This window comes from Pedobacter ginsenosidimutans, assembly GCF_001442625.1.
GTDB lineage: Bacteria > Bacteroidota > Bacteroidia > Sphingobacteriales > Sphingobacteriaceae > Pedobacter > Pedobacter ginsenosidimutans.
The window spans coordinates 1-57,671 of the sequence record NZ_LMZQ01000008.1; the positions used below are offsets into that span (position 1 = coordinate 1).

The window sequence follows — 57,671 nt, forward strand, 5'->3', positions numbered from 1 at the left end:
CATCCAAAAGTGATAGAAGCGGCTAAAAAAGCGATCGACGATCATGGTTATGGAATGTCTTCGGTGCGTTTTATCTGCGGCACACAAGATGTACACAAAGAATTGGAGGCTAAAATTTCTAAATTTTTAGGTACAGAAGATACCATTTTGTATGCTGCTGCATTTGATGCCAATGGTGGTGTTTTTGAACCATTATTTAATGCAGAAGATGCCATTATTTCTGATGAATTAAATCACGCATCAATTATCGATGGTGTTAGACTGTGTAAAGCACAACGTTTCCGTTATAAAAATGCAGATATGGAGGATCTGGAAAAACAATTAATCGCAGCCAAAGATTGCAGACATAGAATCATTGTTACCGATGGTGCTTTCTCTATGGACGGATCAGTTGCTCCATTAGATAAAATTGCAGATCTGGCTGATAAATATGAGGCATTGATTATGATCGATGAATCGCATTGTACAGGTTTTATTGGTAAAAACGGTCGCGGAACACACGAACATTTCAATGTAATGAACCGTATAGATATCATTACCGGTACTTTAGGTAAAGCTTTAGGTGGTGCATCTGGTGGTTTTACTTCAGGTAAAAAAGAAATTGTTGATATGCTCCGTCAACGTTCACGCCCGTATTTGTTCTCTAATACCCTGGCGCCAGCAATTGCAGGTGCATCTATCGCAGTATTAGATATGTTAAGCGAAACCACGTCGTTAAGAGATAAATTAGAAAATAACACGAAGTATTTCCGTGAGAAAATGACTGAGGCCGGTTTCGATATTAAACCAGGTTTCCATCCAATTGTTCCGGTAATGTTGTACGATGCAAAAATTGCACAACAATTTGCCGCTAAAATGTTAGAAGAAGGTATTTATGTAATCGGGTTCTTTTATCCGGTTGTGCCTCAGGGCAAAGCGAGGATCCGTGTACAGTTATCAGCCGGACATGAGCAACATCACTTAGATAAAGCGATTGCCGCATTTACTAAGGTCGGGAAAGAATTGGGGGTAATTTAAAACCTGCCTATCTACGATAACTATAAAAGCCGCTTAAAGCGGCTTTTATAGTTTATGGGTTCATTTTCTTTTATAATGGTATTGTAAACAGATTATTTGAACTCGCCAACCCTGAAATTATTGGATAATTTGCCGTATATTTGAAGCCATGTTACAGGACAAAATAACACAATATACCGATAAAATTAATGCTTTCGTAACTGAAAAAGCAGACGAGTTAGAGCAATTCCGCATCAAATATTTAGGAAGCAAAGGCATAATCAAAGAGATTTTCGACGAATTCAAATCTGTTTCTGTTGAAGAAAAAAGATCATTGGGTAAAGTTTTAAATGAGTTTAAGCAACTTGCCGAATCAAAATACCTCACCTTAAAAGAATCTACAGAAAGTGCCGAGGTGAAAACTGAAAACGCACAACAAGATTTAACTTTGCCGGGTGAAGGTTTCGAGATTGGTTCGCGCCACCCTTTAGCTTTAGTGCGCCGCGAAATTGTAGAGATTTTTGCTAAACTTGGTTTTACAGTAGCAGAAGGTCCTGAAATTGAAGATGATTGGCATAATTTCTCTGCGCTAAATTTCCCTGAAGAGCATCCTGCAAGAGACATGCAAGATACTTTCTTCATTAAAAAAGGTGGAGAGAAAGGCGATATCGCATTGCGTACGCATACTTCTTCTGTACAGGTTCGTATGATGGAGCAGGGCCAACCGCCATTCAGGGCAATTATGCCAGGCCGTGTTTACCGTAACGAGGCCATTTCTGCACGTGCACACTGCTTTTTCCATCAGGTAGAAGGTTTGTATGTTGATGAAAATGTTTCATTTGCCGATTTAAAGCAAACCTTATTTTATTTCGTTCAGGAGTTATACGGAGAAGGTACAAAAGTGCGTTTCCGTCCATCATATTTTCCGTTTACAGAGCCATCTGCAGAGATGGATATTTCATGTACTATTTGTAAAGGTGCAGGCTGCCAATTTTGTAAATACAGTGGTTGGGTAGAGATTTTGGGCTGTGGTATGGTAGATCCCAATGTTTTGGAAAACTGCGGTATCGATTCGAAAAAATATAGCGGTTTTGCATTTGGAATGGGAATAGAACGTATTACCAACCTGAAATACGAAATTAAAGATCTGCGTTTGTTCTCTGAGAACGATGCACGTTTCTTAAAGCAATTTAAATCTGCTTTAATTTAATGATGAAGTATTTATATAGCATATTGTTTGTTCTGGTACTTGCTACAGGCTGTGGCAAAGATGAAGGTTACATTCCTAATGTGCCTGTGAATTATAATGTAACACTTCAAGAGTTTTCCATTAAACAGAAAGATAATGTTATGCTAGTAGCTGATCGGGGTGTTGGCGGTTTAATTATTGTGAGAATATCATCCAACAATTATGTAGCATTTGATCGTTGCAGTACCGTAAATCCAGAGAAAATTTGTAAAGTAGTGCCCGATGATAGTGGATTTACCGCAACCGATCCATGTTCGGGCGCAAAATTTTCACTGCTTGATGGTAGTCCACAAAAGGCACCCGCAGAAAGAAGCTTAAAAGCATACAATGTTTCTTTGCAAGGCAACACACTAATACACGTAAGCAATTAAAATGGAAGCTGAAAAAATAAAAGAAACAGTAAAAAAGGCTGCCAAAGAACTATTTAGAAAATATGGTTATCATAAAACCAGTGTAAACGAAATTGCTAAAAAGGCACGTATTGCCAAAGCAACGATTTACAAATATTTCGAAAGTAAAGAACAAGTGCTGGATAGTATCCTGATGGATTACCTTGATCAGAATCTTCACGAAATCCTGCATAATAAATTAAGCTACGCATCAGAAGAGGAGCATTTAAAAGCATTGGTGATGAAAACCAGCCGTTTATCTTTTACGGCCTGTAATGAGTTTATCGGGTGGGATTTTGTTCGTGAAAATGCAAACTCACAGGAGTTTTTAAAACATTTATCAGATCAGCTAGAGGCATTGTTATTGGCCGCTTACCTGCAATTGGATAACTTTAAGAATAACCCTGCAAGAAGAGAAGGATTGGCCTTTCTGCTGAAAGCCAGTAAGAGCATAGTATTTTCATTTGCATTTACTTCAGTTAGCGATTCTGACGTTCGTAAGAACTTTGTAAGTTTCCAGAAAGAAATATTGCCATTTTTGGTAAAAGCAGCACTTTAAATAGAAAAGTCTTTAATAACAGGTTCGTCCTCGACCGGAGCCTGGTGGAGTGGAGAGATCTAAATCAAAAGTGCTCTCCATATAGATTTAGCTTCGCTGAGTACTTTGTGGTTCTCGGCTGCATTGCACCCGATAGCTATCGGGTTCGCTCGAAATGACGATATCTCGCATCCAATCACCAATTCAGTCTCTGCTACTGATTATAATAATCTTTCATCTTAAATTTTTGAACAGTTCTTTTTATTTTTCCATCAACAAATTTTTGCGTAATCACCGTAACGTTATCTGCAATGCTCGAATCTTCAATTACCGATGAATCTTCGTAAAGCACATTTTTGGTATCATATTTATAGTTGATGGTTTTGTCAAAACAGCATCCATCTTTTTGATGAATAGAAACCTGTTTTGTTTTTTTATCAATATCGAACATGCCCAGGTTTTCGCTTGCCAGTTTGGTAAGTTCTTTATTCAGTAGAAATTTGTTTTCTTTTGATGATAAATAAATGTTGTAAGATGGACTGGCATAAGCACCATTGTTACCATTTCTTATGGCGATGTCTTCTGAACCGTCAAAATTAAAATCACCAAAAATTAAAGGTGTTTGGTATTTGCCTAAATCGAGCCATCCGAGTTTGGCATTTTGGTTTTCAGTTAAGCCAAAATCCAGATCTTCAGAATGGAAGGTATCTACTTCTCTATCTGTGGCCTTTTCGTAAATAATAATTGTAGCTTTTCCGCTGCAAGCATTACCTTCACATTTATCAACAAAAATTTTGGCCTTGTATTGTTCAGAGCTGTTATTGGCCAAGAATTTAAACTGTGCTTTCGAAGTATTGGCAATCAGTAAAATACCGCAAAAGATAATCAAACTTTTCATTAAATATTTTTTGGTAAAATTACATCAATATCAGCCCGTAAAAAGTTAAAAAAGGTTAACGTTTTCTTTTGCGGGTTTCGATATAGCTTTGAACTGCAGATTTTGTAGTAAGCCAATCTCTACCTTCTTTGTAAGCATCTATTTTACCTTGCCTCGCTAACAAACTCACGTACTCTTGCCCATACGGAACATCAGGTTCCGAAACGATATGCGATATGGGTTCGTAATCTCCGTACGTGTTTCCCGGCAATGCATTTATGTAGATGTTTAACGAGCGCTCCAGGGCCTGCAGCATTAACAAACAAAGCTTATGGTAATTGCCCTTGTTGGCTTGGTTAAGTGCCTCGTAGTATTTCTTTCTGTCGTTTTTGAGGATAATAGCAGGAGGGAAGCCATTTCGCATGAGTAGTAAATTCATGGCAAGCCTTACCGTGCGGCCATTTCCATCAAAAAAAGGATGAATCCAAACCAATTTATGATGAAAAATAGTAGACAATAGGATATCATTTAATCCTAATGGGTTATCATTAATGAAGCCAATTAATTCATCTAATAGATCAGAAACCTTGTTAGCATTTGGCGGTGTAAAATTTGCACCAACAATACGAACACCACCATTTCTTAAGCGGCCTGCATAATCATCTTCAATACTTCTGAGCACTAAGCCATGAAGCGATAAAATATCGATACTTCTAAGCGCATAGTTTTTGTTGACTAAGGTATAGAGGTAATCGATGGCTTTTTCGTGGTTATAGGCTTCGAAATGCTCCCTCAATGATTTGCCTTTAACGGTCATACCTTCTTGTAAAACCATTTGGGTTTCTTTCAGGCTTAAGGTGTTTCCTTCTATGCTATTGGAGTTGTAAGTCCATTCTAAGGTGAGGTCTTCTTTGATGCGGTGTAACGCGCTATTGGGCAGTGGCCTTGAGGTTTCTAACCTGGCTTTTTTTTCGTACAACCTATCTATTTGAGGTAGTAGTTCTTCTAAATCGCTTAAATCGAATTCCCACATACCCAAATATATTAATTATCGGTTGGATTTAAAAATTTACTTATCCGATATTAAAGACTTTTATCCAAAAAAATGATAGCTTGATTTGCTACCATTTAATAACCCTCTTTATTTAGTTATTCCCATTTAAATACCTTTACCGCAACGGCATAAATACCAATGCCCCAAAGTAATAGGATCATAATCTGGAATTTAACATCCCATAAACCCAAGCCTTCAAAAGCTACTTTACGCATGGCATCGTTTAAATAGGTAAGGGGTAAAGCTCTGCTAATGGGCTGTAACCAACTTGGAAAAGCTTCTATAGAAAAAAATGTTCCCGAAAGTAAAAACTGTGGTAAAGTAACGATGTTCGAGATGGGTGGTACCATACTTTCGTTTTTGGCAATGCCTGAAATGATAAAGCCAAAACCCATGAAAACAATCACACCAAGCGTAGCCAGTATAAGCATATTGACGACGGTGAGCGCACCATGTACGAGTGTAAAGCCAAAAAAGAAATGACCTATCAAAATGATAAACAATGCGCCAATTAAGGCAAAACCAATGCGGGCAATACCTTCGCCGATTACAATACTCGATCGTTTAACAGGTGTAGCAAAAAAGCGTTTAATTACCAGGGTTTGGCGCAGACTTAAAAAAACGAATGCAGTTCCGAAAACACCTGTGCTTAATAGCGAGAAACCCAACTGCCCAGGAAGTATAAAATCGATGGTTTTATATTCGCGGCCAGTAATAGTGCTTTCTTTTATCTCTGCTACTGTCGGTTTTAAGGTTTTATCGTAAAAAATATTATTTAAAACCGATTTTAAAATCCCGCCTTTATCTCTCGATGCAGAGGTGTATACTACGTTGACTGAATAAGCAGCAGAATTTACTTTTCTATGCACATCAATCATAGCGTCAACATTGCCTTTTTCTAACAGTTTGTCGAACTCAGCTTTCGATTTATCTTTAACCAGGCGGATCATTCCTGTTTTTTCCAGCATGCCCATTACCGGGTTGTTTACATCAGAGCCTGGTGTTATCCCCACATCGATGCGTGTTCCGCCACCACCTAAAAATCCGAAGACTAAAATAAATATTAAGGGAAAAGCAAGGGTAAATACCACTGCCGATGGGCTTCTCATAATCGATCGGAAACTCGCTTTGGCAAGGGCAAGGGTTGCTGTGGTGTTACTGTAACCTCCAGCCCCTGAAGGGGAGTTTGAATTTCTTTCGTGTATATCTTTTTGCATATTAGTTCTGCTGGATTTTATTTTTTAAAAATGTATTAAGCACTAGGTTTCAAGTTCCCACTTCTGGAGACTAGGGGCTTATTCTCTCCATTCCTGGCCGGTAAGGTTGATGAAAACATCTTCCAGATTGGCCTTTTTAACCTCTTTTTTGCGTTCAAAACCGCTGCTCACTAATTTATCTATTAAATTATCAGGAGTGTCCAGCGCGATAATCTGTCCGCGTTCTACGAAAGCAACGCGATCGCAAAGCTGCTCCGCCTCATCCATGTAGTGCGTGGTAATTACAACGGTAGTACCTGCATTACGGATTTCGGTAATCAGATCCCAGAGATTTCTTCTGGCCTGTGGGTCTAAACCCGTTGTAGGCTCATCCAAAAAAATAATCTTGGGTTGGTTGATTAATGTAGTGGCTATAGAGAAACGCTGTTTCTGTCCGCCAGAAAGTGCTTTGTATTTGGCTTTGGCTTTATCCTGAAGGTTTACTTTCTCCAGCATTTCCATCGGTTTGATGTTGGCACCATATAAACCAGCAAAAAGTTCGATCAGTTCGATGAGATTCAGATTTGGGTAATAACCAGCTGCCTGTAGCTGTACACCGATAATCTGTTTAATATCCTGCGGCTGTTTGTCGACAGAAAAACCATCGACGATAATTTCGCCGGAGGTTTTATCCCTTAGGGTTTCAATAATTTCGAGGGTAGTGGTTTTTCCGGCGCCATTAGGGCCAAGCAAACCAAAAATCTCATGCTCGTAAACTTCAAAGCTAAGCCCTTGAACGGCCACGAAATCATCATATTTTTTTACCAGGTTTTTAACACTAATAATGGCTTTTTTTGTTTCCATATTGCGAATGTAAGCAGCTTTAAATGAATAGAGAATGAATTTGTAGATGGATAACCGAAAATGTCGGTAAAATGATGTTTGTAGTAGGTAAAAACATTAATTGGTGCTCTTTTTGGTTAAAATGATCACATCGCGATCAATTGAGTCTATTTTATAAGTGCTTTTTGTCTTGTTAAAAGCTTCGTCGAAAACAATTTGATCTTTTAGAAAACTAAACTTTCCTTTTGTATTTATACTGTCGTCAGGAATAACATACGATTCTCTATAAGTGCGATCGTATTCCATTCTGTGTTTCCAGGGGTTTTGGTATTGGCGTACCTTTTTTCCCATAAAGGTTCCATTGGTTTTAAGCGATACCCAGTAGGTAGTTTTTAGATCATATGATTCAGCACTCCACGCGGTGTCTGGTTTCTTTGTCGCGCTAAATTTATAGATTAACCCATATTGTATTTTCTCTACAAATTCCCTGTTATTGGTTACTGAATTTTGAAGCCTGAAATTGGCATTTGTGCCATAGAGGGTGTCTAAGTTTTTATTTGCGGCAAATTTCCAGTTCGCATAAATGTAATCTTTAGCGTTAAGTACTTCATTTATTCTTTTTATATAGATTGTGTCGATGCTAGTAGCTGCCCCCTTTCCCTGTCCGCCGCCAAAAGGGTTATGTCCTTCTATGTTGTAACTCAAAAATCCTTCTTTTTTTATAATTTCAGAAAAGTGAAGGGGAGGAGCTTCCATTATGAAGATTTCGGGTATGAAAAATTTACTATAGCGGAGTTCTTTTAAATAAAACTTGCCATTTGCATCGGTGATAGCTTCGCCTACTGAACAGCCAACAACAGGTTTGTTCTGATAATCCAATATAGTGCCTGTGATTGCCGGTCTCGACAATCTGGAAATACAGGAGCTGAACAAACACAATGAAACAGCAATACACGCAATAAAAAGGTTTTTCAACATGTTCTAATTTAAATAAAAAAACACTGCCATAAATATGAGCAGTGTTTTAATGCTTTAATAGAAAGACTTGTGTTTTACCAGGTTAATTCGCCCTTCATTACATCAACAAAATCATCGAATAAGTAACGCGAATCGTGTGGGCCTGGAGAGGACTCAGGGTGATATTGAACCGAAAATGCTTTTTTACCTTTAACACGGATACCTTCGATAGATTTATCATTTAAGTTAACGTGGGTAATCTCTACTTTATCAGAATTTCTAACCTCATCAGGAATTACACCAAAACCATGGTTTTGTGAAGTAACCTCGCAGTGGTTTTTGATAATGTTTTTTACCGGATGGTTTAATCCGCGGTGACCGTTAAACATTTTCATGGTACCAATACCGTTCGCTTCGGCCAATAACTGGTGACCTAAGCAGATCCCGAACAATGGTTTGTCAACTGCTAAAATCTCCGTGATCGTTTCTACTGCATAAGGCATCACCGATGGATCGCCAGGGCCATTAGAAATGAAATAACCATCAGGGCTGAATTTTTCCATTTCGGCAAAAGTAGTTTTAGCCGGGAAAACCTGAACGTAGATATCGCGGTTTTCGAAATTGCGCAAAATGTTTTTCTTGATACCTAAATCTAAAGCAGCAACTTTTAAGCTTGCTTCAGGGTTGCCGTAAAAATATGGTTCAGTTGTGCTTACTTTAGAAGAAAGCTCTAAACCTTCCATTGAGGGTACTTCGGCCAGTTTCTGTTTTAATTCTTCAAGATCGGTAATCTCAGAAGAAATAATCGCATTCATTGCGCCTTTATCTCTAATGTGACGAACCAATGCACGAGTGTCGATGTCAGAAATGGCAACCAGGTTATCATTCTGAAAATAATCCTGAATAGATTCTGTTGCTTCTTTACGGCTATAAACGATGTTGTAATTTTTGCAGACTAAACCAGCAATTTTGATCGAACCCGATTCGATTTCATCTTTGTGAATACCGTAATTGCCAATATGCGCATTGGTGGTAACCATTATCTGTCCGAAATAACTTGGATCAGTAAAAATTTCCTGGTAACCTGTCATCCCGGTATTAAAACAAATTTCGCCAGTAGTGGTGCCAATTTTTCCGGCCGCTTTGCCGTAAAAAACTGTGCCATCGGCCAGTAATAAAATCGCAGGTAACTTGGTGTAGTTAGTCATGGTAATTACAATATGGATTTTGATTTAAAAAAGAGTTGAAAAAAGAATGGCTTTCGGCATTAAAGCCGTTTTTGCTGGGTGCAAAAAAAGATGAATATATCCCTTCCATTTCGGGGTACAAAGATAGAGTTTTAGATTGGAAATGTAAAGAGAAAAGTGAAATAAGGTTGGAGGTGTAGGGTATAAGGTATAAGGCTGATTCCCCCTAAACCTTAAACCTTTTACCTTATGCCTTTTTAAAGAAAAAACAATACTTTTGGCAATACAAAACAAATCCCATGTCGGTACATAAAGAAATCAAACGCATCACCACGCACACTTTACAGGAAATGAAGCAACGCGGTGAAAAAATATCTATGTTAACAGCCTACGATTACTCGATGGCTACCATTTTAGATGATGCAGGATTAGACGTTCTACTTGTAGGCGATTCGGCTTCTAATGTAATGGCCGGTCATGAAACAACTTTGCCTATTACACTAGATCAGATGATTTACCATGCTGCCTCGGTAATCAGGGCAGTTAAACGTGCTTTTGTTGTTGTCGATTTACCTTTTGGCTCTTATCAGGGAAATTCAAAGGAAGCTTTGAACTCAGCGATAAGAATTATGAAAGAATCGGGCGCACACGGTGTTAAATTGGAAGGCGGTGAAGAAATTATCGAATCGGTTCAACGTATTATCACGGCAGGAATACCTGTAATGGGGCATTTGGGTTTAACACCTCAATCCATTTATAAATTCGGAACATATACGGTCCGCGCTAAGGAAGAAGAAGAAGCAAATAAGTTAAAAACTGATGTTTTGGCATTACAGGCTGCGGGCTGTTTTGCTATCGTATTAGAAAAAATTCCTGCTGCTTTAGGTAAAGAAGTTACAGAAAGCTTGAATATCCCTACTATTGGTATTGGTGCAGGGCAAGACTGTGACGGTCAGGTTTTAGTTGTAAATGATATGATTGGCTTAACAAAAGGGTTTAAACCGCGTTTTTTACGTCAGTATATTAATTTATACGATGAAATTTTGGGCGCAGCACAGTCGTACATCCGTGATGTAAAAGCAAACGATTTCCCGAACGAAAAAGAACAGTATTAACCCCAAACCCCTAAAGGGGCTTTATTACATGAGGTTAATATTTAAAAAAATAAATCAATATATAATTTAAATTTAAGTTCCCCTTTAGGGGCGGAGGGGTTAAATGCCAATTACCGATAACGACATCCTTTTTGAAGACAATCATTTAATCGCCATTAATAAAAGAGCGGGTGATATTGTGCAGGTTGATGAAACCGGCGATGAGCCTTTGGATGAACAGGTGAAAAAGTATATCGCTAAAAAGTACAATAAGCCAAATGGTGCTTTTTTGGGGGTGGTACATCGTTTAGATCGGCCAGTAAGTGGTGTAATCTTATTTGCTAAAACGAGTAAGGCTTTGGAACGGATGAATGCTGTTTTTAAAAATAGAGAAGTAAAGAAAACCTATTGGGCAGTGGTGAAGAACAAGCCAGAGAAAGAGTCGGCTACTTTGATCCATTGGCTGGTTAAAAACCCGCAGAAAAATGTGGTTTCTTATTACAATACAGAGGTTACTGGTAGCCAGCGTGCTGAGCTTTCTTACAAAGTAAAGGCGAAGGTTGGCGATTATTACCTCTTAGAGGTAGATCCCTTAACCGGACGTTCGCACCAGATCAGGGTTCAGCTCTCATCAATGGGGTGCCCGATTATGGGTGATAATAAATATGGCTATCCCCGCGGAAGCAGAAAAGGAAGTATCTGTTTACATGCCCGCCGTTTACAGTTTATACACCCGGTTAAAAAAGAACCCGTAAATATATTTGCCAGGCTGCCTGTTGATGGTTTTTGGGAACGCTTTGAAGATTTATAGCACAACATATTTAATATAATTAAGATATCCGATCACAATATTTAAGTATTTGATCGGATTTTTTATGATTTGGCATCATATTTCGTCTGTTCAGGACTAAAAACCAAATTAATCATGAAAAACACCATCTTATCTATCGCTGCAGCAGGCTTACTGGCTTCTACATTGGTTTCGTGCGATAGCACTAAAAAAACGGAAACAACCAAAGACTCAAGCGAAATTTCAGCTAATGGAGACACCATTACTAAAACAACTACAAAAACAACTGAAACAGTTAAAACCGATGCTCCAACTTTCTCAAGTGAAGAGGTAAACAAAGGGCTTGCTGAATATGCTAAACTTAAAGACGAATATGTTGCGGCTGTGAAAAGTAAAAATGCTACAGAAATTAAAGCGTTAAGCGACAAGTATACCGCCTGGGCAAATCAGGCAACAGGCTGGGCAAGTAAGCTAAAGCCAGATGAAATACAAAAATACTCTGATTATATGCTTAAGTTAAGCGAAGAATGGAGTACTGCGGCTAAGGATGCTTTAAAGTAATTTTAAAATAATAAGAAAACTGGTCATAATGCAGACTAGAAACTGTCACGTTGAGCCTGTCGAAACGCCTTAAATATATTTTAAAGTGTCCTTCGACAGGCTCAGGATGACAATTCTTTCTTAAGTATGCACCCTCTTTTATTTACAATCAATTTTGTTAAAAGTCATCGATTCATCAAACTTTAGTTTGTTTAGGTCTTTGAACTTGGTTTCTCCTTTTACTTCCTGTACATCGCCAAACCCCTCTGCTAGCTGATCACCCTTTTTCAAAAAAGCCACTTCCCTAATTGATGTTTTGCCTTCAGACTGAAAAGTATAGTTTGCAATTATGGTATCGCCTTTAACAATTCCGGCTATAGTGCCTGCATTTTTATCTTTTTCGTATAAATTATAACCTAGTGTACCAGCTACCTTATTATCCGCTGTTTTTAACGATAGGGTGGCCGTATCTCGGTTTTTAATGTACTGGTAGCACCGAATAGAATCGGGGCTTGCCGTTGCATTGGTTACTATGGTAGAATCTATTTTGGTCTGTGTTTTTTTTGCCGTGCCGCCCTGGCACGATGCCATCATTAAAGTGGCTACTCCTAGCATTGGGATGATGTTTTTCATTAGGATATATCTTTTCTTATCGGATTGATTTTTTATTATTAAGCAAAGCCCTTGCCAAAAAGATTCGTCGACCTCTGTGCCCATCTTTACATCGGACTTAAACTATCCTAAATATATGAGCTATGTGATAAGCTTATCACGGAAGTTTCATTTAAAAAAATAACGAAATACTGGTTCCTTTGTGTTCTTCAGATTTAATATCGACCTCTATTTTATGGAACCGGGCAATACTTTGCACAATGGCCAGCCCCAAGCCAAAGCCATTTTCTTCGGTATTTCCCCTTTTAAACCGATCGAAAGCATTTTCTACCAGTGCCGGGCTCATACCCGATCCGGTATCGCTAATGGTGAGAATATAATTTTCGGCTTCTGTTTTATCTGTTACAGCAATCGTACCCCCCTCAACATTGTACTTTATCGCATTATTAATGATATTGATTAAAAGGGTATGTATCAGTGCTTTATTGCCAGTAAAGTGAAAGTCTTTTGAAAGGTGGACATTATAACTGATGTTTTTATCTGCTATTCGATCTTCCAGATCTTCATATATATCATCGATTTCCTGTTTGAGACTAATTTCTTCGGTTTTGAGGTACTGATTGTTTTCTACCTTTGAAATGAGCAGCAAACTGTTGATAATTACCTTTAAACGGTTTAAGGTTTTTAAAGAGGCGTAGATTTTGTTTTCGTGCTCTACCGGAATATCTGGCGTGTTAAGCATATTTTCGAAGCGCGTGCTTAGAATTGAAATGGGGGTAAGCAGCTCATGCGAAACATTAGCAATAAACTGCTTTTCTAAAGCGAAAAGTGTATTTATTTTACGCATTAAAGAGTTTATACTATTATCAAGGATTTTAAAATCACTGGTACTGGTGGGGATATTCTGGTAATTGTAATGGGAAGGATCATCAACCAAGTTGATTTTTTTGTCGATAATGCGATAAAATGGCTTGAGTAAAAAATTAGAGAAGGTAAAATCAGCAACCAGCGTAATGAGCAACGCTGCAACGAGTACAATGAGCATATAAAAGCGGATCGAATTTTTAATCGATTGGAGCGCCGTCATCGTTTCCCCAATTTCCAGGTTGTACCAGTTTGTATGGTAAGAGAATTTATAGTTTAAAATGCGGTATACCTCAATATCGCCCTCTATCTCTCTTTTTTCGGTAAATACCTTCGCGGTAGAATCTTTTTGATTATCGGGTATATCCGTTAACACAATAAATTCTTCCTTTAAAATATTGTAGTCGGTAAATGATTGTTCTTTGTTTAAAAGGCTGTCGATCTCATTATCATTTAAATTTTTGATGATTTTGTTCTTCTTTTTGATTAAACGGTTATCAAGCTGGTTGTAGGCAAGTCTGTCTAACGAGAATAAAATGATAGCCCCCAACACCAAGATGATGGCGATTTTGGTTACTGCATTGTATAAAGAAAACTTAACCTGTAACTTCATTTTGTTTAATGGTTCATTGGTTCAATTGTCATTCGTTCATTGATAGATCGACGCTTAACTTCTGACTTCAGACCTCCGGCTTCCCGACGCTCTAGCAATTGATCCTATAGCCAATACTCCTTACGGTTTCAAACCAATCTGTTGCACTAACTGCTGCAAGTTTTTTTCGCAGGTTTTTAACATGAACATCAACAAAGTTGGAATCAGAATTAACTTCTAAAATATCACCCCAAACATGTTCGGTTAAACTCATTCTCGATACCACACGGTTTTTGTTCAATACCAAATAGTTGAATATTTCGAATTCCTTTTTGGTTAGATTTAATCTCTCATCACCAAATGAAACGGTCCTGTTCTGAATGTTGAGCAAAAAATTATGAATGTTTACCTCATTTTTCTCTAACTTGTGTTTTCTTCGGGTAATGGCATGCATACGCGCTAAAAGTTCATTTAAAGAAAATGGTTTGGGTAGATAATCATCTGCACCTTCATCAAGACCTTTAATCCGGTCATCAACAGCACTACGGGCGGTTAAGATAATTACAGCATCATCACGATCTTTCATGGTTTTTAACTGTTTTAAAATTTCAAAACCATCACCATCTGGCAAACCTAAATCGAGTAAAATGAAATCATAATTGTTTACAAATATTTTTTCCTCCGCAGAAGATTTTTTCCAGGCATGCTCTACAATAAATCCTTCTTTACTTAAGAATTCATCCATTTCAAGCGCCAGGCTTTTTTCATCTTCAACTATGAGTACATTCATTTCAGTTAACCATTAGTAGTTTTAATCTCTCAGCTTTTTACGCTATGCGCTTTGCTTTTACCCTGCAACTAAGTTAATATTTTTTAAGATGATCGCACAAGCTTCTTCAATTTCTTCTTTGGTTATAATTAAAGGAGGGGCAATGCGCATAGAGTTGCTGCAATGTAAAAACCAGTCTGATAAAACACCATCTAAAATGCAGGCATCAATGATTTTTTTATTGATCCCGAAATTTTCAAATTCAACCGCCAACATTAAACCTTTTCCCCTAATTTCTTTAATGGCAGGATGTTGAAGGAGTTGTTTAAACAATTGCCCTTTTTCTTCTACTTCATCAACAATGTGATTATCAACCAAGGTGCGCAAAGTAGCCAATCCAGCAGCGCAACAGACTGGATGCCCCCCAAAAGTAGTCATGTGGCCTAGGATTGGGCTGTGCGATAACACCGACATGATTTCCAACGAACTGATAAAGGCCCCAATTGGCATTCCACCACCAATTCCTTTCGCCAGGAGCAGCACATCGGGCACAATATTATAATGCTGAAAGGCGAACATTTTACCGCTGCGGCCGAAGCCAGATTGTATTTCGTCGAAGATTAATAAAGTTCCGGTTTCTGTGCATTTGGTCCGCAAAGCCTGCATGTAGCTTAAATCGGCTACCCGAATTCCGGCTTCACCTTGTATAGGTTCGATAAAAACAGCAGCAATTTCTGTGGTAATTTTTTCGAGATCAGCAACGTTATTATGTTGAATAAAACTTACATGTGGCAAGAACGGGCCATAGCCGGAGGAATAGAAATCGCTTTCCATTAAACTTTCGGCACCCTGCGTACTCCCGTGGTAAGCATTTTTGCAGGCAATAAACCCTTTACGGCCAGTATAACGTTTGGCTAGTTTCATGGCGCCTTCTACAGCCTCGGTTCCTGAGTTTAAAAAATAGGTGCAGCTTAAGCCTTGAGGTAAAATATCGGCAAGGGCTTTGGCAAAATTTACCTGGGGCGTTTGTACATATTCACCATAAACCATCAGGTGCATATAGGTTTCTGCCTGCTCTTGAATGGCTTTCACTACCGCGGGGTGGCAATGGCCAACATTACTAACACCGATACCCGCAATTAGATCGATGTGTTTTCTGTTTTGGGCATCGTAAATGTAAATTCCTTTAGCCCTTACAAATTCGAGCATAAGCGGCTCCGGGGAGGTTTGTGCATTGTGTTGTAAAAACAACTGACGTTGGGTAAGCATGGCACAAAAGTACGGAAATGAAAGAGTGCTTTAAAACAAAAAAGACCTACATTGCTGTAAGTCTTTTTCTTTATTGCCTTTGGCCGCCTTTAAATCTATTGAGTAACTCGCGTTTAAAACCTTCCTGCGCCCGGTAAAACTTTCCAACAATTTTTATCGGCAATACCGATTTAAGTTTGTTGTAATATTTTTTATCAAGATTAAGGTCTTTTTGCTTGAAGTCGAATTCGCTTGTAATTAAACTTTGTACCTGTGCATCGGTTAGGTTATCTATTTCAGTAGTTTTTCTGAAAGAGATCATTTTCTGCATGCGTTCTTTGCGCAAGGCGTTTTGTTCTGCCTGCATATCGTTATAAATCGGCCAGAAAATCTTAGCCTCTTCTGGTGATAAATCCAGTTTTTGAGTGAAAAAAGCTATTTTAAGTGATTCTATTTCCTCTCCCTTTGGTTTTTGTGCCAATAGGGTTGTGGGTAATAAAAACATTAAAGCAACAAAAAGTAAATTCTTCATTTCTGTATTAATTATTTAGTTCCTGAGATAAATCACTTGACGAGAAATTACTCAAGATGTAGTTTTCCATTTCTGTATCTGACGCAGAAGCAGTTTTTATATTAGATGATGTAGTATTTTGCGCTTCCAAATGATCGATGATCGTACTTTCGTCAATATCATACAATAGTTGTTCGTTTATTGCTTCTGCAGATTGTGTTTGCTGAACTGCCATGGTAGAACCGTTCTGGTAAAAATAAACGCCAAACGAAGCCATTAATAAGAAACAGGCCGCACTTGCATATTTAACAATGCTACGTCTCCATAAAGGAATAATTTTGGTCTCCTTTTTAGGTTCCGATGCCGCAATCCTATCGGCAATTCTACGCTGCAGGGTGTCGAAATAATTTTCGGGTACTGCAAAGGCCTGATCTGCCTTAGGTATTTCAGACAAGGCAATTCTAGTTTGTATTCGTTCCGTTAAATCTTCAAAATAATTCTGCGGAACTTCAAAATTATTGTTACTTGTTTTCTGTTTCAATCCATCTAAAAAGACAGCAGAAAAAATAGCCTCATCACAATTTTCGAAATATCCATCAGGAACGGAGAAAGGATTACGTTTCCCAATTGCTGCAAGTGCAGGGGCTTCGTTCATCCAATCGTTATTTTCTATATTTTCGTTCATCACAGATATATGATACAATTAAAGTGAAAAGGTTTAATAGTCTATTTCATCATTTGTAATAAAAGCTTCAATTTTTTTTGCAGCGATGTGAAATGATGCTTTTAAAGCCCCTACAGAGGTACCTAATACTTCCGAAATCTCTTCATATTTCATATCGTCGAAATATTTCATGTTAAAGATAATCCGTTGTTTTTCAGGGAGGGTAAGGATTGCTTTTTGCAGTTTAAGCTCAAGTTTATCGCCATTAAAATAAGATGAGGCAACTAAGTTGTCGGCAAGCTCGGATGATACTTCATCTAAAGGTGTATTGTTCCGTTGTTTTTGCTTATTTAAGAAAGTGATGGATTCGTTGGTGGCAATACGGTAAATCCAGGTATAAAGCTGAGAGTCGCTCCTAAATTTATCGAGGTTTTTCCAAACTTTAACAAATACTTCTTGTAAAAGATCGTCGCAATCGTCGTGGTTTAATACCAGCCTGCGGATGTGCCAGTATATTTTTTGCTGGTATTTTTTTAGCAACAGGTTAAAGGCTTCATTACGCGTGCGCTCAACAGCGAACATTGCAAGAATTTCTGAATCTTCAACTTGTTTCATTATTTTTTAGATGTGAGATACGAGATATGAGACGTGAGATTCGCTTAGACACAACGTCTCAAATCTCACATCTAATTTCTCATATCTAATGTCTTAAATCTATTTTTTTCTGCCGATTACTTTTTGAACAGCTTCAACAATGTTTACAGCATCTAAGCCATATTTAGACATTAATTGATCTGGTGTTCCGCTTTCGCCAAAAGTATCGTTAGTGGCTACAAACTCTTGTGGCGTTGGCAATTCGGTAGTTAACAAACGTGCTACACTTTCGCCTAAGCCACCAAATTTATTATGCTCTTCGCAGGTAACCACACAACCAGTTTTTTTAACTGATTTTAAGATGGCTTCGTCATCTAATGGTTTAATAGTATGGATATTAATGATTTCAGCATCGATGCCCAATTCCGCTAATTTTTCACCAGCTTCGATTGCTTTCCAAACCATATGGCCTGTAGCAATAATGGTAACATCTGTTCCTTCGTTAACCATCCATGCTTTACCGATCTCAAATTTTTGATCTGGATCTGTAAATACAGGAATTACAGGACGACCAAAACGTAAATAAACCGGGCCTTCGTATTCTGCAATGGCTATAGTTGCTGCTTTAGTCTGGTTGTAATCGCAAGGATTGATCACTACCATTCCTGGCAACATTTTCATTAAACCTATATCTTCTAAAATTTGGTGGGTTGCACCATCTTCGCCTAAGGTTAAACCTGCGTGAGATGCACAGATTTTAACGTTTTTATTAGAATAAGCTACTGACTGACGGATCTGGTCGTAAACACGGCCTGTAGAAAAGTTGGCAAAAGTACCTGTAAATGGAATTTTACCACCAATGGTCATGCCTGCTGCAATACCGATCATGTTTGCTTCTGCAATACCAACCTGTGTAAAACGCTCCGGAAAATCTTTAATAAAAGCATCCATTTTAAGTGATCCAACTAAATCGGCACATAAGGCAACCACATTTTCGTTTTTCTTTCCAGCCTCATGTAAACCAGCTCCAAAACCCGAACGCGTATCTTTTTTTTCTGTATATGTATATTTTTTCATTTTGTTTTAAGATATGAGATGTGAGATTTTAGACGTGAGATCAGGCGACAATTCGTCTCAAATCTCATATCTGTTGTCTCAAATCTAGTTTAATAGTCCCCTAAAGTTTCTGGTAATTGCGCTAACGCTGCTGCCAACTGCTCATCATTAGGTGCTGTACCATGCCATTTATGTGTGCCCATCATGTAATCTACACCAGCACCCATTTGAGTACTCATTAAATTTAAGATTGGTTTACCTTTTCCGGTTAGTGTTTTAGCATAATGTAAGCCTTCAACGATTGCTTGCATATCGTTGCCATCGGTATTGATTACATGCCAGCCAAAAGCTTCGAATTTAGCTTGTAAATCATCTAAAGCGAGAACTTTACTTGTAGGGCCATCAATTTGCTGTCCGTTATAATCAACAGATGCAATTAAATGATCTACTTTATTAAAAGGGGCAAACATTGCTGCTTCCCAGTTTTGTCCTTCCTGTAATTCTCCATCACCCAATAAGGCGAAGATGAGAGATTTATCGCCATTTAATTTTTTGGCTAATGCTGCTCCAATAGCAACTGATAAGCCCTGGCCTAATGAGCCCGAAGCAATACGTATACCTGGTAAATGCTCATGGGTAGTGGGGTGACCTTGTAATCTAGAATCTAGTTTACGGAAAGTCGCCAGTTCACTTTTATCGAAATAACCAGCGTGAGCTAATGTACTGTACCATACCGGAGAAATGTGTCCGTTCGAAAGGAAGAAAAGATCTTCGCCAGCACCTTCCATTGTGAAGTCTGTTTTGTGGTTCAATACTTCAAAATATAAAGCTGTAAAAAAATCTGTGCAACCAAGCGAAGCGCCTGGGTGACCTGATTGACATCCGTGAACCATTCTTACGATATCTCTTCTGATTTGAGAGGCAATATCTTCTAGCTCTTTAATTGTATGTTTCATTAAAATAAGAGGTTGTTGTTACATAGCAAAGGTAATATTTTACCCGCTATATCATAATTAGTTATTAATTAAATCGAGTACTTGTTGTGTTGAGTTTTTTGTGTCAACTTTTTTGATGATATGGGTAATTTTTCCATCGCCATCTATAATGAAAGTGGTGCGTACTGTACCCATGTATTTTTTGCCATACATATTTTTTTCTGCCCAAACACCATAGTCGTTTACAATTTTCTGGCCGGTATCGGCAAGCAGGGTGAATGGCAAGTTATGCTTGGTAACAAACTTCTGATGCGATTTTTCATCATCAACGCTAACACCTAAAACCACAATGCCTTTTGCTTGTAAGCCCCGATAGTTATCCCTGAAATCGCAAGCTTCGGCGGTACAGCCTGGTGTATCATCTTTAGGGTAAAAATACAGAACAACCGTTTTACCCTGATAATCACTTAAAGAAACTTCAATGCCGTTTTGATCTTTTGATGTAATTGCCGGTGCCTGATCACCTTCTTTTAACGCTGCCATATGTATAATGATTGAATTTTGAATGTTATTATGATTGAATGCTTAATAGTGCATGCAATTTAAACAGTTTAACTTATTATACTGTTCAATTTGTGTTAAAAGAAAACATTTCTTGGTCTAAATTGTGAAAAATTGATATTAATATGGTCATGAAATCCAATAATGCTATACATCTTGTCTCTATCTAAAAAATGTTACTGTGTATTTTCGGGTATTCTCTTTCATGTCTGCCACAACTAATTCCAATGTATGCTTTCCTGAAGCTGTTCTTTCATCAAAGCTGTGCCAAAGTGTAGCTGTTTTCGTGTCAAACTCCATTAATGCCCATTTGCCATCGATATAACCATTAAAACTTTTTATCCCTGATAAATTATCACTGATCCTGAAAAATATTTTAGATAAACCGGCCATGTTTTTCCCTTCAGCAATATTTACAGGTACTATCCTTGGCGCAAGGGTATCGGTAGCGATATAAAAACTGCCGAAGTTTTTTGGAGTAGCCTTAACATAGCCATTCTCGAAAAACCCGCCCTGAGATGTACCGTTGCTATTTACAATTAGGGCTTTGCTTCTTAAGTTTTCTGGAAGGTTATCAGCCTTGATCGAGATATCGAAGCCAATATGCAAAGGCGTGTACTTATTATGAATCTGATGTACAGCCGACCAGGCATTTCCCGTTGGTTTAGGCAATTTTTTATAAGTGAAATTTAAATCGCTATACAATGTCCTGAGTGGGAAAACCACTTTAATGTCGTCGGTATTAAATTCATTCACCTTATTATACGGATAAATTATTCCGGCTGGAATAACTGGTGCTGCAAAAGGTGCACTACCTGCATTTACGGTAAAAGGCAGAACAGACAAGTTCCCTTTCGAATCAGTTATAATGTAGCGTAACTGATGCGAAGCACCGTCGTTGAAATTAATCCTGCCACTGTTTACCAAACCACTATAAATTTTTAAAGGGTTACCGGGATCGACAAAACTTTTCTGAATACTTCTTTTGGTATTTAAATAAGTTGGGTAATCGATATGCGAGTTGATGGCCTTACTGTCTTCAAACGCAAAGCGTTCAAGGGCAGAAGTATATATTTTCTTTCCATCAACCTCCAGTTGGATCGAATACACCCCGTTGGTGCCCGATAAACCATTATGCCGATCGGTTACCATGATGCCAAAGCCAACCTCGCCTGTTAAACTGATGGGGGCTGTGGTTTTATAATTGCCGTTTGCTCCGCTAATGCCGATGACTTGTTTAGGTGTATTTTCGTTAAAGGTTTTGCCATTTAAACGATATACATACAAACCATGAATAACAGGCGGAATGTTATCGGGTATGATGATTCCGAAAAACTGCGGGTTTATGGTTTCTTCCGTTTTGGTATCTCTGATTTCGAAATGTAGATGCGGACCGCCTGAACTACCACGGTTACCAGACCAGGCAATAATCTCGCCTTTATGTACCGGAATTAATGTGGCATCGGGAAACTCATCAATTTCAAATGATTTTTTTTCGTATTCAAGGTTTTTAACAATGCTTGCAATCTTGGGAGCAAACCGTTGAAGGTGGCCGTATACGGTAGTGAAACCATTAGGATGATTGATGTACAGTGCCTGTCCGAAACCACTGTTCTGAACCCTTAACCTCGAAATATATCCATCTGCAACGGCATAAACAGGGTAACCCTCGCGCTGATTGGTCCTGAAATCAATTCCGGAGTGGAAGTGATTGCCACGGATTTCGCCAAATGAACCCGCGAGGGCAGGAGGACTAATGTCCAAAGGTTGTCTGAAATCTGTAATCGGGTATTTATTCGTACTGTAAATCTGTTGCGCCTGAACAAAAGTTGAAGCAAATAAAAGGCAAATTGAAATGGAAAATTTAAACTTGTATTGGATCGGGTTTTTAATCATTCGTTACTTTACATCAAAATTTAAAAGTTGCTTTCCTTCCAACCAGGCTTCCAGTTTATCACCTTTATTTATTTTTCCGACACCCTGCGGTGTTCCGGTAAAAATTAAATCGCCTTTTTTTAAAGTAATATATTGAGAAACAAAGCTGATTATCTTCTCGAACGAGAATAATAAATCTTTAGTATGGCCTACCTGGCGGCTTTCTCCATTTACCTTCAACTCAAAATTTAAGTTGTAAAGATCCTCAAAATCACTTTTAGGATGAAAGATACTGATGGGTGCCGAGTTATCAAAAGCTTTGGCAAGTTCCCAGGGCAATCCTTTTTCTTTATGTTTGGCCTGGATATCACGGGCGGTAAAATCGATACCTAATCCCACTTCATCATAATAATTAGTGGCGAATTTTTCTGCGATGTGTTTTCCTTCTTTACAGATTTTTAATACCACTTCTAATTCGTAATGTACATCATCAGAAAAATCGGGCAGGTAAAAAGGTTTATTGTCTTTTAAAACGGCTGTATCAGGTTTCAGAAAAATTACAGGTGTGGTTGGAACCGGATTGTTCAGTTCTTTTGCATGTTCGGCATAATTTCGGCCAATGGCGATGATTTTCATTCTTAAGAATATGAAATGATAAAATAGATGGGAATTAAATCCACATCAATCAAAAATAGAAAAGAAAATGGTGTTATAAAACTGAGATCCGTTTTACCTGGCTTTCTGAGCCGGCAATGACCCTCAAAAAGTAAATACCAGGATTAATCCTGTTTGGAATGACGAAGCTTTTGGTCTGTTCACCAGCATTTAAGCGTTCATTTGAAAGTGTTGCCACTTCATTTCCCAATAAATCGATGATTTTGATCGTAGTCTGCGTGCCATCTTTTCCGATAGATAAGATAATATTTAATTGATCTTCTACAGGGTTCGGATATATTTTTACGATGGTTAACAATTTATCTTTTGCTACAACCGTTGTATTTTTTGGAGTTGTGGAGTAAGTATTGAACATTCCAGAGCCACCAACTGTCATATAAAGTGGTTTGTAAGGTGTAATGTTGGCTTTAATTTCAGGAATTCTGCTTACTTTTTTCGTTCTGTTTTTTAAGCTAATGCGAATACTATCAGCTTGTTGCGCCCAAGAATTTACGCCGCACAATAAGACAATGCACAATGTGCATGCAAGTTTTGTGAGGAACGTTATCTTAGCGTAGAGTTTCATCAAATTGGTATAGCAAATGTATTAATTTAAAACAAAGAAATTAAACATTTTGTTTAAAACCCATAATTTAACACAATTTAACAATAAAATTTAAATTTCATAGTGTTAAAAATACACAATAATTTGGTTGTTAAATTGTTATAGTTAGTTTACTTTTGCCGCACTAAAATAATCAACGAAGTGTCAAATCATAAAAATGTCAACGCGTTAACCGCCGGCGGGGTTCTAATTAGTTTAGGAATTGTGTTCGGTGACATTGGTACATCTCCATTATATACCTTAAATGCAATTTTTACAACCATTTTAGGCGGTAAACAGGATATAAATCCCACAAACGTTCTTGGGGTATTATCCTGCATCATTTGGACGCTAACACTACAAACCACCATTAAATATGTTATTATTACCCTAAGGGCCGATAATAAAGGTGAGGGTGGTATTTTCTCTTTATTTTCATTGGTTCGGAAAAAAGCGAAGTGGCTGGTTGTCCCAGCAGTTGTAGGGGGGTGTGCATTACTTGCTGATGGTATTATTACGCCCAGTATTACCGTAACATCGGCAATTGAGGGGCTTACCAATAAGTTTGAGGTACCAGTTATTCCAATTGTACTAAGCATTTTAACCATCTTATTTATTATTCAACAGTTTGGAACCAATTTGGTTGGAAAGCTTTTTGGGCCCGTAATGTTTGTTTGGTTTGCTGTTTTGGGTGTTTTGGGTATGTCTTTTATTGTTAAAGATTTTACTATCCTAAAGGCATTTAACCCTTACTATGCCATTCATTTACTGGTTACCAATAAACTGGCGTTTTTAATTCTGGGTGGCGTATTTTTATGTACAACAGGGGCTGAGGCCTTATATTCTGACTTAGGCCACTGTGGTAGAAATAACATCAGAATCAGTTGGATTTTCGTGAAATTAACCCTTATTCTAAATTATTTAGGACAGGGCGTTTGGATTTTGCAGAACAGCGGAAGTTATGTTCCAGGTGCAAAAATGAATCCATTTTTCCAGATCGTTCCAGATCAGTTTCAAATCCCGATGGTGATACTGGCCACTATGGCTGCTGTAATTGCGAGCCAGGCTTTAATCAGCGGATCTTTTACCTTAATTGCTGAGGCAGTACGTTTAAACCTTTGGCCTAAAATTAAAATTGTTTACCCATCGGTTTCTAAGGGCCAGTTATACGTTCCCTCTATTAACTGGATGTTATGGATTGGTTGCTGTGGTATTGTACTGTTGTTTCAAAAGGCAGAGAAAATGGATGCGGCCTATGGTTTATCTATCACCATAGCCATGTTAATGACCACCATTCTGGTTAGTTTTTATTTGAGAAGCAGACGCTTCCCGAAATATTTAGTTGCGATATTCTTTTTTACCTATGTAATTATTGAAGGCACATTTTTGATCAGTAATTTAACCAAATTCCTGCATGGTGGTTGGGTAACCGTATTAATCGGTTCGTTGTTGTTTACAGTGATGTGGAGTTGGTTTGTGGCCCGTAAAATCAAAAACCGATTTGTTAAATATGTCGAAATTGAGGATTATTATGAGATTTTAACTGAACTAAGTGGAGATGAGTCGGTTCCGAAATACTCGTCTCAGCTGGTTTATTTAACGAGTGCGAACTTTAAAACGGAGATCGAATCGAAAATTATTTATTCCATTATACAAAAAGAACCAAAACGTGCCGATGTGTACTGGTTGGTGCATGTTGATGTAATGGACGAGCCTTATACCTTAGATTATAAAGTTGAATTCCTGATCCCGGGCAAACTGATCAGGATTGATTTTAGATTAGGTTTCAGGATTGAGCAACGCGTAAATTTATTGTACCGTAAAGTGGTTGAAGAGCTGGTGAAGAATGGGGAAATCGATATTACCAGCCAATACACTTCGTTAAACAAACATAAAATTGCAGGCGATTTCAGGTTTGTTCTTTTAGAAAAACATTTATCTAAGTTTACCAAATTGAGTTTCTATGAAAGACAGATTATGGATTATTACTTTATCCTTAAAAAATTAAGTTTATCAGAAGAACGGAGTTTTGGTTTGGATAGCAGTTATGTTGATGTAGAGAAAGTTCCATTGATTTTCGTTACACCAGATGATATTGAATTGAACAGGTTGCCGGTTTAACTGATGAGAACTGCGATTTTAATATTGGGTGTTAGTTTATTTATAGCTGGGCCTGTAGCTAAACTATACCATTTATATCATGCCAATAATTATATGATTGCATCTGGATTGGGGCTGGTGATGATTACTGCGCTGGCCTTTATAAAGAAGAAATAAATTGAATCCTCTTTCTGTTAAAGAAAGGGGATTTTTTGTTTTATAGATGGAATTTGTCTTCGTCCCACTTAGCGGGATTATTTATAATATAGTTTGAGATGTTATTGTATGCTCTTTCATCGCGAATAATATGTTCATAGTAGTTCCTTTGCCATAGCTTTCCCATTGTTTTATCGTGTGATTTGAATAATTGCAAGCACGCATTAGAAACAATTGATTTATATGCTCCGACAATTTCGGAAATTGTCGGGGCGACCCTTGCGGTCACCCTGTTTAATGCATCTTCTTCTTGGGCGACCGCAAGGGTCGCCCCGACAGTAATATCCGATAAAACGATTATGCCATGCATGTGATTCGGCATGATTTGAAAGACATCAAGTTCGAAATTAGGAAATCTACCTGCTAAATTAATCCATTCATTGTAAGCGATAGTTCCAGATTGATTTAGAATCATTTCATTGCCTGAAATTTTTCCAAATCTATGGATTCTATCTTCACAACAGATTGTGATGAAATAGGCTCCTGCTTTTGAATAATCGTAATCCTTTAATCTTATCGATCTTCGATGATGTATTAAAGGATTATATTTCATTTATAATTAACTTTCAATTTTTGCCAATTTACTATGCCTGTAACCGTAGGCAAAATAAACCACAAGTCCAACTACCAGCCAGATACCGAAACCAATCCAGTTCGAAATGCCAAGTTCGCACATCATGTACAAGCAGCTAATCAATCCTAAAACCGGAATTAACGATAAGTTTTTGGTGATGCAATAGTAGGTAATCACCACACAGATGATCAGGAAAATCCACATTGGGATTTTGTGCTTAAATAATCCCCAACCGCTTTCGTATTTCTTTTCTACAGGTACTTTTGAAGCTGAAATAAACTGTTCGTAACGATCAGCAGTTAATGCACTTAAATAAGATTCTGCATCTACTTTTTCAGCCAGTATAATTTGTGGCGCTGCATTTTTAACAATTTCCTCCTTAACAATTTTAAGTTCATCGCCACTTAAAGAAGTAACAAAAGTTACCGTTTGGATGGTTTTAGGCGAATTGAAAAAGAAAGCTTTTGTTTCTTTCCCATATTTTGTGAATGCAAAAATTATGGTCGCAATTAAAACAATCGGAACAATAAACTTACTGTTTACATAAGGTATCTTGAATTTTCCACGCTGTACATCGGGTCTGTTTTGTAATACTAAAACACCTGCGCAAACCAGTACGAAAGCGAAAAGTGTTCCGATAGAACACAGATCGGTAACGATGGTAAGATTCATAAATAATGATGGTACAGCTACTACAAAGCCAACCACAATCGTTGCAAATGAAGGTGTTTTGTATTTAGGGTGGATTTTCGAAAAAGATTTTGGCAATAAGCCATCTCTGCTCATGCTCATCCAGATACGGGGTTGACCCATTTGGAAAACCAAAAGCACGCTGGCCATTGCAAATACTGCACTAACCGCAATAATACCACTCATTAATTTTAAGTTGATCTGATCAAAAACGAATGCCAATGGATCGCCCACAGCTAAGGTATCTGATTTAACAATACCCGTTAAAACCAGTGCAATAGCCACATAAAGGATGGTACAGATAATAATCGCCCACATCATTCCGCGGGGTAAATCGCGCTGTGGGTTTTTACACTCTTCGGCGGTAGTAGAAATGGCATCGAAGCCGATATATGCAAAAAATACTGCTGAAACTCCCTTTAAAACCCCAGAAACCCCATTCGGAGCAAATGGATCCCAGTTTTTGGTATCTACATAAAATATACCTACCGCCAATACCAAAAGAATTACTGCAAGTTTAACCACTACCATCGCGTTGCTGGCATTGCGACTTTCTTTCATACCACGGTAAATTAACCAGGTAATTAAAATGATAATGCCCAGGGCAGGAATATCTGCAACAAGGTGAAAGCTACCGATTTTTGGAGCGGTAAGCCAAGCATTATTGGCCAAAGCTGTAGCCGAATCTAAATCAACCAGGTTTTTGCCAGCCGCCAAAAGCGCTTCAGCATGTTTATGCCCGTTGTAGGCACTCAAATAATCCATTGTCATCCAATCGGGTACATGGATGCCCTCTATGCCCAGTGGAGGTATTTTTATGGTGGAGAGTAGTCCTGTAAAGTAATCAGACCAGGATATGGCTACGGTAATATTACCGATGGAATATTCCATGATGAGCGACCAACCGATAATCCAGGCCACCAGTTCGCCGAAAGCTACATAAGAATAGGTGTAAGCACTACCAGAAACAGGTACCATTGAAGCAAACTCTGCGTAAGCAAAGGCCGCAAAACTACAGGCTACTGCTGTAAAAATAAATAAAAAGATTACCGCCGGACCACCATCTGCACTTGCTTTGCCAATCGTACTAAAAATTCCTGCTCCAATAATCGCTGCAATTCCAAAAGCTGTTAAATCGCGTACTCCGAGTGTTTTATGTAATGTATTTTCATGGTCGCCATAGCCTTTTGCCGCATCTTGTAGTATCTTGGAAATAGATTTTTTTCTGAATAGCTTTTCGAACATCTTTTGTTTGCTTGTTTCCTCAAACTTATAAAAAGTTTGGTTAAAAACGTTTAAAGCAGGATATAATTTTCAATACACCACGCTTTAGTAGGCAAAATGCCATCGGAAAGAATGACAATTATTAGATTAAAGTAAAAAAATGCAATTATTTGGCTTGAATAATCCTTTGTTTGATTCGCATAATTTTAGGAAAAGTGAATGTCCTAATTTTGCTGTCAATAATCAAACAGATGAATGTGAATACTTGAATAAATGTTTGATTGGAATATTTATATACCATTACAGTACCATTATGAATGCAGATATAGCGCAAATAAAATACATCAAAGAACGTCACCAGGGTTTGGCTACTTTACTAGCCTTTGCCTTAATTCCATTGTCGGGTTTTGCTACCGATATTTATATCCCATCACTACCTACCATGGCTGGCGAAATGCAGGTGAGCAATGTTCAGGTTCAACTTACACTCAGCATTTTTCTAATTAGCTATGGGGTCGCACAACTTTTTATCGGTAGTGTGCTCGATAGTTTTGGCAGATATAAGATTTGTTTATACGCATTATTAATTTTCGCCGCAGCTAGTATCATCATTGCTACTACCCATAACATTTACCTTATTTATTTAATGCGCATTATCCATGGGCTTACTGTAGGCGCAATTGTTGTGGCAAAAAGAGCATACTTTGTCGATCTTTTTGAAGGCGATCAGTTAAAACATTACCTAAGTTTGTTTTCCATCATCTGGTCTACCGGACCAATTGTAGCACCTTTTATTGGTGGTTACCTGCAAACAGTATTTGGCTGGGAATCCAATTTCTATTTTTTGGCTGGTTTTGCACTTGTTTTTGCAGTACTGGAGTTGTTGTTCAGTGGCGAAACATTAAAGCATTTTACAGATTTTCAACTGAAAAAAATCACCGGCATTTATATCGAAATGATTAAAACAACAAGCTTTACCTTAGGTATCGTGATGTTGGGTTTAGCTTATTGTATGGTGATGGTTTACAATATGACCGGCCCGTTTATTATTGAGCACCATTTTAAATTTTCTCCGGTTATTGCCGGTTATACTTCCCTGTTTCTCGGTTTCGCATGGATGGTAGGAGGCTTTATTGGTAAGGCCACCATTAATAGACCCTTCTTTAAAAGATTAATGATCAACTCGCTGTTTCAGGTGGCTTTTGTAGCCCTGATGATTATAAGCTTAAATTTTGTTTCCAATCTCTGGTCTTTAATTTTCTTTGCCTTTTTAATCCATGTAGGAGCAGGCTTCACCTTTAATAATTATTTTACTTTCTGTCTGAGCAAATTCCCCAAAAATGCAGGAATTGCAGGTGGCTTAACAGGAGGGATTACCTATGTTATTGTATCTTTTTTGAGTTATGGTATCGTAAACCTAATCCCTGCCAAAGATGAACGTAACCTAAGCTATAGTTATCTGATCATGATCTTAATTTCGGTTTTAGTGATGTTTGTTATTCTTAGGATTAGAAAGAAAGATGAAGCCTAGGTAGGTACTGTCACAGTAATTAGAAACAAGATTTTTTTGAAGAGCAGCGTCTGGATTCCATAGGTTGGGTCCAGTCCTGCTGTTTGTTACAATCCTTTTGGGGGAATTTTGGTAAGAGCAATATATCCAATACCCAAAAGGGATTTTCACTTCCATCAGGTCTATTCAATTGGGTACAGCAGATAAAACATTGGTTTTGATACCGAAAAAATGTCAGTAATCCTGGCGCTGCATTTTTCTGTGGCTTCTGTGTTTCCGTGGCAAAGAACTAAACTCAAGTCTTAGCGAGACGCTAAGATCAGGTAGTTTATCCTTTTTATCTGTGGTTCAAAGAAACAAAAAAGTCGTGGCAAAATGCCACGACCATTATTATATTCCTATTGAGGGAAAAAGCTTTCTACCTTCCACCTCAAAACCCTCTGCTTTATCCCAGTTTCTCCAGTTCTGTTTTCACAAAACTCGCCAGTTCTTTTACATATTCTGCACTGAAATCAAATTTAATCCCAGCAGTTTCATATATTTCGTTCATTGGCTTCGTATAACCTAATGAAAGCGCAGCCAAATATTGTTCTAAAGCTTTTTCAGGATTTTCTTTATAATTTTTCCAAACGGCAATGGCACCTAACTGGGCAATTGCATACTCAATATAGTAAAACGGAACTTCAAATAAATGCAGTTGTTTTTGCCAGCCATTTCCAAATTGTTGTTCTAAATCTGTCCAATCGGCAAAACCAGCACCAAAACGGTTAAAAATCTGCTTAAAGGTTTCTTCACGGTCAGCTGCGGTATGGTTAGGGTTGGTGTAAATCCAGTGTTGAAACTGATCAATTACAGCAACCCATGGTAAAGTTTTCAAAACATCAGCCAGCTGTTCTTTTTTAGCACGGTTTAATTCTTCCTCGTTGTCGAAATAAACATCCCAGTTATCCATAGAGATGAGTTCCATACTCATCGATGCCAGTTCGGCAACTTCAGAAGGACAATGTTTAAAGTCGTTTAACTCTAAATCTGCGGTTAAAAAAGTATGTATAGCATGGCCGCCTTCGTGAACCATTGTGGTTAAATCGCGCAAGGAGTTTGCCGAATTCATGAAGATAAACGGGGCTCCGGTTTCGGCCAATGGATAATTGTAACCACCTGGCGCTTTACCCTTTCTGCTCTCTACGTCAAAAAGGTTATTGGCTTTCATGGTTGCCAGTTTTGAGCCCAATTTTTCATCAATGGCATTAAAGCAGGCAATACTTTTATCAATCAGCTCTTCGCCGTTGTTAAAAGGTTTCAAAGCTGGTTTGCCACTAATGCTTACTTCTAAATCCCAGGGTTTTAATACTTCTAGTCCTAAAGCTTCTCTGCGTTTTTCGGCCTGCTCTTTTAAAATCGGTACGATTTCTTTTTCAATGGCATTGGCAAAATCGTAACAGTCCTGTGGCGTATAATCGAAACGGCCCAAAGCCTGGAACATGTAATCGCGATAGTTCTCAAAACCTGCATTTAAGGCCACCTGGTTACGTAGTTTAATCAGCTCATCAAACAGCACGTTTAAATCATCTTTATCAATTAAGCGGCGTTGCTGGATCGTTTTCCATGCATTTTCGCGCACTGCCCGGTTTAAATCCTTAATAAAGATCGAAGCTTGCTCTAAAGTGTATTCCTGGCCGTTTAGCTCAACGCTCATGGCGCCTGTAATGCCCTGGTATTTTTGTTGTTTCACCTGTAATTCGGTAAACAGCTCAATATTTTCATCGCGGTAAAGCTCTAATGCTTTTTTTATCGCACGGCTGTAAACAAAATATTTTTCTTTGTCCAGGTCTTCCATAAAAGGACTTTCGACAAATTTTTTGTTCAATTCGTTGGCTAATGGAGAAATTTTCGGCTCTATTTCAGTTGCGAAATATTGAAAGTTTTTAACCAGTTCTTCATTTGCAGTATCGCAACTCATTTTAATATATCTCCAGGCAAAATCTTCTTCTAAAGCAGCTTCAAGCTCCGAGCGGTCCTTTAACCAGTGTTCTAACTCAGCGGTGCTGGTTATTTCGCGGTTTTGCAGTTCGGTAAAAAGTGGTTCTAAATTCTCCCAGGTAATGTTTAATTCCTGTGGGATATATGTTCTAGGTTTCTTAGTTATAATCATGATGTTTAATTATTGAATTGGAGAATGATGGAATTAGTGAATGTTAAACATTCTATCATTCAGCCTTCTCTCATTTTTTATTTATGTCTCAAATACGCATCTATTAAAAAGCATATCGCAAATACTACCGATGCATAACCATTTAAGGTTTGAAATGCCCTGTTTACTTTGCTGATATCATTTGGTTTTACCAGTAAGTGCTGATAAATCAACATCGAACAGAAAAACACAATACCTACGTAATAAACCCAGCTAAAGGAGGTAAAAAACACAGGCAAAATAACACAGGTAGCAGAGAGCATATGCAATAGCACCGAAACATTCAAAGCATTTTTAATGCCAAGTGCCGATGGGATGGAGTGTAATTTTTCTTCCCGGTCAAATTCTTCGTCCTGTAATGCATATATAATATCAAATCCACTTACCCAGAACAATACGGTTAACGAGTAAAGTACAGGAACCAAGGCAAAATGTCCGGTTACAGCAATGTAGGCACCAATAGGAGCAAGCGCCAGGCCTAAACCCAATACCAAATGGCAAAGTGCCGTAAATCTTTTGGTGTAGCTATAAAATAAAACCACAAATAAAGCTACTGGCGACAGATAGAAACAAAGCGGGTTAATAAAATAGGTGGTAATGGCGAAAAGTACACAATTGGCGATTACGAAAATCAGTGCTTCGTTTGCCGAAACTTTACCTGCAGGGATATCACGCATTTTGGTGCGTGGATTTTTTGCGTCAATATTTCTGTCCAGGTAACGGTTAAAAGCCATGGCCGAGTTTCTGACAAAAACCATACAGAGCAAAACTAAAATCAGTTTATACCAGGAAAATGGATTTTCTGTTGTGGTTACGCCCAAAAAGAAACCAATCATGGCAAATGGTAGCGCAAAAACAGAGTGGGCGAATAATACGAGTGAAAAGTATTTTTTCATTTATTTAAAAGATGATTACACAGATTATTTGATTACACAGATTTTTAATGTTAAACAGAAATTGTGTACTGCGAACTGAAAACTGGTTAAAACTTCTTATAATCTGTTGGTACAACAAAATCCTTATTTACTTCGTAGATGAAATTTAAAACATCATCTTTTCCGTTTCCTTTTTCTGCAGAAGTGATAAAGGTGGCAGGAATTTCTTCGAAAAACTCACCTAGTTTTTTCTTAAAGGCAGCTACATTTTTCTGGGTGGTTGTCATGCCCTGTTTATCAGCCTTTGTGAAGATTAGCGAAAAAGGTATCTGTTTTTCACCTAACCAATAGCAAAATTCAATATCAATTCCCTGAGGCTCTAAACGGCTGTCTATCAAAACAAAAACACATTGCAAACTTTCTCTTTTGGTGATATAGGCGCGGATAAATTTCTCCCATTTCTCTCTGCTGGTTTTAGAAACCTTGGCATAGCCATAACCTGGTAAATCGACAATGTACCAGGCTTCGTTAATTAAAAAGTGATTAATTAACTGTGTTTTTCCCGGGCGTTGGGAGGTTTTTGCTAATCCATGTTGATTAACCAACATATTGATTAATGAAGATTTACCCACGTTAGAGCGGCCAATAAATGCATATTCGGGCATGGTTGGTGCCGGTAGTGCCGAAATCTGGGTGTTGCTGCAAACAAATGTTGCCGTTTTGATAATCATAGTGCAAAGGTAGGGTTTTGAGTCCGAAGTCCGAAGTAGGAAGTCGGAAGTCCAAATTGATAATCTTTTTTATCTGATTTTTGACAATACACTGAATACTTTGCACCAAAGACTTCGGACTCCGGACTAAAGACTCCCGACTTTTCTCTATCTTTGCCCCATATCATGAATCAGAATATCACCCCATACCAAGTAGAAGATGCAACTAAAAAGGAGCAGGTTGCAACCATGTTTAACAATATTTCGGGTACCTACGATTTTTTAAACCATTTTCTTTCTTTAGGGATAGATGTATTATGGCGTAAGAAAGCCATTAAGGAACTGGTTTCCATCCACCCGAGAACTTTGCTTGATGTAGCTACAGGAACTGGAGATTTTGCCTTTGAAGCGATTAAAAAGCTTCATCCCGAAAAGGTAATTGGTGTTGATATCTCTGAAGGAATGTTAGAAGTAGCCAGGAAGAAAATTAACGAGCGTAGTTTAAACGAAGTTTTTACCGTTCAGGTAGGCGATTCTGAAGGTCTGCATTTCGAAAATGATACTTTTGATGCGATTACCTGCGCTTATGGCGTGCGTAATTTCGAAAATCTTGAAAAAGGATTGGCTGATATGTACAGGGTATTAAAGCCCAACGGAAAAATGGTGATATTGGAATTTTCGAAACCAAAGGTTTTTCCGGTAAAACAATTGTATAGTTTTTATTTTAAACAGGTAACGCCTTTCTTTGGAAAACTATTTTCTAAAGACCACAGAGCCTACACCTATCTGCCAGAATCGGTAGCAGCTTTTCCCGACGGAGAAGATTTTACCAACCTGATGGAAAAAGTTGGCTTTAAAAGTACCAAACAAAGAATTTTAACGTTTGGAATAAGTTCGATATATGTAGGAACCAAATGATCAGAAAATTAAGCCTCATTCTTTCACTTTTTATTATTTCTACAAGCACCTTTGCTCAAAATTGGGGTGGTGGAATAGATGATGAAGATTGGAGTTTTGGTTTTAATTTCCAGTATATCTCAGCCGAATACAAAATTCTTAAAAAGCAAAATTGGAGATCGCCTTTTTATGAGGTGCCAAATTCGCTGGACCCTTCTTACGATCCAAATTCGGGCATTCCGGTTACCTCAACATTAAATGCTATTTCTAGCCCACCGTCTCAAGGTTTTGGGTTGGGTTTTGTGATGAACAGAATGATCTCTGATAACTTCGATATCAGGGCAACACCCTCCCTTATTTTTAGCGATAGGGTAGTAACTTACGAATATGAACCTATGGCGCCGATCAACGTAGGCAATGGCCAAACGAAAAACTTTCAAACCGTGGTGGAAAGAAAAGTTCAGGCGACCATGTTCGAATTTCCGTTAGGCATAAAGGTGAAGTCGAACCGGATGAACAATTTTAGGGCATATTGGTTAGGTGGTGCTAAATATTCTATAGATATAGCTTCGAAAAAGAAAACCTTCGATGAAGGCGAAACACCCGTAAATAAGTTTTTAAAAAATAAAAGAAATTACCTGTCGTACGAAACAGGTATTGGTTTCGATATTTATTTCGAATATTTTAAAATGTCGCCCGAAATAAAACTCTCGTATTCGACCAACGATTTACTGCAGCACGACAATACGGTTTACGCCAATCCAATAGATAAGTTGAAATTACGTCAATTAACATTCAGTTTGATTTTTCAATAGTCCTGCAATCCAAAAAAACTTACCTTTGTTGGTGTAGGTAAATCAAAGATGGTATCTTAAAGCATTACCGAGACTTAAAATTCATAAAAATGTCTAAAATCGCATTAATTACAGGCGCAACTTCTGGTATTGGCGAAGCTTGCGCACATACATTTGCCCAACAAGGTTACAATCTGGTATTATTGGCCCGCAGAGAAGACCGGTTGGCGAAAATTGCCCATCATTTAGAAGATAAGTATGCCATTACCATCAAACAGGTTTTTGCCGATGTTCGCGATAAAGAAAGTCTTACCGCTGCTTTAGAAGTTTTGCCGGCAGAATGGAAAAAGGTTGATGTTCTGATTAACAATGCAGGCTTAAGCCAGGGTTTAGATCCAATAGATAAAGGCGATACCAACGATTGGGACATCATGATTGATACGAATGTAAAGGGTTTGCTTTATGTAACCAAAATTGTTTCCAACTGGATGATACCAAACCAATCGGGCCATATTATTAACATTGGTTCTATTGCCGGAAAAGAAGTTTATCCAAATGGAAACGTATATTGTGCCAGCAAACATGCTGTTGATGCATTGAGTAAAGGTATGCGTATCGATCTATTGCCCCATGGCATAAAGGTTACTGAAATTAATCCGGGCATGGTAGAAACCGAATTTTCGGTAGTACGCTTTAAAGGTGATGAAGACCGGGCGAAAAAAGTATACGAAAACCTGGAGCCGTTAATTGCCGACGATATAGCAGATGCCATTTGGTATGTAGTGAGCAGGCCAAAACATGTTAACATTAACGACATGCTGATTATGCCTACCGCACAGGCTACAGCAACAATTATAAATAGAACCCCCTAGCCCCCTGGAGGGGGAATTAATACTGGGAGGAAATAACAATATATTTTTTTTATTTTAAACTAATGAAAGGAAAGCCCCTTTAGGGGTTTGGGGTTAAAAATGATATCAAACACAATAGATCAGGAAATAAAAAAAGCCATGTTGGCTAAAAACAATGCACAGTTAAGAGGTTTAAGAGCAATAAAGGCAGCTTTACTTTTAGCTAAAACAGAGAAAGGATCTTCAGAAGAAATTACGGAAGAAACTGAACTTAAAATTCTTCAGAAACTGATTAAACAACGCCGCGAATCTGCTGATATTTACAAGCAACAAAATCGCGAAGATCTGTATCAGGTAGAAGAAGAAGAAATTGAAGTGATCAGTCAATTTTTGCCAAAACAGTTAGATAGGGCAGAGGTTGCTGCAATTATCGAGGCTGTAATCAAACAATCTGGTGCTACATCGGTTAAGGATATGGGGAAGGTAATGGGCATGGCAAACAAGGAACTTGCAGGTAAAGCAGATGGTAAATTAATCGCTGAGATTGTTAAAGAAAAACTAGCCTAGCTTGAAGTTTAAAGACTAAAGCTTGTTATAAAATATGTGTCTTGATACTTAATACTTGTTTCTCGATACTTAAAAATAGGTTTTTATACCGTTTTCGATTTTATTTCAGAAAAATGGCATAGAAATGCATAAATTTAATTTTACTCTACTAACTTAGTAGCACAATACCATCTAGAATATATATGACCTACCCGATAATAGAAGAAGACGGATTTAAATACATCGAAGCTGGAACAGGCGAAACACTGGTATTGCTACATGGCCTAATGGGCGAACTAAGCAATTGGGAACTGGTTATAGAACAGTTTAAAGATCGCTATCGTGTAATTATTCCAATTTTACCAATTTACGATTTGCCTATTTTAACATTGGGCGTAAAAGCATTGTCGAGATATCTTCATCGCTTTTTAAAATATAAAAATTTAAACCAGGTAGTGCTTGTTGGTAATTCGCTTGGTGGCCATGTGGGTTTGGTATTTACAGTTGCCCATCAGGAGTTTGTTAAAGCCTTGGTACTAACAGGCAGCTCTGGTTTATACGAAAATGCTTTTGGAGGATCTTTCCCGAGGAGAGAGAGCTACGATTACATTAAGGAAAAAGTAGAGTTTACATTTTACGATCCTGCAACTGCAACCAAAGAACTGGTTGATGATGTTTTTAAAACGGTTAATGATAGATCAAGGGTTATCAGGATTTTAACCATGGCAAAATCGGCAATACGCCACAATATGGCTAAAGAACTGTCGAAAATTACCATACCGGTTTCTTTAATATGGGGTAAAAATGATAAGGTTACGCCACCAGAAGTGGCAGAAGAATTTCATGAATTGTTGCCGAATTCGGAATTAAATTGGGTTGATAAATGCGGACATGCGCCTATGATGGAACATCCGGAAATATTTAATGCATTTTTAGAGAAATTTTTAGATAGAATATTGTTAAAATAAATGTTTGCAGCAGAAATCATATCAGATGCAATTCCATCACTAAGGGCCGATGACACGGTGCAGAAAGCTTTAGATCGTATGAACGATTTTAAACTAAAGCATTTGCCAGTTGTTAACGAGGTAACTTTATTGGGTTTGGTTTCTGAAGATGATTTACTAAATATTGATAATCACGGTACACTTTTAAGCGATAGTGCGGTAAACATACTTAATGTTTTCGTGTTGAGTAACGTACATACTTATGATGTAATCAGGTTATTGAGTCAGTTAAAATTGACGGCTGTTCCGGTTTTGGATCAACAAAAAAATTACCTGGGTTTAATTTCGATCAATAACATGGTAAATGCCGTGGCCGAACAGTATGCGGTAAATGAACCTGGAGGAATTATCGTTTTGGAGATCAGTAACCGCGATAATTCTCTGGCACATATTGCGCAGATTGTTGAAGCCGATAATGCACAGGTGCTCTCTTCTTACGTGAATTCTTTCGAAAATTCTACACGTTTAGAAGTAACGCTCAAAGTAAACAAAACAGAAATTACTTCATTGGTAGCTTCTTTCGAAAGATATGATTATCTGGTTAAAGAGGTATACAATAACACGCAGATTGATGATGGGTCGCAGGAGCGTTACGATTCTTTCATGAACTATTTAAATGTATAAACCTACTTTATGAGGATTGCAATTTACGGGAGAGATTTTAATGATACGGTTTTGCCCTACGTTCAAGAGGTTTTTAATCATTTAGCCGAGCATCATATCCAGCCGGTTCTATATTCAAAATTTAAAACATCCCTTCATGGCAAAATTAAGTTGCCTGCCAATACAGTTATTTTTCATAACCATAGCGAACTAAAAGAACTTGCCGATGTATTGTTGAGCTTAGGGGGAGATGGTACCTTGCTGGATACCTTATCCTTAATCCGCAATTCGGGCATACCGGTAATCGGGATCAATTTTGGCCGGTTGGGTTTTCTGGCCAGTATCAACAAAAATGAGATAGGATCGGCGCTAAAAGCCTTAATTAACGGAGAATATACCTTAGATTCCCGTTCTCTTTTAACCTTAGAATCGGATAATGGCCTGTTTGGAGAAGAGAATTTTGCACTGAACGATATTACCATTCACCGCCGCGATAATTCTGCCATGATGATTATCCATGCCTCTATGAACAATGAGTTTATTAATTCTTATTGGGCCGATGGATTGATTATTGCAACCCCAACAGGATCAACCGCTTACTCATTAAGCTGTGGTGGCCCGATTATTTATCCGGATTCTGAAAATTTTGTAATTACACCCATTGCACCGCATAACTTAAATGTAAGGCCGGTGGTTGTACCAGATGATAATAAACTCTCTTTTGAGGTAGAAGCACGCGAATCCAAATTTCTGGTTTCTTGTGATAGCCGAACGGTTACCGTAGAGCGTTCAGTAAAAATTAGCATAAAAAAGGCAGATTTTTGCGTAAATCTTATCCGCCTTAACAATGAAACCTACTTAAACACGTTAAGAAATAAATTATTATGGGGCATTGATACCCGTAACTACTAAGTATGACGCCAACGAAACCTCTGTTAATTCTCCTCTTTTTTATCTTTAGCGGACAAATTCTTCGTGCGCAAGAAGGAACATGGGAAGTTGGGCTAATGGCTGGAGGGGCAGGCTACATGGGCGATCTCAATCAGAACAATCCTTTGCAGATCAGCGGTTTTTCGGGTGGTGCTTATGTAAAGCGGAACTTTAACCAATATTTGGGTGTTCGCTTAAATTATACTTATGGGCAGGTTAAGGCAGATGATGCTAATTCTAGTAATGAGCAGTTTCGCGAAAGAAACCTGCGTTTTAAAACAGCATTAAACGAATTTAGCGGTTTGATCGATTTTAATTTTTTTAACTTCAATATAGGTGGCGGAACCAGACAATTCACTCCTTACCTTTTTACCGGTGTTGGTTTAGTTGTTTTTAAACCTACGGTAAAAATTGATGGTGAAAGATACCGGTTAGATCGGCTCGCGACCGAAGGTCAGGAAAATGGTTACAGCAATGCTGTTTTAACTATCCCATATGGATTAGGGCTAAGGTATAATTACAAAAACACCTGGAGTGTTTTTACCGAACTCGGTTACCGGACACCACTTACCGATTATATTGATGATGTGAGCGGCCGCTATCCGGTTAATCCTGTAATCGTTGGAAATGGCCAAAATCAGGTCAATTTATCCGATCCTTCACGCTACCAAATCGGACAAACGGGTACCCAAAGAGGCGATTTTCGAAAAAGGGACACTTATCTATTTGTTAGTGTTGGCATATCTTTTACCTTTGTATCCTCAAAATGCTATTCCTTTTAAGCTGATTTTGACATAATTAATGGGATTTAAAGAACAAATAGACTATAGCCGCCTGCCAAAGCACATTGCCGTAATCATGGATGGTAATGGAAGATGGGCAAAAGGCCAGGGTAAAGTGCGGGTTTTCGGACATGAACAAGGTGTACTTTCTGTAAAAGATATTGTAGAAGGTTGTGTTGAAGTAGGTATTGAGTACCTCACTTTATATGCTTTTTCTACAGAAAATTGGAACAGGCCCAAAGAAGAAGTAGATGCTTTGATGCAGATTCTGATTTCTACCATCAACAAAGAAACCGAAACACTTAATAAAAACAATATTAAGCTGAATGCCATTGGTAATATTGCATCTTTGCCTCAAGAATGTATAGATGATTTAAAAGAAGCCATGGAAAAGACTGCCCATAACGAAAAATGTACTTTAACGTTAGCGTTGAGCTATAGTGCAAAGTGGGAGATTTTAGAAGCTGCTAAAAAAATCGCATCGGCAGTAAAAGACAATGCCATTTCTTTGGATGATATAAACGAAGACCTGTTTTCATCAAAACTGACAACTGTAAATATACCCGATCCGGAATTGATGATCAGAACAAGTGGGGAGCACCGTATCAGCAATTATCTGCTTTGGCAAATGGCTTATACTGAGTTTTATTTTACCGATGTTTTATGGCCGGATTTCAGACGAGAAGATCTTTTCGAGGCTATTGTAGACTATCAAAAACGCGAACGCCGTTTTGGTAAAATTAGTGAGCAATTAAACTAATTTTTCTTTTAACACTTTTTAACAAGCGTTTAAACTAACTTAGCACCACTTTTATACGATAAATGAAACCATAATAAGGGAACAACGTAAAGAAATTTTGCTTTATAAAATATCGTTACCTTTTGGCCATTACTGAACAAATAATTTTAATGAAAAGAATATTTCAAGTTTTAATCCTACTAGTTTTAGCCGCTCCGGCCTTCGCTCAAGTACGTCCACAAGGTCAGGCACCGGTAACCCCTTCTTTAAAGGTTGGTGGCTTAGATCTCGATTATTTTAGTCCAAAAGAATACATCATTGGCGGTACCACGGTAACCGGAACCCAGTATTTAGATAAAGAAGTATTAATTACCTTATCTAAACTGACTAAAGGCGATAAAATCGTTCTTCCTGGCGAGGCAACTTCTGAGGCAATTAAAACGTTGTGGGCGCAGGGATTGTTTGATGATGTTAAACTTAACATCGAAAAATTTGTTCAGGATTCGGTTTATTTTGAAATTGAAGTAGTGGAGCGCCCGCGTTTAAGTTCTATCGATTTAAAAGGTATCCGTAAATCTGAAAAAACTGCAATTCAAGAAAAGCTAAATGATAAAACAGGTAAAATCGTAAATGATAACCTGTACAACACCACCTCAGCCATTGTTAAAAAATACTTATTGGATAAGGGCTTTTTCTTTACCCAGATCGATTACAAAACGCGTAAAGATCCGAATGCAGAAAACAGTGTGGTATTAGAAGCAAATATCGATAAAGGTCACCGTGTTAAAGTACAGCACATCGATTTTACCGGGAACAAAGATTTTAAATCAGCAAAACTTAGAAAATACCTTAAAACCCCTAAACAATTTGCCTGGTGGCGCTTTTGGGGCTCCGGAAAATTCGCAAAAGAGAAATACGAAGAGAATAAGGTAAAAATGATTGCCAAAATGCACGAGAAAGGTTATCGTGATGCTGAATTATTAAAGGATACCATTTACCAGCACAACAAGAAAAAGGTTAACATCAGGATGGACCTTTACGAAGGGAAAAAATATTACTTCGGTAATATTACCTGGGCAGGTAATGCCATTTATCCGGATAGTATTTTGCAAAAAGTATTAACCATCGAAAAAGGTGATGTTTTTAGTGAAGAAAAATTAAATAAAAAATTAAACGGTGGTGGCGAAAACGGTGGCGACATTAACAGTATGTATACCGATAATGGATATTTAACTTTTAATATCGATCCGGTACAGACCAAAATTTATGGCGATACTGTTGATGTGGAATTACGCATGTACGAAGGACCACAGTATACCAACAACCGCATTACTTTAAAAGGTAATACCATCACAAACGATAAAGTTGTTTTACGTGAGATCCGTACCAAACCAGGACAGAAATTTAACAAAAGTGATTTGATCCGTACCATCCGCGAAATCGGTCAATTGGGTAACTTCGACGAGTCTAAAACTGTACCTACACCTCGTCCTAACCCGGCAGATGGTACTGTAGATATTGAATATGCTGTAGAAGAGAAACCTTCCGATCAGATTGAGTTATCAGGTGGTTTTGGTGGTGGCCGTATCATTGGTACATTAGGTTTAACTTTCAATAACTTTTCGTTACGTAACTTATTTAATTTAAAAGCTTACAAACCATTGCCAAAAGGTGATGGGCAGAAATTAAGCTTACGTGGACAAACCAATGGTAAATATTACCAATCGTATAGTTTCTCATTTTCACAACCTTGGTTTGGTGGCGAGAAACCAGTAAGTTTTGGTGTGAGCGCGTTTACTTCATTACAATCTAATGGATTAAGTTCTGATAACGCACAGTTTCAAAAAATACGTTTAAACGGTGTAACGGTTAGTTTGGGTAGAAGATTAAACTGGCCAGATAACTATTTCCAGTTAAGCCATGCCGTGAGTGTACAACAGTATATCTTAAATAACTATTCAGGATATTTATTCAATACGGGTACATCTTATAATATAAGCTTATCACAGGAGATTAGCCGCGATTCAAGAGATTCGCCAATCTTCCCTAAATCTGGATCATTCTTACGTTTCACCATTCAGGCAACGCCTCCATTTTCATTGTTAAATAAAACAAACTATGCAACGGCATCTGACAGGGAGAAATATCGCTTTACTGAATATCATAAATGGAAATTCGATTCACAATGGTATCAACGTGTAGCCGGTAACCTGGTAATCAAAGCTCAGGCACAGTTTGGTTTCTTAGGACAATATAACAAAGCAGTTGGGCAGTCAGCATTCGAGCGTTTTAAATTGGGTGGTGATGGGATGCAGGGATTCGATTTCTTGCAGGGATCTGAGCTGATCGCGATGCGTGGTTACGCAAACAATGCTGTTATTCCGAATGGATCCGATCCGGCCGTAGCACAGCAATCAGGTAGCCCAATTTATACTAAATATGTATTAGAGGCCCGTTATCCGGTTATTGCAAGCCAACAAGCCACAGCATTCGTTTTGGCCTTTGCTGAGGCTGGTAACACCTGGAACAGATTTGGTGATTTTAATCCTTTTAACGTGAGAAGATCAGTAGGTGTAGGCGCAAGAATCTTCCTTCCTATATTTGGTTTGTTGGGTATCGATTATGGACATGCGTTTGATACCATACCTGGTCTATCAGACGGAGGAAAGCAAAACTTTACATTTAGTATCGCACAACAATTAGGTGGATTTTAATTGATAAAGAACAAAAAATTAACTAATTATGCAATAAATCATTGCAATAGGAGTTTAAAGAAAGCTTAGGTTATTAACTATATCATTAACACACACACAAATGAAGAAGTATCTTTTTATCGCATTCCTGCTTTGCACTTCTTTCGGTGCCTTTGCACAGAAGTTTGCTTATGTAGACACGGAGTATATTTTAAAGCATTTACCAGAATATAAATCGGCATTAAGTCAATTAGATGTTGCCTCTAAACAATGGCAGCAACAGGTAGATCAGAATTTTTCTGAAATTGACAGGATGTACAAAGCTTATCAGGCCGATCAGGTTTTGTTAACCGATGATATGCGCAAGCGCCGTGAAAACGAGATTATAGAAAAAGAAAAACAAGCTAAAGAATTTCAACGTTCTAAGTTTGGGCCAGATGGGGATCTTTTTCAAAGCAGGGTAAAATTAATTAAACCCATTCAGTATAAAGTAGCCGAGGCGATTAAACAGATTGCAAAATCTAAATATTTAGACTTTATTTTCGATAAGAGCAGTGAAGCAACAATGATGATTTATGCAAGTAGCAGTTACGATGTTAGTAATGACGTAATTGTAAAATTAGGTTATAAACCAGGGACTGTAAATAATTAGTATATTCGCCCCTGATTTTTGAAGAAAAACAATTAGAAAAAAATAAAAAAGTAAAATAAAACGATGAGAAAGTTAATTAACGTATTCTTTGTAGCAGCAGGGTTATTGTTTACAGCGAATATGGCAAGTGCACAACAAAAATTGGGTCACATTAATTCTGAGGAGGTATTTGCAAATTTACCAGAGGCTAAAACAGCTCAAACTACTTTAGAAACCTTAGGTAAACAAAAGCAAGCCGATATTGATGCAATGATCAAAGAATATCAAAGTAAAATGGCTGCTGCAGAAGCTAAGCAAAAAACTTTGAGTGAGGCTAACAAAGAAACAGTGGGTAAAGAATTACAAGCTGCAGGTCAGGAACTACAGGATTTAGAAAAACGCATTACTGATGCGCGTACTAAAGCTTCACAAGATATAGGTACTAAACAAGGTGAATTATTCCAACCTATCCAGGCTAAAGTTGCAACTGCAATTTCTGCTGTAGCTAAAGAAAAAGGTTTAGCTTACGTTTTCGATATCGCGAACGGACAAGGTGGTAACAATTTAGTTTTCTGGGATGGTGGTGATGATATTACTGCTTCAGTAAAAACTAAATTAGGAATCACTGCAACTGCTGCAAAACCAGCAGCACCTAAAAAGTAGTTCTGAATCTAGAGTAAGGAGCCCAAAATCTCCTTACCAGTTCAAAATATAAAGCGGAATTAAGTTTAACTTAGTTCCGTTTTTTTGTTTACACAGTTTCGTCATGCTGAATTTATTTCAGCATCTTTGATTTTTAACTTCAGCGTAGCAGATCCTGACCACGAAGTAGCTATTAGGCCTTTAAAACAATAATAACGACTAATAAAACAAGTTCAGGAAGAAGACCGTTTTAAAGATTCAACTTTTCAATATTTATCTATAACTTTCCAACACAATGAAGGCTTCGCCCATAGGTATTTTCGATTCAGGTTATGGTGGTTTAACGGTTTTTCGTTCTATTGCCGATAAATTGCCCGATTACAATTATATCTATTTAGGCGATAATGCCCGTTCTCCCTATGGCGACCATTCCTTCGAGACCATTTATAAATATACTTTAGAATGCGTAGAATGGCTTTTTGCTAAAGGATGCCATTTGGTTATCCTGGCCTGCAACACAGCATCTGCAAAAGCGCTTAGGACAATCCAGCAGAAGGATTTGCCAAGCAAGTATCCTGATAGAAGAGTGCTTGGCGTAATCAGGCCTACAGCTGAGGTAATTAATGGTTATACGAGCACTAAATCGGTAGGTGTAATGGGAACCAGAGGTACGGTTAATTCTCAATCTTATCTTTTAGAGATCAATAAATTTTTTCCGGAGATTAAGGTTTACCAGCAAAGCTGCCCAATGTGGGTTCCACTGATCGAAAACAACGAACACTTACAACCCGGCGCAGATTTTTTTATAAGTGAGTATTGCGATCAATTACTTAACCAATCGGCAGCTATCGATTGTGTATTACTGGCCTGTACACACTACCCCTTATTAATGCCTAAACTAAGGAACGTATTCCCAAGCCATATAAGCGTTTTAACGCAAGGCGAGATTGTAGCCAATAGTTTAGCTGATTATTTAAAGCGACATTCTGAGATCGAAGAAAAACTAGCTAAACAGGGTGAAAGACATTTCTATACCAGCGGTGATCCTGCAGTTTTTGATGAACACGCCTCTATTTTTTTCGGGGAGCCCTTGAAATCGGATAAGATGTAATGGATTGTTAAATAGCCGGATTGTTTGATTGTTGACGGCCAATCGCCAGCTGGAATCGGTTAACTGTCAAATGCAAATTATAACTGGCAACCGATGTATGGTTAGTACTGTTCACTAAAATGAAATGTTAACGGATTGAGGATGTTCTTTGGCAAAGCTATGCTTTTCAAGACAGGTAGGAATGTATTTTAAGACCATTTTTGATCGGGTGCGCTTCGTACTTGCTGGCGGACAGCATTGACCCTGACTCACCGAAGAAAGCCCCAAAGCAGCGTCTGGCTTTACCTTTTAGGTAAAGCCAGGGTAAAGAAAAGGTAACCCTGGGGTTATCTTGGGGTTAACCTGGTAGCAACAAAGGGTAAAGAACAGGTAAAGCAGGGGTAATTAAATACAGCCCTTTCGCTGGCTGTTCTATACTGAATGTCGTTTAACTGCCTCTAAACGCCCAACTCAACACTCCAGGCTAATTACTGTGGCAATTGCGCTACCCTGGTCAGTACTGTAGGAGAAGATAATGCTTCTAAAAAGGCAACAACTGCATCTTTTTCTGCAATACTTAATTTTAACCCTTTTAATAGCTTATCGTTTTTAGGTAGTAAAGGATCATTTACCTGTTCCGGTTTCACACGTTGTATCGGCATACCCACATTGTACATGTTCATTACGCCATCCATATCAGGGAATAAACCATTATGAAACCAGGGAGCCGTTTTCATAACGTTTCTCAGTCCGGGAGTTTTGAACTTACCTACGTCTTCTGGTTTCTTGGTTACATTGTATAACCCTAGGTCTTCATATTTACGGCCATAATAGGTTAAACCATCATTGTGAAATTCGTTATCGGTAAAAAATGGTCCGTTATGACAATTAATGCAGCGTGCTTTGGTGCGGAATAAATGTAAGCCGACTAATTGTTGATCAGTCAACGCTTTTTTGTCTCTAGCCAGGAAACGATCAAAAGGGGTTCTTCTACTCACAATACTGCGTTGAAAAGTAGCCAGACTTTCGAAAATCCTTTTATTGGTAATTTCTTTTGAGCCAAATGCAGCCGTGAAAAAAGGCTGATAACCTTTAATTTTACCGAGTTTTTTGGGTAAAACTTTCATGTCCTGGTGCATCTCGTTATGGGCCGCCACCGGACTGCCGGCCTGCTCTTCTAAACTAGCCGCTCTGCCATCCCAGAACAGGCGTTTGTAAAACCAAACATTCTCCAGTGATGGTGCATTTCTGATATTGGTTAAATGATCGTGACCTACAGAAACCTGACGGCCATCTGTCCAATGTAAATCTGGTGCATGGCAGCTCGAACACGAAATCTGGTTCGAACCCGACAAACGCGGATCGAAAAATAAAATTTTACCCAGCTCCACTACATTTTTTACCGAGTCGTTTTTTAAATCAACAGGAGAGGGTGGAAGCTCTCCCAATTCCTGAAAAACGGCACCCTGATCTACCGTAGGTTTGGGCCACTGATCGGTAGGTTTTGAATAAACTTTGCGCAGGCTATCTATGCTCAGTTCATCGTCGTCATTAAAATCAGCTGATTGAAAAGAAAATAGAATTAATCCGGTAAGGGCTAAAGCAAGAAGGGCAAAAATTTTATTCATGGGTTAAAAATATAGGTTTAGGGCTAAATTGAAATCAAAATAATTTTTGCCCGGGATAAAGGTTGCATCTAAATTTGATGTTGGCGTTCCTAAGTTTCTGAAATAGGTAGATTTAAAAGAAACTCCTGTTCGGAATTTATTGATTAATTTTTCTGTGGTATAATTAACTAAAAATTGTAATTCACCAACATTGCTGCTCCAGTATAAATAATCTGGATAGGCCACCCCACGTGTAAAAATATTTATCTGAGTTGTTGGAACAATTACATCAGAATTAATTGGAACACGTGCTCCTACAGAAAGTTCAGTTGATAAAAAATCACCTTTTAACTTATTCCAATATATCGTTCCGCCAATTTGTGGATTTATATAGCTATATTGTAAAGTGTGGCTAGCCGCGGCATCTTTCTGATAAAAATCCTTATAATTTGCTTTAGCAAACCAGGCGACGGCATTGTTATTAAATTGTGGTTTAAAATGACTGTAACTTAAACTAACATCAGCTACTTTTAAGGTATAGTTTCTTGCATTTAAACGCACCAGATTATCATCGCCCGTGTTCTGACTTGCTTCAATTGAAACTTGATGATTTGTTTTATTAATCCTTTTGTTCAGGACTAAATTTATTTTATAAGTTTCTAACTGATACGTTCCGAAATCCTGATCGTTTATGGAGTTATCTTTAACAAGTTGATTTACTTCTTTAGAAACCAAATAGCTCAACTTTCCATTCATATTCCAATCAGAAAATTTTCCCGAATAATTTAATTTTAGTCCTGTGTAAGTATTTCTTCTTATGAAATTTGTAGTATTGATTTCTAAAAATCCATAACCAAAATTTAAATATGATATTCTGTCAGGGTAAAGTTGTGAGCCTCCGTAATTATCATTTTTATAACCAACCTCAATTTTTTCGTCACCATAACCTGCTATTATTCCTAAACCAATCGTGCTTTTTTTAAGTTTTAATGCTATTTCTGGGCTAAAAACTATCTTATATGTTGTTACCAATGATCTTGGATCTACTGATCTAGCGCTAGAATTGTATAGGTAATCTATTCCTGTTCCAATGAAAAGTTTATCCTTTAAAAGGTTATAAGATATTAAACCACCACCCAGGTATTTCTGGCGCTCAAATGTACCTGCTTTACCAGCAATAAAATAATACGGGGTGTAGTTGTCTTCAATTCCTTTTTGACTAAAAGCTAGGCTATCCTGCCAGGTTCTGGCAAATGAGAAATAGCCATAAAGCTTAAAACGATCTATAGTGCTAACCCCTTCTGTAGCAAAAGACGCGGAACTTGATTTTTCAGCTTGCTGTGCTTGTCTGAAATGGCCTTTTTGATAATTGTAGTTCAATCCAAAATATGCTGCTTTTTCAATATCAGTATTATGGAGTTGAGTAATGCCCCACTTTAAAGATTGGAAATTTTGGTCTGCCTGTTTATCCAAAAAGATACTATCTGCAGTTGTTTGTGCACAAACAACTGCAGAAAAGAATATGATAAAATTGATTGTTATTAGAAACCTCACTTTTTTTACTTAAAAACGGTTTTTGTTGGATCTGCAATAGTCAGATAATCAAAATCTGCTGTTGAGTTATTGGTGTCTTTTAAGATTCTTCTACCGCCGGCTGTGGTTGAAGTTTTACGGATTACGGACTGCGATGAATAAGAACCTCCTGCGGTAAAAGTAAAACCGGCATCTACGGCATCAGGAATTCTTTTTGCAGCACGGCTGGCAGTTGTAGTATGTGCAATATCTATCCCATCTATAATTAAATTTATTGGAAGCTGTAAATATAGCTTTGTTGCGCTAGTAATTGCAGTTGCTTCAGGCTCAGCATATGCCAGTAATAATGAAGGATTTGTGTTTGTTTTGAAAATAACAACTGCCTCATATCCGTTCGAATTAAAAACCATATCGCTGATATACCCTGTATTAAGAACTTTTAAGTTTGGAACTAAAGGATTGTCTATGTCAGAAGCATACGGGGTATTACCAGCTATATCTCCATAATAGACTTCAAAATCTGCCTTACTCAGGTCAATTGTTAAACTTGGGTCTTTTACCGAATATGCTGTTCCCGTTGGTCCAACGTAAGAGGCTTTGTGATTAAGTGCATTCTGAGCAATGATAATACTTGTGCCTGGTTGCACAGGGTACGTTTTACCTGTACCCTGAATCATATATAATGTTTTCAAATACACATAATCGGTATTAGGATTGGCTGCTTTCATATTCAATGAATTGGCCCAGTTAAATTGTCCATTAGATTGAAAAGCGGGTTGTGTTACATCTACGCCTGATACTTTTGTACTTTTTCCATGCACCATAGAAATGTATAGGCTATCAGCATACAATACTTCATTAGAATTGTTAAATATTTCTATAAATTGATCTCTAAAAACTGCACCATTTGTGGTACTAGAGCCACCATAATAAACCTGTTTAATTACCCAGTTGCCTAGAGTTCCTGATTTTAATGTTATGGCTAAAGCCCCATTACTTGCTGTAACATTAGTTTCTAAACTGCCATTAAATACAATATCTTGAACAATATATGTTCCTGTGAGAGTGGTATAGTCTGCTGCCTTAATGGTTAAGCTTGCTACAGCGCTGTAATTTCCAGGGGTTATGCTTGCAAAAACAACTTTACCATCTTTATCTGCCTTGGCCTTATTTATTGTGCCATCCATTTTATTGGTCAAGGTAATCTCAGTTCCGGTTAAAGATAATCCTAGATCTTTTGTCGCTGCATCAAAGCTTAATTGAAAAGTAGCTTGGACCGGTTGCACTTCATCAAGGGCATTTTTTTTACAAGCTGCCAAAAATATAACCAGGCAGGCTAAGAAGGGAAGTAGGGATTTTTTCATCATAATTAAAATTTAATTGATAATTCTGCTCCAACGCTTGTTGGATATGAATAGGTGGTAACTGAATTGGTATCAGGGTTATAGTATCTATACCTGACATTTAAAAAATTATATGCGTTTACTGATATTCTTAAATTCTGTTTGATTTCTTTTGAAATGCGAATAGACATGTTTACATATGAAAATGGTAGTCTGGTTTTGCTGTTTGCGGCTGATGTTAAGCTTAAGTAACCATATTCGGCGTTATTTCGGTCAAAGGCTGGAATATCATGTTTTACCATATCGATATCGTAATAAGCTATAGGTAAATAGCTATCTGCAAGCGTTTTACTTACGGTTTGCCACGAGATATCAGCAAGAAGATTAACTACAAAACCCAATTTCGGAATATGTGTAGTTGCACTAAATTTGCTCATTAAATTCCAATTATAATATTCATTGGCTGGGTAAATTCCAAACCAGGCTACTTTCCCTAAATCGATATTTGCCTGACTAGTTGGTATTACCCTCTGAGCCGAATTATGATATAGACTATAATTAAAAGAAGTATTTAAACTAAAGCTGGTTTGGATTGCCTCAATTTTTTTAAATGATAAGGACCATTCTAAACCATAGTTTTTAGAATCTAAATCGTTGCCAACAGTATTAATACCAACATACCGCCTACTGTAAGAGCTATTTGGAGTTACAATAGGCCTGGCTCCTTGTACATAGGTATAATCGTATTCAGGAAGTACATATGTTTTATAAACTGTATTATCGCTAAAACCGTTAAAATCGTGTTTATAATAACCAAATAAAGAGGTGCTGAAAAGTGGTTTGGTCATTTTAAAGCCTAACTCGAACTGATTAGATTGACTCGATTTCAGGTTACTGTTATCAGCAACAATGCGGTCTGTATAAACAAGAAGGATACTTTCATTTACATATCCGGTGTATTTATTAAGGAGAATCAAATCAATGTAAGTTGGCGCCGGGTAACGATGGGCAAGGGTAGGACCTTTGGTTGAGATTCCATAAGCAGTGTTAACCTCAATGTCATTACTTAGCTTGTAATTCGCACTTAATCTTGGTTGGATATTTCCCTGCTGATTTTGTACATCATACCTCAGTCCCAGATTGAAATTTAGATCCTTTTTGAAGAATTTAAATTTGAAATTATCTTGTAAATAGGCACCATAATTAATAATATCAGGTAAGCTCTCAAAATCGTATGGCCTATCATTTTGATAAGCTGTATTTGCCCACCTCGGTTTTGATGGATCTACAATTACTCCCATTCCTGCATTTCGTGAATAGTAAGCATTACCACCTATAGTAATTTGATGTAGTAACTTTCCGGTATAGATTTCATTTGATAATCCAATGTTCCCATTAAAATTTAGCGGTTTACCTGCTATGTTTTCTACAGATAAATAGTTTCCTGGGATAAAATAGCCTTCATAAATTTCTCCAGAGGTATCCTTATCAGTTATCCCTTTAGTAGCGCCATTTAAATATCTTTGGTTGTAAGTTTCTTGATAACCCGAGCTATATCCTAAACTCATGTTTAGAGATTTAACAACATTATTGTTGATGTTAAGAGAGGTTCGATTGCTTACGCTTAAATTTCTAGACTTTGAATAGGTTCTAATTTCAAATCCATCATCAGGATCAATTTTTACATTATCAATTTTATAACTATAATCAATAGATAATGTGTTTTTTAATCCTTTAAGTAAGTAACTTGTCCACATTATATTACCGCTTAAGCGATCGTATACTTTGGTTTTATCGCTTGGATTTTCATTTGAATTAAGATAATTGGCGCTGAAATTTAGTGCACCCCATCTTTTATTGAGTTTATAGCCTTTAGAAAGAGAGAAGTTAGTTGAACCACCATTAATTCGCGCACTGAATTGATAAGGCGTTTTTCCTGCCTGCCTGTTTATGATTATAGCGCCATCAGTTAAATCTCCGTATTTAGCAGGTGTAACTCCTTGTATTACCTCTACGCTTTCAATGTTATCAACGGGGATGTCTCTTAAATCTAAGCCGCCAAATGGGGTGTCAAAGCTGCCATATGGTACACTATTAATTGTAGAGCCAACCCCCCATTTACTTACATTTTTATTTTGCATGTTGGCATTGTTCGATTGCTGAATATCATCTATAATAATAGCAACACCCAATGAATTGCTTAACGATTGTATTCCGGTGGCCTCACTGCGTAAGGTAATCGTTTGTGGGTTCTGTAAATCCGGAGCAACTAATTTTTTGCCGGGTAAATTGTTTAATACGTCGGCTAAACTAAATGCTTGAGTCTGTTCAAGTGCCTGCCTGTCAAAAACAATAGATGAGTTGGAGTTTTGGGTTTTTCTTACTTGGTTTACCTCCACATCTTTAAGTGTAAGGCTTAAATCCTGCATTCTAAAAATTAAAGAAGAGGCCGCACTTGCGAAAGGAAGTTTAGCTTCGATGGCTTTTTTACCAACATAACTTATTTTAAATTCGAAATCGGTTAACTGAGTTTTTGATGGAATGGAAAAGCTGAAATTGCCCAACGTATCAGTATAGGTATATCTTTGGATATTGGTAAGATTAACAATAGCGAATGGTATTGGTTGATTTTTTTCGTCAACGACCTTACCCTTTAAAACAACATTTTGTGCTAATGCAACTGATGCATACCCGCAGATAATCAACACAATAAAAACTTTTAAAAACTTTCTCAAACCCTGTAATCTTAATTAGACTAATTCTAATGATTCCGCAAAGATGGGTTTTTGACGGTTTTTAACAAAATTATTTAGATTAATTCTAGATAATTTAACATTTGTAGCCTAATTCTTACAATTGTGCGCTGTTTTAGTTGAATCAAAATAACGTCATGGTGACAAAAGAAAACACTTTTGTTTAGGTTGTAATGGTTTAAAAGGATAACTTTGCGGCTTCAAACCCACACAATGAGTGATCAGATAAAACACGAATGCGGAATCGCTTTTATTCGCCTGTTAAAACCACTTTCTTACTACCAGCAAAAGTACGGTACAGCACTTTACGGCCTTAACAAATTATACCTTTTAATGGAAAAACAGCATAACCGGGGCCAGGATGGCGCAGGTATTGCCACCATTAAGCTGGATATGAAACCGGGCAGTAGGTACATTAGCCGATACCGGAGCATGGCATCTAATGCGGTAGCAGATATCTTCGAATATGTACAGAACAAATTTGTCGATATCCAGGAAAACACGCCTGAATTAATGCAGGATACAGAATGGCTCAAAAACAACGTAAGCTTTATCGGCGAGGTGTTAATGGGCCATTTGCGTTATGGTACACATGGTAAAAACAGCATCGAAAATTGCCACCCTTTTTTAAGGCAAAACAACTGGATGACACGTAACCTGGTTATTGCGGGTAACTTCAACATGACGAATGTAGATGAGTTATTGGAGCAATTGTACGAGTTAGGTCAACATCCAAAAGAAAAAGCAGATACCGTAACGGTATTGGAAAAAATCGGTCACTTTTTAGATGATGAAAATCAGGAGCTTTTCGATCAGTATAAAAAGGAAGGACATGATAACGTTGCAATTACGCACAAAATATCAGATAACTTAGATATTGCGAACATTCTTCGCCGCTCAGCCAAAACATGGGATGGAGGTTATTCGATCTGTGGGATGGTGGGTAATGGCGATTCGTTCATTATGCGCGATCCGGCAGGTATCCGTCCGGCGTATTATTATTACGATGATGAGATTGTTGTAGCGGCATCGGAAAGGCCAGCTTTACAAACCGCATTTAATATCCAGTTTAAAGATGTTAAAGAGATCGATCCTGGGCATGCTTTAATTATCAAGAAAAACGGCGAGGTAAGCATGGAGCAGTTCCGCGAGCCTACCGAAAGATTATCTTGTTCGTTTGAGCGCATCTATTTCTCAAAAGGAAGTGATGTAGAAATTTACCGCGAGCGTAAACAGTTAGGCCGTTTATTAAGCGATAAAATCCTTCAGGCCGTTAATTACGATTTAAAAAATACAGTATTCTCATTTATTCCAAACACGGCAGAAGTAGCCTTTTTCGGAATGGTTGATGGTGTTCAGCAATATGTGCGCAGGCACCAGAAAGATATACTTTTACATAAAAAAGAAACATTAACAGATCAGCAGCTTGAAGACCTGTTATCTTTAGCACCCCGTGTAGAAAAGCTTGCGGTTAAGGATGTAAAACTGAGAACTTTTATTACTCAGGACGCAGACCGTAGCGAAATGGTTGCACATGTTTACGATACTACCTATGGTATTATCAATAACCACCAGGATACTTTAGTTGCATTGGATGATTCGATTGTACGTGGTACAACTTTAAAGCAAAGTATCATTAAAATTGTTGACCGTTTACATCCTAAGAAAATCATTATTGTTTCTTCTGCACCTCAGATCCGTTACCCTGATTGTTATGGTATCGATATGAGTAGGATGGGGCAGTTCGTTGCTTTCGATGCGGCTATTCAACTGTTAACGGAGCGTGGTATGTGGCAGGTGATAGAAGATGTTTACACCAAATGTAAAGCTTCGTTACTTTTACCAAAAGAGGAAATTGTAAATCACGTTAAGGAAATTTATAAACCGTTTACTCCAGAAGAAATTTCGGCTAAAATTGCACAGATTATTACGCCAAAAGGCACTGTTGCTGAGGTTGAAGTAATTTATCAAAGTTTAGAGAACCTGCACGAAGCTTGTCCGAAAAATAAAGGAGACTGGTATTTCTCAGGAAATTATCCTACCCCGGGTGGAAACAAAGTGGTTAATAAAGCTTTTGTTAACTGGAAAGAAGGAAACAACCAAAGGGCTTATTAATCCCTAAAATATTTTAAATAACAAATAGCTCATATTTTATATGGGCTATTTTTTTTGCGCTCATTTTCTGCCAGAGAGAACACTGGAGAAGAGCCCTTCGACTCCGCTCAGGGCGACATCGTTGCTCTCTACATTACCCTTAATTCATCTCAGGATCTTTCAAGGGATATGTAGATTTTACTACTGTCTTCCCCAATCTAAACCTGACATTCGCGTAAAGCCCGGAGCGAGGAACGAGTGAGGACTTGCAGCATAGGCAGGACTAACGCTTAATAACAGCATTGTACCTGCTTTTCAAAAAAAACAAAAAACTGTTTAGTAATTTTTGTCTGCCCTTCGACTCCGCCAAGGGTGACAAAACATGAAGAAATTCCGTGTGTTCTGTGTTTCCGTGGCTAACAACAAAACGTGTATACTGCGATTTGTTTATAATCTTTGGTAAAAACCTATGCGTAAAACTTCAGATAAGTTTTAATGATCAGCCAGAAGGCAAAGAAGATAATAACTACCCCGGCAATTTTATTGAGTTTCTTCAGTGCATCTTCTTTTATTTTATAACGGAGTTTGCTGGAGTAAAAACTCTTTGCACCGTCTATGCTCAATTGGGTGGCCATGGCGATAAAAAAGCAGACTAGTTTTTCGTTCAGCATGTTGTTCAGTTTAACCGAGATGATTCCGCTTACAATAATCCAGAACATTAAGGTAGAAGGAGTGAGGATGCACATTAAAAAACCTTTTATCACATAACCCCGTTTACTTACCTTTTGAAGCGTTGAACTATTATAGTGCACTGTTATTTTAGAAACCAGGTAATATATACCTACGGCTAACAAAAACAGGCCCCCAATGGTGCCTACATATTTATCAAATTCTGCTTTATAATCGAAAAACTGGCTCCCAAAAAGGACTAATCCAATTAAGATCACATCACTAATAATTACGCCAACAGCTAAAGAAAACCCAGCTTTGAAGCCCCTCTCTATGCTGGTTTTGATCATTGCAAAAAATACCGGCCCTGTTAAAAACGACGAAATAATCCCTGCTCCTATACCTAGTAATATGGCTTCAAACATGCATTGTATTGTTTATAATATGCGAATATGCAATTTTATACCTAAACATATAACATTTATTTTTGTTGCATAGGTTGCATAAAATTTACTGGTTTTCATTTTTTTTTTATTTATGTTTAGAGCCACTAAAACTAAATTTAAAAAATGAGTTCAGAACAAACACAAACCAAGTGGGGGCAATTTATTCCTTTGGTTACGGTATTCTTTTTCTGGGGCTTTGTAGCCGCCAGTAATGACATTTTAATACCGGTATTTAAAAAAGCTTTTGATTTATCGCAAGCCGAAAGTCAATTGGTTTCATTGGCATTTTATATAGCTTACACAGTTGGCGCTTTAATTTATAACGGTATTTCTGTTATAATAGGACAAGATATTGTAAACAAACTGGGTTATAAAAATTCGCTTGCGCTTGGCCTGGTTATTTCTGCACTTGGAACCTTATTGTTTTATCCAGCGGCAAACCTTCACTCGTTCCCTTTAATGCTTTCGGGTTTGTTTATCGTAGCCTTGGGTTTTTCATTACAACAAACAGTGGCGAATCCATTGGCAATTGCATTAGGTCCGATTACAACCGGCTCGCAACGTTTAACCTTGGCTGGCGGTATCAATAACTTTGGTACTACTATCGGCCCGCTAATTGTGAGTTTTGCTATTTTCGGTTCTGCAGCAAATGCATCTACCAATATCAGTGTAGAAAGTGTTAAAATTCCATATCTAATTTTGGGAGTTGCTTTTATTGCCGTTGCTATTTTCTTGAAAATGTCATCATTGCCTGATCGACCTGCTTTGGTGGAAGCCTCGGTTGATGATACTAAATCGATTAAGGGATCTGCTTTGCAATACCCACAATTGGTTTTGGGCATGATTGCTATTTTTGTTTACGTAGGCGTTGAGGTTTCTACCGCAAGTAACCTGCCTGCTTATATGGAGAAAGATTTAGGATTTGCCATAAAAGATATTGCACCTTATATCTCGTTATATTGGGCAAGTATGATGATTGGACGTTGGACAGGTGCTGTTGAAGCTTTTACTGATAATATCAGCACACAAAAAGTATTACGTTTTATTGCACCATATTTAGCTTTTGGTATTTTCTTAGCCGTAAATGCCATTGCAAAACATGATCTTGCTCCATTTTATGTATACGGTTTGATTATATTGGTGTTAATTGCTGCTGATATGGCGAGTAAAGGTAATCCAGCCAGAATGTTATTGATTTTTTCGGCAATTGGTATTACTGCACTATTAATCGGAATGTTTACCAAAGGAATGGTAAGTGTTTATGCCATTACCAGTGTAGGCTTATTCTGTAGCACTTTATGGCCTTGTATTTTTACCTTGGCAGTAAGCGGTTTAGGTAAACACACCAGTCAGGGAAGTAGCTTCTTAATTATGATGATTATGGGCGGTGGTATTATTAGCTGGGCACAAGGTGCAGTATCAGAATTTACAGGTATCCAATACAGTTATGTGGTTGGTATTATCTGTTTTGCTTACCTGGCATTTTATGCCTGGAGAGTAAGTGGGATTTTAAGATCGCAGGGAATTTCTTTCGATAAGAAACTTTCTGGCGGACATTAATTTTTAATAAAGTAATTTTGCAGCCACAGGGATTTATTTCTTTGTGGCTTTTTTGATTTTTATAATGGCAGATAAACCAAGTTTCGATTCGATATTTATGAACCTTGCCACCGATTTGGCAG

55 protein-coding genes (1 of these 55 running past the window's edge) are annotated in these 57,671 nt (G+C 37.8%); 26 read left to right on the forward strand and 29 right to left on the reverse strand.

What is annotated here, in order from left to right; genetic code table 11:
• The 4 genes from kbl to ASU31_RS13010 all read left to right on the forward strand — a co-directional run.
• Window positions 1–1,017 (forward strand): glycine C-acetyltransferase (kbl, locus tag ASU31_RS12995; RefSeq protein WP_057932737.1); only part of this gene is annotated, 1,017 nt, incomplete at its 5' end.
• Between the two features lie 148 nt (window positions 1,018–1,165).
• Window positions 1,166–2,206: a phenylalanine--tRNA ligase subunit alpha gene (gene pheS, locus ASU31_RS13000; protein WP_057932738.1), complete on the forward strand. Its 1,041-nt coding sequence runs from the start codon at window positions 1,166–1,168 to the stop codon at window positions 2,204–2,206.
• Window positions 2,206–2,616 (forward strand): Rieske (2Fe-2S) protein, encoded by a 411-nt coding sequence (locus tag ASU31_RS13005; RefSeq protein WP_245224539.1) that lies wholly within the window; start codon window positions 2,206–2,208, stop codon window positions 2,614–2,616. Before pheS ends, ASU31_RS13005 begins: the two co-directional genes overlap by 1 nt.
• 1 nt (window position 2,617) lies before the next feature.
• Window positions 2,618–3,193, forward strand: a complete 576-nt coding sequence (locus ASU31_RS13010) for a TetR/AcrR family transcriptional regulator (RefSeq protein ID WP_029274048.1) — start codon at window positions 2,618–2,620, stop codon at window positions 3,191–3,193.
• A 193-nt stretch (window positions 3,194–3,386) separates the two neighbouring features.
• Here ASU31_RS13010 and ASU31_RS13015 read toward each other — a convergent pair whose 3' ends face one another.
• The 6 genes from ASU31_RS13015 to carA form a co-directional block, all read right to left on the reverse strand.
• Window positions 3,387–4,070: an XAC2610-related protein gene (locus tag ASU31_RS13015; RefSeq protein ID WP_057932740.1), complete on the reverse strand. Its 684-nt coding sequence runs from the start codon at window positions 4,068–4,070 to the stop codon at window positions 3,387–3,389.
• A gap of 55 nt (window positions 4,071–4,125) precedes the next feature.
• A complete protein-coding gene (locus tag ASU31_RS13020; RefSeq protein WP_057932741.1) occupies window positions 4,126–5,082 on the reverse strand; it encodes a Fic family protein in 957 nt (318 codons plus the stop codon).
• A gap of 116 nt (window positions 5,083–5,198) precedes the next feature.
• Entirely contained in the window at window positions 5,199–6,320 is a 1,122-nt protein-coding gene (locus ASU31_RS13025; RefSeq protein ID WP_057932742.1) for an ABC transporter permease, read from the reverse strand.
• Between the two features lie 78 nt (window positions 6,321–6,398).
• Window positions 6,399–7,163 (reverse strand): ABC transporter ATP-binding protein, encoded by a 765-nt coding sequence (locus ASU31_RS13030; RefSeq protein ID WP_057932743.1) that lies wholly within the window; start codon window positions 7,161–7,163, stop codon window positions 6,399–6,401.
• Between the two features lie 96 nt (window positions 7,164–7,259).
• Window positions 7,260–8,120 carry a hypothetical protein gene (locus ASU31_RS13035; protein WP_157258001.1) on the reverse strand — a complete coding sequence of 287 codons (861 nt, stop codon included), beginning with the start codon at window positions 8,118–8,120 and terminating at the stop codon, window positions 7,260–7,262.
• A gap of 74 nt (window positions 8,121–8,194) precedes the next feature.
• On the reverse strand, window positions 8,195–9,307 hold the full coding sequence (gene carA / locus ASU31_RS13040; RefSeq protein ID WP_057932745.1) for a glutamine-hydrolyzing carbamoyl-phosphate synthase small subunit: 1,113 nt from the start codon (window positions 9,305–9,307) through the stop codon (window positions 8,195–8,197).
• A 278-nt stretch (window positions 9,308–9,585) separates the two neighbouring features.
• On the opposite strand from carA, the gene panB reads away from it, so the two are divergent.
• The 3 genes from panB to ASU31_RS13055 all read left to right on the forward strand — a co-directional run bounded on the left by panB (window position 9,586) and on the right by ASU31_RS13055 (window position 11,731).
• Window positions 9,586–10,401 carry a 3-methyl-2-oxobutanoate hydroxymethyltransferase gene (gene panB / locus ASU31_RS13045; RefSeq protein ID WP_057932746.1) on the forward strand — a complete coding sequence of 272 codons (816 nt, stop codon included), beginning with the start codon at window positions 9,586–9,588 and terminating at the stop codon, window positions 10,399–10,401.
• A 103-nt stretch (window positions 10,402–10,504) separates the two neighbouring features.
• Entirely contained in the window at window positions 10,505–11,191 is a 687-nt protein-coding gene (locus ASU31_RS13050; protein WP_057932747.1) for an RluA family pseudouridine synthase, read from the forward strand.
• A 114-nt stretch (window positions 11,192–11,305) separates the two neighbouring features.
• On the forward strand, window positions 11,306–11,731 hold the full coding sequence (locus tag ASU31_RS13055) for a hypothetical protein (RefSeq protein WP_057932748.1): 426 nt from the start codon (window positions 11,306–11,308) through the stop codon (window positions 11,729–11,731).
• 138 nt (window positions 11,732–11,869) lie between these two features.
• Here ASU31_RS13055 and ASU31_RS13060 read toward each other — a convergent pair whose 3' ends face one another.
• The 13 genes from ASU31_RS13060 to ASU31_RS13120 all read right to left on the reverse strand — a co-directional run bounded on the left by ASU31_RS13060 (window position 11,870) and on the right by ASU31_RS13120 (window position 23,231).
• On the reverse strand, window positions 11,870–12,343 hold the full coding sequence (locus ASU31_RS13060; protein WP_157258002.1) for a hypothetical protein: 474 nt from the start codon (window positions 12,341–12,343) through the stop codon (window positions 11,870–11,872).
• Between the two features lie 151 nt (window positions 12,344–12,494).
• Window positions 12,495–13,799, reverse strand: a complete 1,305-nt coding sequence (locus ASU31_RS13065) for a sensor histidine kinase (RefSeq protein ID WP_057932750.1) — start codon at window positions 13,797–13,799, stop codon at window positions 12,495–12,497.
• 91 nt (window positions 13,800–13,890) lie between these two features.
• Window positions 13,891–14,568 (reverse strand): response regulator transcription factor, encoded by a 678-nt coding sequence (locus ASU31_RS13070; protein ID WP_057932751.1) that lies wholly within the window; start codon window positions 14,566–14,568, stop codon window positions 13,891–13,893.
• 57 nt (window positions 14,569–14,625) lie between these two features.
• Window positions 14,626–15,816, reverse strand: coding sequence for an aspartate aminotransferase family protein (locus tag ASU31_RS13075; RefSeq protein ID WP_057932752.1), 1,191 nt, complete (start codon window positions 15,814–15,816; stop codon window positions 14,626–14,628).
• 70 nt (window positions 15,817–15,886) lie between these two features.
• Window positions 15,887–16,327, reverse strand: a complete 441-nt coding sequence (locus ASU31_RS13080) for a hypothetical protein (RefSeq protein WP_057932753.1) — start codon at window positions 16,325–16,327, stop codon at window positions 15,887–15,889.
• A gap of 7 nt (window positions 16,328–16,334) precedes the next feature.
• Window positions 16,335–16,991 (reverse strand): hypothetical protein, encoded by a 657-nt coding sequence (locus ASU31_RS13085; protein ID WP_057932754.1) that lies wholly within the window; start codon window positions 16,989–16,991, stop codon window positions 16,335–16,337.
• Between the two features lie 33 nt (window positions 16,992–17,024).
• Window positions 17,025–17,585 (reverse strand): RNA polymerase sigma factor, encoded by a 561-nt coding sequence (locus tag ASU31_RS13090; protein ID WP_025145705.1) that lies wholly within the window; start codon window positions 17,583–17,585, stop codon window positions 17,025–17,027.
• A 99-nt stretch (window positions 17,586–17,684) separates the two neighbouring features.
• Window positions 17,685–18,641, reverse strand: a complete 957-nt coding sequence (locus tag ASU31_RS13095; protein WP_057932755.1) for a transketolase family protein — start codon at window positions 18,639–18,641, stop codon at window positions 17,685–17,687.
• Between the two features lie 89 nt (window positions 18,642–18,730).
• A complete protein-coding gene (locus ASU31_RS13100; protein WP_057932756.1) occupies window positions 18,731–19,576 on the reverse strand; it encodes a transketolase in 846 nt (281 codons plus the stop codon).
• Window positions 19,577–19,633: 57 nt separating this feature from the next.
• Window positions 19,634–20,098: a thioredoxin-dependent thiol peroxidase gene (gene bcp, locus ASU31_RS13105; protein ID WP_057932757.1), complete on the reverse strand. Its 465-nt coding sequence runs from the start codon at window positions 20,096–20,098 to the stop codon at window positions 19,634–19,636.
• A gap of 180 nt (window positions 20,099–20,278) precedes the next feature.
• Window positions 20,279–22,012 carry a M23 family metallopeptidase gene (locus tag ASU31_RS13110; protein WP_057932758.1) on the reverse strand — a complete coding sequence of 578 codons (1,734 nt, stop codon included), beginning with the start codon at window positions 22,010–22,012 and terminating at the stop codon, window positions 20,279–20,281.
• Between the two features lie 3 nt (window positions 22,013–22,015).
• Window positions 22,016–22,627 (reverse strand): fumarylacetoacetate hydrolase family protein, encoded by a 612-nt coding sequence (locus tag ASU31_RS13115; protein WP_057932759.1) that lies wholly within the window; start codon window positions 22,625–22,627, stop codon window positions 22,016–22,018.
• 73 nt (window positions 22,628–22,700) lie between these two features.
• Window positions 22,701–23,231 carry a T9SS type A sorting domain-containing protein gene (locus ASU31_RS13120; RefSeq protein WP_225876528.1) on the reverse strand — a complete coding sequence of 177 codons (531 nt, stop codon included), beginning with the start codon at window positions 23,229–23,231 and terminating at the stop codon, window positions 22,701–22,703.
• 180 nt (window positions 23,232–23,411) lie between these two features.
• Here ASU31_RS13120 and ASU31_RS13125 point away from each other — a divergent pair, with 180 nt between their 5' ends.
• Entirely contained in the window at window positions 23,412–25,370 is a 1,959-nt protein-coding gene (locus tag ASU31_RS13125; protein ID WP_057932761.1) for a KUP/HAK/KT family potassium transporter, read from the forward strand.
• 3 nt (window positions 25,371–25,373) lie between these two features.
• Entirely contained in the window at window positions 25,374–25,526 is a 153-nt protein-coding gene (locus tag ASU31_RS27485; RefSeq protein WP_157258003.1) for a hypothetical protein, read from the forward strand.
• A 40-nt stretch (window positions 25,527–25,566) separates the two neighbouring features.
• Here the strand turns inward: ASU31_RS27485 and ASU31_RS13130 are convergent, their stop codons facing one another.
• Window positions 25,567–26,118: a transposase gene (locus ASU31_RS13130; RefSeq protein ID WP_057932762.1), complete on the reverse strand. Its 552-nt coding sequence runs from the start codon at window positions 26,116–26,118 to the stop codon at window positions 25,567–25,569.
• Window positions 26,119–26,124: 6 nt separating this feature from the next.
• On the reverse strand, window positions 26,125–28,074 hold the full coding sequence (locus ASU31_RS13135) for an amino acid permease (RefSeq protein ID WP_057932763.1): 1,950 nt from the start codon (window positions 28,072–28,074) through the stop codon (window positions 26,125–26,127).
• A gap of 292 nt (window positions 28,075–28,366) precedes the next feature.
• Here ASU31_RS13135 and ASU31_RS13140 point away from each other — a divergent pair, with 292 nt between their 5' ends.
• On the forward strand, window positions 28,367–29,584 hold the full coding sequence (locus ASU31_RS13140; protein ID WP_057932764.1) for an MFS transporter: 1,218 nt from the start codon (window positions 28,367–28,369) through the stop codon (window positions 29,582–29,584).
• A gap of 424 nt (window positions 29,585–30,008) precedes the next feature.
• Here the strand turns inward: ASU31_RS13140 and ASU31_RS13145 are convergent, their stop codons facing one another.
• The 3 genes from ASU31_RS13145 to yihA form a co-directional block, all read right to left on the reverse strand.
• Window positions 30,009–31,715, reverse strand: coding sequence for a M3 family oligoendopeptidase (locus ASU31_RS13145; RefSeq protein WP_057932765.1), 1,707 nt, complete (start codon window positions 31,713–31,715; stop codon window positions 30,009–30,011).
• Window positions 31,716–31,792: 77 nt separating this feature from the next.
• On the reverse strand, window positions 31,793–32,650 hold the full coding sequence (locus tag ASU31_RS13150; RefSeq protein ID WP_057932766.1) for a UbiA-like polyprenyltransferase: 858 nt from the start codon (window positions 32,648–32,650) through the stop codon (window positions 31,793–31,795).
• A gap of 86 nt (window positions 32,651–32,736) precedes the next feature.
• Window positions 32,737–33,360 carry a ribosome biogenesis GTP-binding protein YihA/YsxC gene (gene yihA, locus ASU31_RS13155; RefSeq protein ID WP_057932767.1) on the reverse strand — a complete coding sequence of 208 codons (624 nt, stop codon included), beginning with the start codon at window positions 33,358–33,360 and terminating at the stop codon, window positions 32,737–32,739.
• Window positions 33,361–33,525: 165 nt separating this feature from the next.
• On the opposite strand from yihA, the gene ubiE reads away from it, so the two are divergent.
• From ubiE to murI, 13 genes are all read left to right on the forward strand, one after another.
• Entirely contained in the window at window positions 33,526–34,257 is a 732-nt protein-coding gene (ubiE, locus tag ASU31_RS13160; protein ID WP_209434989.1) for a bifunctional demethylmenaquinone methyltransferase/2-methoxy-6-polyprenyl-1,4-benzoquinol methylase UbiE, read from the forward strand.
• On the forward strand, window positions 34,254–35,051 hold the full coding sequence (gene porT, locus ASU31_RS13165) for a type IX secretion/gliding motility protein PorT/SprT (RefSeq protein WP_057932768.1): 798 nt from the start codon (window positions 34,254–34,256) through the stop codon (window positions 35,049–35,051). Before ubiE ends, porT begins: the two co-directional genes overlap by 4 nt.
• Before the next feature lie 89 nt (window positions 35,052–35,140).
• Window positions 35,141–35,902 (forward strand): SDR family oxidoreductase, encoded by a 762-nt coding sequence (locus ASU31_RS13170; RefSeq protein WP_057932769.1) that lies wholly within the window; start codon window positions 35,141–35,143, stop codon window positions 35,900–35,902.
• A gap of 99 nt (window positions 35,903–36,001) precedes the next feature.
• Entirely contained in the window at window positions 36,002–36,448 is a 447-nt protein-coding gene (locus ASU31_RS13175) for a GatB/YqeY domain-containing protein (RefSeq protein WP_057932770.1), read from the forward strand.
• Window positions 36,449–36,630: 182 nt separating this feature from the next.
• On the forward strand, window positions 36,631–37,395 hold the full coding sequence (locus tag ASU31_RS13180) for an alpha/beta fold hydrolase (RefSeq protein WP_057932771.1): 765 nt from the start codon (window positions 36,631–36,633) through the stop codon (window positions 37,393–37,395).
• Window positions 37,396–38,058, forward strand: a complete 663-nt coding sequence (locus ASU31_RS13185) for a CBS domain-containing protein (RefSeq protein ID WP_057932772.1) — start codon at window positions 37,396–37,398, stop codon at window positions 38,056–38,058.
• 9 nt (window positions 38,059–38,067) lie between these two features.
• A complete protein-coding gene (locus ASU31_RS13190) occupies window positions 38,068–38,949 on the forward strand; it encodes an NAD kinase (protein WP_057932773.1) in 882 nt (293 codons plus the stop codon).
• A gap of 2 nt (window positions 38,950–38,951) precedes the next feature.
• On the forward strand, window positions 38,952–39,749 hold the full coding sequence (gene porG, locus ASU31_RS13195; RefSeq protein WP_057932774.1) for a type IX secretion system protein PorG: 798 nt from the start codon (window positions 38,952–38,954) through the stop codon (window positions 39,747–39,749).
• A gap of 19 nt (window positions 39,750–39,768) precedes the next feature.
• Window positions 39,769–40,509, forward strand: a complete 741-nt coding sequence (locus ASU31_RS13200) for an undecaprenyl pyrophosphate synthase (protein ID WP_057932775.1) — start codon at window positions 39,769–39,771, stop codon at window positions 40,507–40,509.
• Window positions 40,510–40,658: 149 nt separating this feature from the next.
• Window positions 40,659–43,202, forward strand: coding sequence for an outer membrane protein assembly factor BamA (gene bamA / locus ASU31_RS13205; protein ID WP_057932776.1), 2,544 nt, complete (start codon window positions 40,659–40,661; stop codon window positions 43,200–43,202).
• Window positions 43,203–43,302: 100 nt separating this feature from the next.
• Entirely contained in the window at window positions 43,303–43,833 is a 531-nt protein-coding gene (locus ASU31_RS13210) for an OmpH/Skp family outer membrane protein (RefSeq protein ID WP_057932777.1), read from the forward strand.
• A gap of 63 nt (window positions 43,834–43,896) precedes the next feature.
• Window positions 43,897–44,475 (forward strand): OmpH/Skp family outer membrane protein, encoded by a 579-nt coding sequence (locus ASU31_RS13215; RefSeq protein ID WP_057932778.1) that lies wholly within the window; start codon window positions 43,897–43,899, stop codon window positions 44,473–44,475.
• Window positions 44,476–44,749: 274 nt separating this feature from the next.
• Entirely contained in the window at window positions 44,750–45,565 is an 816-nt protein-coding gene (murI, locus tag ASU31_RS13220; protein ID WP_057932779.1) for a glutamate racemase, read from the forward strand.
• Between the two features lie 467 nt (window positions 45,566–46,032).
• On the opposite strand, the gene ASU31_RS13225 is transcribed toward murI, so the two are convergent.
• Genes ASU31_RS13225 through ASU31_RS13240 form a run of 4 tightly spaced genes read right to left on the reverse strand, consistent with a single transcriptional unit; the run spans window position 46,033 to window position 52,762 of the window.
• Window positions 46,033–47,172: a cytochrome-c peroxidase gene (locus tag ASU31_RS13225; RefSeq protein ID WP_057932780.1), complete on the reverse strand. Its 1,140-nt coding sequence runs from the start codon at window positions 47,170–47,172 to the stop codon at window positions 46,033–46,035.
• A 3-nt stretch (window positions 47,173–47,175) separates the two neighbouring features.
• Window positions 47,176–48,705 (reverse strand): DUF6850 family outer membrane beta-barrel protein, encoded by a 1,530-nt coding sequence (locus ASU31_RS13230; protein ID WP_157258004.1) that lies wholly within the window; start codon window positions 48,703–48,705, stop codon window positions 47,176–47,178.
• A gap of 5 nt (window positions 48,706–48,710) precedes the next feature.
• Window positions 48,711–50,051, reverse strand: coding sequence for a DUF4876 domain-containing protein (locus ASU31_RS13235; RefSeq protein WP_057932782.1), 1,341 nt, complete (start codon window positions 50,049–50,051; stop codon window positions 48,711–48,713).
• Between the two features lie 2 nt (window positions 50,052–50,053).
• Window positions 50,054–52,762 carry a TonB-dependent receptor gene (locus ASU31_RS13240; protein WP_057932783.1) on the reverse strand — a complete coding sequence of 903 codons (2,709 nt, stop codon included), beginning with the start codon at window positions 52,760–52,762 and terminating at the stop codon, window positions 50,054–50,056.
• Between the two features lie 231 nt (window positions 52,763–52,993).
• Here ASU31_RS13240 and ASU31_RS13245 point away from each other — a divergent pair, with 231 nt between their 5' ends.
• The gene (locus ASU31_RS13245; RefSeq protein ID WP_057932784.1) at window positions 52,994–54,895 is read left to right on the forward strand and encodes an amidophosphoribosyltransferase; all 1,902 of its coding nucleotides are present in this window, start codon (window positions 52,994–52,996) and stop codon (window positions 54,893–54,895) included.
• A 446-nt stretch (window positions 54,896–55,341) separates the two neighbouring features.
• On the opposite strand, the gene ASU31_RS13250 is transcribed toward ASU31_RS13245, so the two are convergent.
• A complete protein-coding gene (locus tag ASU31_RS13250) occupies window positions 55,342–55,968 on the reverse strand; it encodes a LysE family translocator (protein WP_057932785.1) in 627 nt (208 codons plus the stop codon).
• A gap of 144 nt (window positions 55,969–56,112) precedes the next feature.
• On the opposite strand from ASU31_RS13250, the gene ASU31_RS13255 reads away from it, so the two are divergent.
• Window positions 56,113–57,549 (forward strand): MFS transporter, encoded by a 1,437-nt coding sequence (locus ASU31_RS13255; protein ID WP_057932786.1) that lies wholly within the window; start codon window positions 56,113–56,115, stop codon window positions 57,547–57,549.
• A 64-nt stretch (window positions 57,550–57,613) separates the two neighbouring features.
• Window positions 57,614–57,671 carry the start of a deoxycytidylate deaminase gene (locus ASU31_RS13260; RefSeq protein ID WP_029274099.1) on the forward strand. Its footprint extends 401 nt past the window's final position, so 58 of the gene's 459 nt are visible here — the first part of the coding sequence; its start codon is at window positions 57,614–57,616; the stop codon falls past the right edge of the window.

Excerpts from the sequence above, each read along its gene's own strand:
- pheS (WP_057932738.1), top strand. The coding sequence starts at position 1,166 with ATGTTACAGGACAAAATAACACAATATACCGATAAAATTAATGCTTTC.
- ASU31_RS13005 (WP_245224539.1), top strand. The coding sequence starts at position 2,206 with ATGATGAAGTATTTATATAGCATATTGTTTGTTCTGGTACTTGCTACA.
- ASU31_RS13010 (WP_029274048.1), top strand. The coding sequence starts at position 2,618 with ATGGAAGCTGAAAAAATAAAAGAAACAGTAAAAAAGGCTGCCAAAGAA.
- ASU31_RS13015 (WP_057932740.1), bottom strand. The coding sequence starts at position 4,070 with ATGAAAAGTTTGATTATCTTTTGCGGTATTTTACTGATTGCCAATACT.
- ASU31_RS13020 (WP_057932741.1), bottom strand. The coding sequence starts at position 5,082 with ATGTGGGAATTCGATTTAAGCGATTTAGAAGAACTACTACCTCAAATA.
- ASU31_RS13025 (WP_057932742.1), bottom strand. The coding sequence starts at position 6,320 with ATGCAAAAAGATATACACGAAAGAAATTCAAACTCCCCTTCAGGGGCT.
- ASU31_RS13030 (WP_057932743.1), bottom strand. The coding sequence starts at position 7,163 with ATGGAAACAAAAAAAGCCATTATTAGTGTTAAAAACCTGGTAAAAAAA.
- ASU31_RS13035 (WP_157258001.1), bottom strand. The coding sequence starts at position 8,120 with ATGTTGAAAAACCTTTTTATTGCGTGTATTGCTGTTTCATTGTGTTTG.
- carA (WP_057932745.1), bottom strand. The coding sequence starts at position 9,307 with ATGACTAACTACACCAAGTTACCTGCGATTTTATTACTGGCCGATGGC.
- panB (WP_057932746.1), top strand. The coding sequence starts at position 9,586 with ATGTCGGTACATAAAGAAATCAAACGCATCACCACGCACACTTTACAG.
- ASU31_RS13050 (WP_057932747.1), top strand. The coding sequence starts at position 10,505 with ATGCCAATTACCGATAACGACATCCTTTTTGAAGACAATCATTTAATC.
- ASU31_RS13055 (WP_057932748.1), top strand. The coding sequence starts at position 11,306 with ATGAAAAACACCATCTTATCTATCGCTGCAGCAGGCTTACTGGCTTCT.
- ASU31_RS13060 (WP_157258002.1), bottom strand. The coding sequence starts at position 12,343 with ATGAAAAACATCATCCCAATGCTAGGAGTAGCCACTTTAATGATGGCA.
- ASU31_RS13065 (WP_057932750.1), bottom strand. The coding sequence starts at position 13,799 with ATGAAGTTACAGGTTAAGTTTTCTTTATACAATGCAGTAACCAAAATC.
- ASU31_RS13070 (WP_057932751.1), bottom strand. The coding sequence starts at position 14,568 with ATGAATGTACTCATAGTTGAAGATGAAAAAAGCCTGGCGCTTGAAATG.
- ASU31_RS13075 (WP_057932752.1), bottom strand. The coding sequence starts at position 15,816 with ATGCTTACCCAACGTCAGTTGTTTTTACAACACAATGCACAAACCTCC.
- ASU31_RS13080 (WP_057932753.1), bottom strand. The coding sequence starts at position 16,327 with ATGAAGAATTTACTTTTTGTTGCTTTAATGTTTTTATTACCCACAACC.
- ASU31_RS13085 (WP_057932754.1), bottom strand. The coding sequence starts at position 16,991 with ATGAACGAAAATATAGAAAATAACGATTGGATGAACGAAGCCCCTGCA.
- ASU31_RS13090 (WP_025145705.1), bottom strand. The coding sequence starts at position 17,585 with ATGAAACAAGTTGAAGATTCAGAAATTCTTGCAATGTTCGCTGTTGAG.
- ASU31_RS13095 (WP_057932755.1), bottom strand. The coding sequence starts at position 18,641 with ATGAAAAAATATACATATACAGAAAAAAAAGATACGCGTTCGGGTTTT.
- ASU31_RS13100 (WP_057932756.1), bottom strand. The coding sequence starts at position 19,576 with ATGAAACATACAATTAAAGAGCTAGAAGATATTGCCTCTCAAATCAGA.
- bcp (WP_057932757.1), bottom strand. The coding sequence starts at position 20,098 with ATGGCAGCGTTAAAAGAAGGTGATCAGGCACCGGCAATTACATCAAAA.
- ASU31_RS13110 (WP_057932758.1), bottom strand. The coding sequence starts at position 22,012 with ATGATTAAAAACCCGATCCAATACAAGTTTAAATTTTCCATTTCAATT.
- ASU31_RS13115 (WP_057932759.1), bottom strand. The coding sequence starts at position 22,627 with ATGAAAATCATCGCCATTGGCCGAAATTATGCCGAACATGCAAAAGAA.
- ASU31_RS13120 (WP_225876528.1), bottom strand. The coding sequence starts at position 23,231 with ATGAAACTCTACGCTAAGATAACGTTCCTCACAAAACTTGCATGCACA.
- ASU31_RS27485 (WP_157258003.1), top strand. The coding sequence starts at position 25,374 with ATGAGAACTGCGATTTTAATATTGGGTGTTAGTTTATTTATAGCTGGG.
- ASU31_RS13130 (WP_057932762.1), bottom strand. The coding sequence starts at position 26,118 with ATGAAATATAATCCTTTAATACATCATCGAAGATCGATAAGATTAAAG.
- ASU31_RS13135 (WP_057932763.1), bottom strand. The coding sequence starts at position 28,074 with ATGTTCGAAAAGCTATTCAGAAAAAAATCTATTTCCAAGATACTACAA.
- ASU31_RS13140 (WP_057932764.1), top strand. The coding sequence starts at position 28,367 with ATGAATGCAGATATAGCGCAAATAAAATACATCAAAGAACGTCACCAG.
- ASU31_RS13145 (WP_057932765.1), bottom strand. The coding sequence starts at position 31,715 with ATGATTATAACTAAGAAACCTAGAACATATATCCCACAGGAATTAAAC.
- ASU31_RS13150 (WP_057932766.1), bottom strand. The coding sequence starts at position 32,650 with ATGAAAAAATACTTTTCACTCGTATTATTCGCCCACTCTGTTTTTGCG.
- yihA (WP_057932767.1), bottom strand. The coding sequence starts at position 33,360 with ATGATTATCAAAACGGCAACATTTGTTTGCAGCAACACCCAGATTTCG.
- ubiE (WP_209434989.1), top strand. The coding sequence starts at position 33,526 with ATGAATCAGAATATCACCCCATACCAAGTAGAAGATGCAACTAAAAAG.
- porT (WP_057932768.1), top strand. The coding sequence starts at position 34,254 with ATGATCAGAAAATTAAGCCTCATTCTTTCACTTTTTATTATTTCTACA.
- ASU31_RS13170 (WP_057932769.1), top strand. The coding sequence starts at position 35,141 with ATGTCTAAAATCGCATTAATTACAGGCGCAACTTCTGGTATTGGCGAA.
- ASU31_RS13175 (WP_057932770.1), top strand. The coding sequence starts at position 36,002 with ATGATATCAAACACAATAGATCAGGAAATAAAAAAAGCCATGTTGGCT.
- ASU31_RS13180 (WP_057932771.1), top strand. The coding sequence starts at position 36,631 with ATGACCTACCCGATAATAGAAGAAGACGGATTTAAATACATCGAAGCT.
- ASU31_RS13185 (WP_057932772.1), top strand. The coding sequence starts at position 37,396 with ATGTTTGCAGCAGAAATCATATCAGATGCAATTCCATCACTAAGGGCC.
- ASU31_RS13190 (WP_057932773.1), top strand. The coding sequence starts at position 38,068 with ATGAGGATTGCAATTTACGGGAGAGATTTTAATGATACGGTTTTGCCC.
- porG (WP_057932774.1), top strand. The coding sequence starts at position 38,952 with ATGACGCCAACGAAACCTCTGTTAATTCTCCTCTTTTTTATCTTTAGC.
- ASU31_RS13200 (WP_057932775.1), top strand. The coding sequence starts at position 39,769 with ATGGGATTTAAAGAACAAATAGACTATAGCCGCCTGCCAAAGCACATT.
- bamA (WP_057932776.1), top strand. The coding sequence starts at position 40,659 with ATGAAAAGAATATTTCAAGTTTTAATCCTACTAGTTTTAGCCGCTCCG.
- ASU31_RS13210 (WP_057932777.1), top strand. The coding sequence starts at position 43,303 with ATGAAGAAGTATCTTTTTATCGCATTCCTGCTTTGCACTTCTTTCGGT.
- ASU31_RS13215 (WP_057932778.1), top strand. The coding sequence starts at position 43,897 with ATGAGAAAGTTAATTAACGTATTCTTTGTAGCAGCAGGGTTATTGTTT.
- murI (WP_057932779.1), top strand. The coding sequence starts at position 44,750 with ATGAAGGCTTCGCCCATAGGTATTTTCGATTCAGGTTATGGTGGTTTA.
- ASU31_RS13225 (WP_057932780.1), bottom strand. The coding sequence starts at position 47,172 with ATGAATAAAATTTTTGCCCTTCTTGCTTTAGCCCTTACCGGATTAATT.
- ASU31_RS13235 (WP_057932782.1), bottom strand. The coding sequence starts at position 50,051 with ATGATGAAAAAATCCCTACTTCCCTTCTTAGCCTGCCTGGTTATATTT.
- ASU31_RS13245 (WP_057932784.1), top strand. The coding sequence starts at position 52,994 with ATGAGTGATCAGATAAAACACGAATGCGGAATCGCTTTTATTCGCCTG.
- ASU31_RS13250 (WP_057932785.1), bottom strand. The coding sequence starts at position 55,968 with ATGTTTGAAGCCATATTACTAGGTATAGGAGCAGGGATTATTTCGTCG.
- ASU31_RS13255 (WP_057932786.1), top strand. The coding sequence starts at position 56,113 with ATGAGTTCAGAACAAACACAAACCAAGTGGGGGCAATTTATTCCTTTG.